Annotated in this window: 54 protein-coding genes (1 of these 54 only partly in view); 29 read left to right on the top strand and 25 right to left on the bottom strand. The window is 45.1% G+C overall.

What is annotated here, in order from left to right; all coding sequences use genetic code 11:
* Positions 1 to 1,349, bottom strand: the start of a protein-coding gene (locus Q1V85_RS11090) for an alpha-2-macroglobulin family protein (RefSeq protein WP_300599867.1). The gene continues 4,438 nt to the left of window position 1, outside the view; only the first 1,349 of its 5,787 coding nucleotides appear in the window; its start codon is at positions 1,347 to 1,349; the stop codon falls past the left edge of the window.
* A 237-nt stretch (positions 1,350 to 1,586) separates the two neighbouring features.
* Here Q1V85_RS11090 and Q1V85_RS11085 point away from each other — a divergent pair, with 237 nt between their 5' ends.
* On the top strand, positions 1,587 to 2,147 hold the full coding sequence (locus Q1V85_RS11085; protein ID WP_300599865.1) for an AraC family transcriptional regulator: 561 nt from the start codon (positions 1,587 to 1,589) through the stop codon (positions 2,145 to 2,147).
* Between the two features lie 111 nt (positions 2,148 to 2,258).
* On the opposite strand, the gene Q1V85_RS11080 is transcribed toward Q1V85_RS11085, so the two are convergent.
* The 4 genes from Q1V85_RS11080 to Q1V85_RS11065 form a co-directional block, all read right to left on the bottom strand.
* Positions 2,259 to 4,646, bottom strand: a complete 2,388-nt coding sequence (locus Q1V85_RS11080) for an outer membrane beta-barrel protein (RefSeq protein ID WP_300599863.1) — start codon at positions 4,644 to 4,646, stop codon at positions 2,259 to 2,261.
* 95 nt (positions 4,647 to 4,741) lie between these two features.
* Entirely contained in the window at positions 4,742 to 5,779 is a 1,038-nt protein-coding gene (locus Q1V85_RS11075; RefSeq protein ID WP_300599861.1) for a helix-turn-helix domain-containing protein, read from the bottom strand.
* Between the two features lie 186 nt (positions 5,780 to 5,965).
* Positions 5,966 to 6,997 (bottom strand): hypothetical protein, encoded by a 1,032-nt coding sequence (locus Q1V85_RS11070; RefSeq protein WP_300599859.1) that lies wholly within the window; start codon positions 6,995 to 6,997, stop codon positions 5,966 to 5,968.
* 209 nt (positions 6,998 to 7,206) lie between these two features.
* A complete protein-coding gene (locus tag Q1V85_RS11065) occupies positions 7,207 to 7,782 on the bottom strand; it encodes a Crp/Fnr family transcriptional regulator (RefSeq protein ID WP_300599858.1) in 576 nt (191 codons plus the stop codon).
* A 77-nt stretch (positions 7,783 to 7,859) separates the two neighbouring features.
* Here Q1V85_RS11065 and Q1V85_RS11060 point away from each other — a divergent pair, with 77 nt between their 5' ends.
* The 7 genes from Q1V85_RS11060 (at position 7,860) to Q1V85_RS11030 (ending at position 13,099) form a co-directional block, all read left to right on the top strand.
* Complete coding sequence (locus Q1V85_RS11060; RefSeq protein WP_300599856.1) at positions 7,860 to 8,576, top strand: HAD family hydrolase; 717 nt, start codon at positions 7,860 to 7,862, stop codon at positions 8,574 to 8,576.
* A gap of 84 nt (positions 8,577 to 8,660) precedes the next feature.
* Positions 8,661 to 9,560: a serine hydrolase gene (locus tag Q1V85_RS11055; RefSeq protein ID WP_300599854.1), complete on the top strand. Its 900-nt coding sequence runs from the start codon at positions 8,661 to 8,663 to the stop codon at positions 9,558 to 9,560.
* 255 nt (positions 9,561 to 9,815) lie between these two features.
* Positions 9,816 to 10,187 (top strand): YkvA family protein, encoded by a 372-nt coding sequence (locus Q1V85_RS11050; RefSeq protein WP_300599852.1) that lies wholly within the window; start codon positions 9,816 to 9,818, stop codon positions 10,185 to 10,187.
* Positions 10,188 to 10,348: 161 nt separating this feature from the next.
* A complete protein-coding gene (locus Q1V85_RS11045) occupies positions 10,349 to 10,747 on the top strand; it encodes a VOC family protein (RefSeq protein WP_300599850.1) in 399 nt (132 codons plus the stop codon).
* Positions 10,748 to 10,892: 145 nt separating this feature from the next.
* On the top strand, positions 10,893 to 11,252 hold the full coding sequence (locus Q1V85_RS11040; RefSeq protein ID WP_300599848.1) for a DUF2200 domain-containing protein: 360 nt from the start codon (positions 10,893 to 10,895) through the stop codon (positions 11,250 to 11,252).
* A gap of 299 nt (positions 11,253 to 11,551) precedes the next feature.
* On the top strand, positions 11,552 to 12,031 hold the full coding sequence (locus Q1V85_RS11035; RefSeq protein ID WP_300599846.1) for a DUF1772 domain-containing protein: 480 nt from the start codon (positions 11,552 to 11,554) through the stop codon (positions 12,029 to 12,031).
* A gap of 219 nt (positions 12,032 to 12,250) precedes the next feature.
* On the top strand, positions 12,251 to 13,099 hold the full coding sequence (locus tag Q1V85_RS11030; protein ID WP_300599844.1) for a class I SAM-dependent methyltransferase: 849 nt from the start codon (positions 12,251 to 12,253) through the stop codon (positions 13,097 to 13,099).
* Positions 13,100 to 13,284: 185 nt separating this feature from the next.
* On the opposite strand, the gene Q1V85_RS11025 is transcribed toward Q1V85_RS11030, so the two are convergent.
* Positions 13,285 to 13,740 (bottom strand): DoxX family membrane protein, encoded by a 456-nt coding sequence (locus Q1V85_RS11025; protein WP_300599843.1) that lies wholly within the window; start codon positions 13,738 to 13,740, stop codon positions 13,285 to 13,287.
* Between the two features lie 280 nt (positions 13,741 to 14,020).
* Between Q1V85_RS11025 and tnpA the strand changes: the two genes are divergently transcribed.
* From tnpA to arr, 3 genes are all read left to right on the top strand, one after another.
* Positions 14,021 to 14,485, top strand: coding sequence for an IS200/IS605 family transposase (tnpA, locus tag Q1V85_RS11020; RefSeq protein WP_300599842.1), 465 nt, complete (start codon positions 14,021 to 14,023; stop codon positions 14,483 to 14,485).
* 941 nt (positions 14,486 to 15,426) lie between these two features.
* On the top strand, positions 15,427 to 15,879 hold the full coding sequence (locus Q1V85_RS11015; RefSeq protein WP_300599840.1) for a MarR family transcriptional regulator: 453 nt from the start codon (positions 15,427 to 15,429) through the stop codon (positions 15,877 to 15,879).
* 334 nt (positions 15,880 to 16,213) lie between these two features.
* On the top strand, positions 16,214 to 16,627 hold the full coding sequence (gene arr / locus Q1V85_RS25190; RefSeq protein ID WP_366914008.1) for an NAD(+)--rifampin ADP-ribosyltransferase: 414 nt from the start codon (positions 16,214 to 16,216) through the stop codon (positions 16,625 to 16,627).
* A 252-nt stretch (positions 16,628 to 16,879) separates the two neighbouring features.
* Here the strand turns inward: arr and Q1V85_RS11005 are convergent, their stop codons facing one another.
* From Q1V85_RS11005 to Q1V85_RS10995, 3 genes are all read right to left on the bottom strand, one after another.
* Complete coding sequence (locus Q1V85_RS11005; RefSeq protein ID WP_300599837.1) at positions 16,880 to 17,788, bottom strand: aminoglycoside 6-adenylyltransferase; 909 nt, start codon at positions 17,786 to 17,788, stop codon at positions 16,880 to 16,882.
* Positions 17,789 to 17,952: 164 nt separating this feature from the next.
* Complete coding sequence (locus Q1V85_RS11000) at positions 17,953 to 18,798, bottom strand: rhomboid family intramembrane serine protease (RefSeq protein WP_300599835.1); 846 nt, start codon at positions 18,796 to 18,798, stop codon at positions 17,953 to 17,955.
* Between the two features lie 58 nt (positions 18,799 to 18,856).
* Positions 18,857 to 20,731 carry a heparinase II/III family protein gene (locus Q1V85_RS10995; protein ID WP_300599833.1) on the bottom strand — a complete coding sequence of 625 codons (1,875 nt, stop codon included), beginning with the start codon at positions 20,729 to 20,731 and terminating at the stop codon, positions 18,857 to 18,859.
* A gap of 105 nt (positions 20,732 to 20,836) precedes the next feature.
* Here Q1V85_RS10995 and Q1V85_RS10990 point away from each other — a divergent pair, with 105 nt between their 5' ends.
* On the top strand, positions 20,837 to 22,024 hold the full coding sequence (locus Q1V85_RS10990; RefSeq protein WP_300599831.1) for a glycoside hydrolase family 88 protein: 1,188 nt from the start codon (positions 20,837 to 20,839) through the stop codon (positions 22,022 to 22,024).
* A gap of 118 nt (positions 22,025 to 22,142) precedes the next feature.
* Here Q1V85_RS10990 and Q1V85_RS10985 read toward each other — a convergent pair whose 3' ends face one another.
* Positions 22,143 to 23,303: a galactokinase gene (locus Q1V85_RS10985; protein WP_300599829.1), complete on the bottom strand. Its 1,161-nt coding sequence runs from the start codon at positions 23,301 to 23,303 to the stop codon at positions 22,143 to 22,145.
* Positions 23,304 to 23,338: 35 nt separating this feature from the next.
* On the opposite strand from Q1V85_RS10985, the gene Q1V85_RS10980 reads away from it, so the two are divergent.
* The gene (locus Q1V85_RS10980) at positions 23,339 to 24,379 is read left to right on the top strand and encodes an aldose epimerase family protein (RefSeq protein WP_300599827.1); all 1,041 of its coding nucleotides are present in this window, start codon (positions 23,339 to 23,341) and stop codon (positions 24,377 to 24,379) included.
* 93 nt (positions 24,380 to 24,472) lie between these two features.
* On the opposite strand, the gene Q1V85_RS10975 is transcribed toward Q1V85_RS10980, so the two are convergent.
* From Q1V85_RS10975 to Q1V85_RS10950, 6 genes are all read right to left on the bottom strand, one after another.
* Positions 24,473 to 25,516, bottom strand: a complete 1,044-nt coding sequence (locus Q1V85_RS10975; protein WP_300599825.1) for an NAD(P)-dependent alcohol dehydrogenase — start codon at positions 25,514 to 25,516, stop codon at positions 24,473 to 24,475.
* 232 nt (positions 25,517 to 25,748) lie between these two features.
* Entirely contained in the window at positions 25,749 to 26,735 is a 987-nt protein-coding gene (locus Q1V85_RS10970; RefSeq protein WP_300599823.1) for a GSCFA domain-containing protein, read from the bottom strand.
* A 332-nt stretch (positions 26,736 to 27,067) separates the two neighbouring features.
* Positions 27,068 to 28,003 carry a transporter gene (locus Q1V85_RS10965; protein ID WP_300599821.1) on the bottom strand — a complete coding sequence of 312 codons (936 nt, stop codon included), beginning with the start codon at positions 28,001 to 28,003 and terminating at the stop codon, positions 27,068 to 27,070.
* Between the two features lie 90 nt (positions 28,004 to 28,093).
* Positions 28,094 to 29,149 carry a cytochrome c peroxidase gene (locus tag Q1V85_RS10960; protein ID WP_300599818.1) on the bottom strand — a complete coding sequence of 352 codons (1,056 nt, stop codon included), beginning with the start codon at positions 29,147 to 29,149 and terminating at the stop codon, positions 28,094 to 28,096.
* A 4-nt stretch (positions 29,150 to 29,153) separates the two neighbouring features.
* Positions 29,154 to 29,975, bottom strand: a complete 822-nt coding sequence (locus Q1V85_RS10955; RefSeq protein WP_300599816.1) for an MbnP family protein — start codon at positions 29,973 to 29,975, stop codon at positions 29,154 to 29,156.
* A gap of 388 nt (positions 29,976 to 30,363) precedes the next feature.
* Entirely contained in the window at positions 30,364 to 30,753 is a 390-nt protein-coding gene (locus tag Q1V85_RS10950; protein WP_300599814.1) for a hypothetical protein, read from the bottom strand.
* A gap of 220 nt (positions 30,754 to 30,973) precedes the next feature.
* On the opposite strand from Q1V85_RS10950, the gene Q1V85_RS10945 reads away from it, so the two are divergent.
* Positions 30,974 to 31,579, top strand: coding sequence for a DNA-3-methyladenine glycosylase 2 family protein (locus Q1V85_RS10945; RefSeq protein WP_300599813.1), 606 nt, complete (start codon positions 30,974 to 30,976; stop codon positions 31,577 to 31,579).
* Between the two features lie 32 nt (positions 31,580 to 31,611).
* On the opposite strand, the gene Q1V85_RS10940 is transcribed toward Q1V85_RS10945, so the two are convergent.
* The 3 genes from Q1V85_RS10940 to Q1V85_RS10930 form a co-directional block, all read right to left on the bottom strand.
* Complete coding sequence (locus Q1V85_RS10940; RefSeq protein WP_300599811.1) at positions 31,612 to 32,943, bottom strand: Gfo/Idh/MocA family oxidoreductase; 1,332 nt, start codon at positions 32,941 to 32,943, stop codon at positions 31,612 to 31,614.
* 68 nt (positions 32,944 to 33,011) lie between these two features.
* Positions 33,012 to 34,538, bottom strand: coding sequence for a flotillin family protein (locus Q1V85_RS10935; RefSeq protein ID WP_300599809.1), 1,527 nt, complete (start codon positions 34,536 to 34,538; stop codon positions 33,012 to 33,014).
* 16 nt (positions 34,539 to 34,554) lie between these two features.
* Positions 34,555 to 35,127, bottom strand: a complete 573-nt coding sequence (locus Q1V85_RS10930; protein ID WP_300599807.1) for an NfeD family protein — start codon at positions 35,125 to 35,127, stop codon at positions 34,555 to 34,557.
* Between the two features lie 355 nt (positions 35,128 to 35,482).
* Between Q1V85_RS10930 and Q1V85_RS10925 the strand changes: the two genes are divergently transcribed.
* The 11 genes from Q1V85_RS10925 (at position 35,483) to Q1V85_RS10875 (ending at position 44,109) form a co-directional block, all read left to right on the top strand.
* Complete coding sequence (locus tag Q1V85_RS10925) at positions 35,483 to 35,986, top strand: hypothetical protein (protein ID WP_300599805.1); 504 nt, start codon at positions 35,483 to 35,485, stop codon at positions 35,984 to 35,986.
* 274 nt (positions 35,987 to 36,260) lie between these two features.
* Positions 36,261 to 37,742 (top strand): Fe-S cluster assembly protein SufB, encoded by a 1,482-nt coding sequence (gene sufB / locus Q1V85_RS10920; protein WP_300599803.1) that lies wholly within the window; start codon positions 36,261 to 36,263, stop codon positions 37,740 to 37,742.
* 163 nt (positions 37,743 to 37,905) lie between these two features.
* On the top strand, positions 37,906 to 38,295 hold the full coding sequence (locus Q1V85_RS10915; protein ID WP_300599801.1) for a four helix bundle protein: 390 nt from the start codon (positions 37,906 to 37,908) through the stop codon (positions 38,293 to 38,295).
* A 41-nt stretch (positions 38,296 to 38,336) separates the two neighbouring features.
* On the top strand, positions 38,337 to 39,086 hold the full coding sequence (gene sufC / locus Q1V85_RS10910) for a Fe-S cluster assembly ATPase SufC (protein ID WP_300599799.1): 750 nt from the start codon (positions 38,337 to 38,339) through the stop codon (positions 39,084 to 39,086).
* Between the two features lie 145 nt (positions 39,087 to 39,231).
* Positions 39,232 to 40,536 (top strand): Fe-S cluster assembly protein SufD, encoded by a 1,305-nt coding sequence (gene sufD, locus Q1V85_RS10905; RefSeq protein ID WP_300599798.1) that lies wholly within the window; start codon positions 39,232 to 39,234, stop codon positions 40,534 to 40,536.
* Positions 40,537 to 40,611: 75 nt separating this feature from the next.
* Positions 40,612 to 41,871, top strand: coding sequence for a cysteine desulfurase (locus Q1V85_RS10900; protein ID WP_300599796.1), 1,260 nt, complete (start codon positions 40,612 to 40,614; stop codon positions 41,869 to 41,871).
* A 28-nt stretch (positions 41,872 to 41,899) separates the two neighbouring features.
* On the top strand, positions 41,900 to 42,418 hold the full coding sequence (locus tag Q1V85_RS10895) for a hypothetical protein (RefSeq protein ID WP_300599794.1): 519 nt from the start codon (positions 41,900 to 41,902) through the stop codon (positions 42,416 to 42,418).
* A 24-nt stretch (positions 42,419 to 42,442) separates the two neighbouring features.
* Entirely contained in the window at positions 42,443 to 42,892 is a 450-nt protein-coding gene (locus Q1V85_RS10890; protein ID WP_300599793.1) for a SufE family protein, read from the top strand.
* Between the two features lie 27 nt (positions 42,893 to 42,919).
* On the top strand, positions 42,920 to 43,231 hold the full coding sequence (locus Q1V85_RS10885) for an SUF system Fe-S cluster assembly protein (protein ID WP_300599791.1): 312 nt from the start codon (positions 42,920 to 42,922) through the stop codon (positions 43,229 to 43,231).
* A 46-nt stretch (positions 43,232 to 43,277) separates the two neighbouring features.
* Complete coding sequence (locus Q1V85_RS10880; protein ID WP_300599790.1) at positions 43,278 to 43,745, top strand: Rrf2 family transcriptional regulator; 468 nt, start codon at positions 43,278 to 43,280, stop codon at positions 43,743 to 43,745.
* A gap of 157 nt (positions 43,746 to 43,902) precedes the next feature.
* Positions 43,903 to 44,109 (top strand): hypothetical protein, encoded by a 207-nt coding sequence (locus Q1V85_RS10875; RefSeq protein WP_300599788.1) that lies wholly within the window; start codon positions 43,903 to 43,905, stop codon positions 44,107 to 44,109.
* A gap of 257 nt (positions 44,110 to 44,366) precedes the next feature.
* Here the strand turns inward: Q1V85_RS10875 and Q1V85_RS10870 are convergent, their stop codons facing one another.
* The 5 genes from Q1V85_RS10870 to Q1V85_RS10850 all read right to left on the bottom strand — a co-directional run bounded on the left by Q1V85_RS10870 (position 44,367) and on the right by Q1V85_RS10850 (position 52,355).
* The gene (locus Q1V85_RS10870) at positions 44,367 to 45,680 is read right to left on the bottom strand and encodes a hypothetical protein (RefSeq protein ID WP_300599786.1); all 1,314 of its coding nucleotides are present in this window, start codon (positions 45,678 to 45,680) and stop codon (positions 44,367 to 44,369) included.
* A 103-nt stretch (positions 45,681 to 45,783) separates the two neighbouring features.
* Positions 45,784 to 48,399 (bottom strand): DNA gyrase subunit A, encoded by a 2,616-nt coding sequence (gene gyrA, locus Q1V85_RS10865; RefSeq protein ID WP_300599784.1) that lies wholly within the window; start codon positions 48,397 to 48,399, stop codon positions 45,784 to 45,786.
* A 238-nt stretch (positions 48,400 to 48,637) separates the two neighbouring features.
* Positions 48,638 to 49,891, bottom strand: coding sequence for a methionine adenosyltransferase (gene metK / locus Q1V85_RS10860; RefSeq protein WP_300599782.1), 1,254 nt, complete (start codon positions 49,889 to 49,891; stop codon positions 48,638 to 48,640).
* A gap of 89 nt (positions 49,892 to 49,980) precedes the next feature.
* Positions 49,981 to 51,507: a DUF4270 domain-containing protein gene (locus Q1V85_RS10855; RefSeq protein ID WP_300599781.1), complete on the bottom strand. Its 1,527-nt coding sequence runs from the start codon at positions 51,505 to 51,507 to the stop codon at positions 49,981 to 49,983.
* Between the two features lie 35 nt (positions 51,508 to 51,542).
* Positions 51,543 to 52,355, bottom strand: a complete 813-nt coding sequence (locus Q1V85_RS10850) for a glycogen/starch synthase (RefSeq protein WP_300599779.1) — start codon at positions 52,353 to 52,355, stop codon at positions 51,543 to 51,545.
* Positions 52,356 to 52,428: 73 nt separating this feature from the next.
* Between Q1V85_RS10850 and panC the strand changes: the two genes are divergently transcribed.
* From panC to Q1V85_RS10835, 3 genes are all read left to right on the top strand, one after another.
* A complete protein-coding gene (panC, locus tag Q1V85_RS10845) occupies positions 52,429 to 53,304 on the top strand; it encodes a pantoate--beta-alanine ligase (RefSeq protein WP_300599777.1) in 876 nt (291 codons plus the stop codon).
* Positions 53,305 to 53,484: 180 nt separating this feature from the next.
* Complete coding sequence (locus tag Q1V85_RS10840; RefSeq protein WP_300599775.1) at positions 53,485 to 53,916, top strand: OsmC family protein; 432 nt, start codon at positions 53,485 to 53,487, stop codon at positions 53,914 to 53,916.
* 115 nt (positions 53,917 to 54,031) lie between these two features.
* Complete coding sequence (locus tag Q1V85_RS10835) at positions 54,032 to 55,210, top strand: PLP-dependent transferase (RefSeq protein ID WP_300599773.1); 1,179 nt, start codon at positions 54,032 to 54,034, stop codon at positions 55,208 to 55,210.
* A gap of 177 nt (positions 55,211 to 55,387) precedes the next feature.
* Here the strand turns inward: Q1V85_RS10835 and holA are convergent, their stop codons facing one another.
* Positions 55,388 to 56,383: a DNA polymerase III subunit delta gene (holA, locus tag Q1V85_RS10830; RefSeq protein ID WP_300599772.1), complete on the bottom strand. Its 996-nt coding sequence runs from the start codon at positions 56,381 to 56,383 to the stop codon at positions 55,388 to 55,390.
* 197 nt (positions 56,384 to 56,580) lie between these two features.
* On the opposite strand from holA, the gene Q1V85_RS10825 reads away from it, so the two are divergent.
* On the top strand, positions 56,581 to 57,582 hold the full coding sequence (locus Q1V85_RS10825) for a hypothetical protein (protein WP_300599770.1): 1,002 nt from the start codon (positions 56,581 to 56,583) through the stop codon (positions 57,580 to 57,582).
* Positions 57,583 to 57,671 lie beyond the last annotated feature (89 nt).

The following is a 57,671-nucleotide window of genomic DNA, read 5'->3' as shown; positions in this document are numbered from 1 at the left end:
AGGCTATCCTTTACAAAACGGGCTTCAACCGTACCCGGTTCCTTTTTCTTTTGTGCGTCATAGTTCAGGTACAATTGAGCCGTGCGTAGTTCATTATTGCTGTTCAGCATCCGGAAGTAGAGGATATAGGAGAGCTGCGCGTTGGGAAAAATACTATCGGGCAGGGTTAACCGGGTCTCACCTACCGGGTCAAGGTTGATGGTGGTTTTCCAAAGGGTATCCGGTATAAAAACCGCATCATTATAAAATGCGGTAGCCGTCTGCGCCCGGGCTACGATTTCTACACGTGCATCCGGAATGGCCAGCTCATTTTCATCGGTAGCCTTCATAAAAACCGTAACCGGCTCTCCGGGATATTGCTTTTTTTTGTCTGAACGCACACCAAAATGTAAAGCATTCAATTCATAGTCTTCGTAGTAAAAGCTTTCAGATGCCAGGGTAACCGGCAACCCGGCCGCCGAATCCACCAGCAGGATCTCATACTGCCGGTCAAGCAATAATTTAAGGGAGTCGGTCAGTGCAAACTGGTATGCATAACCGCCATCTCTATAAGGGGTAAGTACGGTCAGCAGTTTTTGTCCGTAAGGTCCGTTCAGCAGTACTTGCAAAGGCCGGGCCTTCCCCAACTGATTTTTATTTAAAAAGAGATATGCTTTAAACCTTACGGTGTCATAGGGTTTATATTTGGGTTTACTGAATACAAAAAAACTGCCGGGGGCCGTTGGTTCCGGCTTCCGGCGGGGCCTTTTGTGAAAAAGAGCCCGCACCTGTTTTACCGGAAATACAGTACGCATCCGTTGCCGGAAAGGCGGATGTGCGGACAGTTCCGGGCCACCCGGTTCATACATAAAATAGCTGGCTACACCTTTGTAAATTACTTTCAGATAGCCCTCTTTCCCCCGATAACGCCCCATATACAGATGTGCTGCCGGGTTATAATAGAGCCGCTTACCGCGGGCAGTAAACACCTGCGCATCCGTAACAGGCCTTCCTGCCGGGTCCGTGACCGTAAACTGAAACTCTTTTTTGTTGTTAATAAAAGAAAGCCGGGTATTTCCGTTCATCACAAGGGTGTAGTGTAACCGGTTGCCCTGGGCATGCACGTTCAGATAATTTCCATAGGGTAAAGACCGGGGTGTTCCGTTTTTGGTATCATACTGGTCTGCCAATGTATGTAAGAACGCATCCGTCAATGCTCCGGGCTTCAGGATAAGCTGTTCTGTTTCTTTATCTGAAAGCTGGTACACTTCGGTAAGCGGACCATCGGTATTGCTGACAGACAGCCGGTTTTGAGCCCTCAAAATACAAACAGGCAATAGCAGCGCAAGTAGGAATATTATTTTTCTCATAATATAGATATGCTAAGCAAAGGATGCAGCCTGCAATCGAATTACACAAGGGCGTAAATATTTTTTTTGGCCGCTAATGCGCAGATCACGCTTTCTCTTTATAATGCAGGCAAATCATTATTGCAGTTGCGCTAAACAACAGGCTCCGGTTGAGCAATTGCTTATCCCCGGTTATTTGCTTAATTTTACCCGTCCTGGAAAAATGCACAACATTTTTTCACTTTAAATAAGAATACAATGAAGCTTTATATAAAAAATATGGTATGCAACCGCTGTAAAATGGCGGTAAAAACAATACTGGAAAAGCAGGAGCTGCACCCGGTTTCTGTTGAGTTGGGTGAGGTAGAACTGGACCGCGAGCTAACTCCCGGTGAAAAACAGCAACTGGAGACCAACCTGAACGAACTGGGTTTTGAACTGATCGATGATAAAAAAAGCCGGCTGATCGAAACCATTAAGAAACATATTATCCAGCTGGTGCATCAGCAGGATAGCGAATTAAAAGTAAACCTTTCCGACTACCTCACCAACCGGTTACATCACGATTACAACTATATGTCGAATCTTTTTTCCGAAGTAGAAGGTACTACCATTGAAAAATACTTTATTAATCAAAAAATTGAACGGGTAAAGGAGCTGCTGGTATATGATGAATTATCCCTCAGCGAAATTGCTTTTCAGCTCAATTACTCCAGCGTAGCGCATTTAAGCAACCAGTTTAAAAAAGTGACAGGCTTTACCCCCAGTCACTTTAAAAATATCCGGGCCGAAAAACGAAAGCCGCTGGATATGGTGTAGCCACTCCCGCTTAACCGGCGATCATTAGCCTCCATATATTTATTCGCATAACAGCTGCAATGCCGCTTCCTTGCAGGATATGCGCGCTGGTCTTTTATTTAGATCCTGTTTTTATCGCGTAGCCCTGCTTTCCTCTTCAGAGACCACCGTCTTTTTATTGTTCTGATTGATTTTACCAAAGGAGTAGCTGATGGTTGCCTGCAACTTTTGTGCACCCCACCAATGTGAAAATTGGTTGTTGATGATCTCCTTATACCTGAACACAAGCTGTTGATAGTAGGTATTAAAAATATCAATAAATGCAAGCCTGGTGTTGAGCTTATTGGAAAACCATCCTTTTTGCAGGGCAATATCAACATTGCCCATTGGTTTAAAAATATACAGACTATTACCGGAACGGGACTCGTAACTGGCAAAAACGGTTGCCGAAAAATTATTTTTAAATGTAAATGTCTGGTTCAGCTTTAAAACATAATTATAAATATCGGGGTTGTATACTTTATCCAGGTAAGGCTGCTGCTCTTTATTATAATATCCCATAGCCTGCAGGTTTACCTGCCACAATTTGCTGATGGTAAATGGCAATACTACCGATACATTAGCAAATTTGCGATAAGGCAGGTTCGTACCCAAAAAGGCCATCTCGTTGGTAAGGGTATCGTATACAGGATATCTTGTAATGACATCCGATTCCTTACCTGCGTTGAGTTCAAACAGGTAAGCGCTGAACCGGTAACTTATTTTAAACTGATTGGTAACGGAAGGACGAAGATAGGGATTACCAATCCAGTAGTTCAGGGCACTTAAGTAAAAGCGGAAGGGATTTAACTGGCTGAACGGAGGCCGGGTAATGCGCCGGGCATAAGAAAAAGAAAAATCCTGTCGTTTATCGACGGGATAACTGACTGTGGCAGATGGCAGCCATTTTATGTAAGACTTTTGTACCAGGAAAGCAGTAGTAACAGAGTTGGCCAGTGATCCGGTTTGTTCTGCCCTCAAACCGGCATTTACCTGGATCTTACCAATTTTTCCGGATCCGGATACATACGCAGCGCGTATATCCTCGTGATATATAAAACGATTACTTCTCGAAGTATCCGGAACAAAAACCGGTGAAGCGGTCTGAAGCGTATCGTACCGGATATCATTATTCGTTACTGAACGGCTGAATTTTATTCCTCCATTCAGGCTCCAGTTTTTTAATTTCCGGCCAAAATCTGCCTGCCCCGTATACATATCTATATTGTTCAGCAGATCGGTTTTCCAATGTGCCACTTTTTTTTGTGTAAGCTGGTCTGTGTTAATAAATACATCCTGCTGCATATTCTTCACTCCCAGCACTGTTCCCAAAAAACGGAGATTGATCTTTTCGTTACCAAATGTATAATCCAGGCTGGCGCTGTTGTTTTTTTGTGTGTAATGCGTGGGATTATCGCTTTGCGTAAAAAACGATATCGCATTTCCTGTGTTTTTTACAGCATATAAGGAACCGGTTCTTTCCCGGTCATTGTTTACCGCGTATAGCCGCAGCTGTAAACCCAAAAGATGTGTGGCATTGGGCTGATAATTCATACCCAGTTGAATACCTGGATTTCTTTGAACATTTTTCTGATCCAGCTTCGTTTGCAACAGGTCGGTACTGGCCAAACGCTGATAAGTCCGGTACCGGTAAATATCGCCACCCGATCTATAGGTGGTGGCCGCAGTAAATGAAAAATGATCCCGGGTATAAAAAAGATGAAGCGTCTGATTGCTATTCGTATACCTGTTTTGTTCCAGCAACCCGTTATAACTGCCCCCCCAGCCGGCATCCCTATTCTTTTTCAGCCGGATATCAATAATTCCTTTGTACTCCGCATCGTATTGAGCGCCGGGATTGGCGATCACTTCGATGGACGCCACTCTATCGGGTGTTAATGTTTTTAAGTAATTGCTGAGCGCTTCATTGTTCAATAGCGTTGGTTTCCCGTTTATAAAGAACACCGGACTTACCCGGTTGCCCACCTGTATGATGCCATCCGCACCCACCAGAACACCCGGTGTGTTTTTTAACACATCCAAAAGATTCATTGCAGTTTTTAATTGTGTGTTCCCGTCCACCCGCATAACTACATTTCCCTGCGACAAACTGACAGATCGTGTACCCGCAGCTACCGTAACATTTTCTAAAAGACCGTTCCCGGGCTGTAGCCTTATTGTGCCAACAGATCCATTATCCGTTGTACCATCAACAGGTAATTGCCGGGTGTTGTACCCAACAGAACTGATCCGGATTATATATGGTGCCGCGGGGATAATAGCAAATTCGAAATAACCAAGGCTATCGGATGTACTTGTTTCAGATTTACTGCTATCACCCGGTAACAGCAGTATAACAGAAGCATTTGTTACCGGTAAGGCAGATAGACTGTCCATCACCCGTCCCTTAACCTGACCATGGCAGGACGGCACACACGAAATAAAAATCAATATTTTACAAAATCGAAACCAATAGCGCATCCGGGTAAAATTTTAATTACCCAAATGTATTTCCGGAGTTGTTGAAACGGGTTTTGAAATTGAAATTCAGAAGTACGGTTTTATAAAATAAAACCTCAACCGGGCTGTTCGGCCTGCATAGCCGCCTCCCTGTATTGCGTGGGTGTAACACCGGTTAGTTTTTTAAACACGGTAAAAAAGGTAGACTTGGAATTGAATCCAACATCGTAGCCGATTTCCTCTATCCGTATATGTGGCTTTTCAATGATCATAGAACAGGCCTCTTTTATACGGTATCCATTCATAAATGAAGAAAAGCTTTGTTTCAGATTATCATTCAATAATTGAGAAAGCTGATGATTTGTCATGTTGCAACGGGAAGCCACATCGCCCAACTTTATATCAGACATCATATACAGTTTTTCATCCAGCACCACCTTCTCCAGTTTTTGGATCAGCGGGTCGGCCTGTTTTTCGGGGATTTTTTTATGCCGATACTTTTCCGGCTTTTTTAAAGCAAACCGTCCCGTTTGGTTGTTTCGAAAAACCTCATAAATTTTTAAATAGGTTAATACCGTAAAGGCTACCGCTCCTATAATACAAACAGACCCTTTCATCATCCCGGAAAACCCGATATAATAAATAATATTGCCAGGGAGTAAATAGTGGAAATAGGATCCCTTTCTGAACTGTTTTCTATGCGTCCAGTAAAAAATACAGGTAACGGCCAGACCGGAGAACCAAACTACATATACAAATTTTACAATATACCTCCTCCATATTTCAACATGCTGTTGCATCGGGAATATAAGTCCCGCGGCAATCAGTAAGATAAATGGCAGATAGGAGACTTTCCAGTTTTTGAAAAAGACCGGATGTTCGGTAATACAGGAGCGTGTGTAAAAGTACAATGTAGGACCAATAAGCAAACAGGCACTCAGCCCCAGCTGTATATAAATGAGGGCCAGCTCCGGATGAAAATAGCTGAAGACCGCGTCCCCCAGTTTTATGGATAACAATACCAACAGGATTCCCAGCAGTAAGTGATGGGTTACCCTGGATTTATTCAGGAACAGCAAATAACTACCGAATAAAAACCCGTTTAAGGTACTTAATCCACTTATAAAATAAAACAACCCTTGTGACGCATTCATAGCATGGTTCTCATTAAAATTGGAAACAGGATTAAAGATATCCAATATTCGTTAATTATGATGCCGGCAAGAACGTATGATTTGCACCGCTCCCCTCTTAGCAGGTACAACGGACTATTTTCCTTAACGGATATGAATAATAAAGGCGCCCCGCAGGCCGCCTTTATTGACTTGTTTAAACATCGCTTAATCTTTTACAACCTTCACTACTTTTGAATAGGTTGTTGTACCATCTTTATCTACCTGGGCAATTCTTATATAATAATGCCCGCTGGTGGCAATTTCGTCCGTGCCTTTCGAGCAGCCGATAACAGTAACAGAAACGGCAATGACAGCAGCCAATGACGGCAGCAGTATTTTTTTGCGGCGGAAAGAGGTCAGGAATACCAGCGCAAACGCCATTAGTGATGCAGTCAATGTAACACTACTATTGGAGGCCCATTCATAACTGACCACTGTATTACTGTTTCCCCCGATTGCTTTTGATGCTACAGTAGCTATGGAAGTAAATGTATTCCCGTCTTTTGATGCTTCTATATTAAAATGATCATTGTTGGTTTCTGTCTGTGTTTCCCAATGCACATTCAGGTTATTATTCTTTACAATGGCCCCCACCGTTCCAAAATTTACCGGCAATACGATATTTGCATCTTTTACCCAGGTAAAAGCATCAAGCCCTAAATAGGCATAATTGCCACCGAGTGTAAGCTGCAACTCGTCAATCACAATATTAGTGTAGTCCTGCCCGTCAAGATTAGCCATGTCAATGGGTGTATATCCATTATTGGTCGCTACTGACGTGACAAACCCGGTGACTTTGGTTCGAGTGAACCTGGTAACCCCGCTTAATTTACCGGTTATCGTCAGCGTACCGGTTGTTTGCTGATTAAACAAACTATTAGCTACATATACCCAAAACCGGGTTACTTTAAATAGATTAGAGGTCGTTTTTATGCTAAATGAACCACCTGTGCTTAGAGCATCTTGTGTATTGTCAATATACCTGTTATCAACGGCCGTACCGTTCCACCCGGTATTCGGCTGGTTTCCCTGGATCTTAAATGTTCTAATATGCGAAATGATTTTGAAGGTAACTCCGTTATCTGTAAAACTTGTACTTCCATGGCTTTCGGTTTCAAAGGTTTCAGTACTGGTTTGAGCAGAAGAAAAAGCAGAAATGCAAAAGGCACAAAGGGCCAGGAGGGCTGTCCGTTTCATTTTTTTAGTTTTAAATTAAGAGGGCTGTATGAGTAGATTGCTGTGTTTCAGAGATCGGCCTCATAAGCTATTGCTTGCGAATATAGAACAAAAAATTAAGCCCTACTTCATTTTATCACAGCACGCTTCCCCCGTATGGCGATACTCCGGAATAAGCCTAAGGAACTATTCGCTTCGTACGCTATGCTACAAATAATGATTTCCTTCTTTTACAATGATTTTCCCTGTACTTCTTTTAAGGCCCTGTTTAAGCTCCGGATCGTAACACCCAGGTAAGCCGCCATATCTTCTTTTGAAATGTCAATGGCCTGTTCCGATTGAAGGTTCAGCAGCCGGGAAAGCGAATGCGCTATCGTATATAGTTGCTGGTAAGATGCCCGGCTGGAAGTATGTACAATACGCTGCGCAAAAACGTTTAGCAGCAGGTTATTGAGCATAAGATCATTCTTGACAAGGCTGGAAAAATAAGGGATGGAAAGCGCATACACCTCCACTTCGGTGATGGCTTCAATAGTGCATAGACAAGGAATATTTCGGAAAAACTCTATCTCCCCGATGATTTCGCCTTTTCCCAAAAACTCAACAATATAATCCTTGTCGTTCTCTTCAGTAAAAAAGCATTTGACAATCCCTTCTTTTATAAGCATTACTTTAGATGCCTGCCCGTGTTGTACCATTAGCTTTTTGCCTTTGGCAAATGTTTTTTGAATGATGTGCTCTTTGCGTTGCTGCCGATCATACAATTGTTGCAGATAGGCCAAAAAGGACTGGTTTGTACGTAACATATGCTTGAGGACAAATGTCCTTGCCAGACGCATCTCCGGCAATGAAATTTGTATTTTAAAAATAATACAAAAATAAAATGAATCATAAAATTACCACTATTGCGTTTGACGCAGACGACACATTATGGGTAAATGAGCCCTATTTCCAGGAAGCGGAGCATCAATTTTGTGGGTTACTGGAGGATTATTTGCCACAGCATACGGTATCTCAGGAACTGTTTAAAACAGAAATGCAAAACCTGCATCATTATGGTTACGGTATCAAGGGATTTATGCTTTGTATGATCGAAACGATCAGCCGGGTGTCCGAAGGCCGGGCCCCGCTGCAGGTAGTTGACAAAGCTATCGCAATTGGCTGGGAACTATTGCAAAAACCCATTGTATTATTGCCCGGTGTTATGGAAACGCTGAGAAGCCTGGGTGATAACTACCGGCTGGTAGTGGCAACCAAGGGAGACCTTCTTGACCAGGAACAGAAGCTCAGAAAATCGGGATTGGAGCATTTTTTTCATCATATAGAGATCATGAGCGATAAAAAACCAGCCGACTATAAAAAGCTGCTGAAGCACCTGGATTGCAGGCCCGGCAACTTCCTGATGCTGGGCAATTCCATAAAGTCGGATGTATTGCCGGTTTTGGAACTGGGCGGTTTTGCAGCACATATCCCCTATCATATTACATGGGCGCATGAGCGGCACCAGCACGCCATGAAGCACCCACATTTTATGGAATTGCAAACCATTGACCAGGTACTGAATTTATTAAATTGGCAGGAAAGAGAAGTAAGGATATAAAAAAGCTTCATGGATTAGGAAGCGCAGCATATTTACAAATTTTGCCAGCCGGTCTTTTCTTATATTTGTCAAAACCGGTTTACCATGTCAAAATATATCCTGCTTGCAAGTTTGCTCCTTATCCATGCATCAACCTATGCCCAAAAAGAAGATAAAAAATTAAAAGTATTAATTGAAAAGGCGGTCAGCAACTTTAAGGGAGATATTGGCGTGTACGTGCACCATTTGAAAAAAAACAAGGCGGTAGCGATAAATGCTGATACCGTATTCCCTACGGCCAGTATTGTAAAAGTGCCCATCCTGGCGGGTATTTTTAATAAGATTGCGCAAAATGAATTAAAGTTGTCGCAGGAATTTGTATATGATGCCAAACGGGTATATGGCGGTTCCGGGCTAATGCAGTTTTACAAAGACAGCGCCCGCACCGATCTTTCTACGATGATCTCTTTGATGCTGACATACAGTGACAACGTGGCATCCATCTGGCTACAGGAATTGGCGGGGGGCGGTGCTGCCATCAATACAATCATGGACCAGCTGGGATTGCGGAACACAAAAGTAAATTCACGCACCGCTGGTCGCCAGGATATATGGAAGAAATATGGCTGGGGACAAACCACTCCCAAAGAGATGGCCGGGCTTTTTACATTGATCCGGCAGGGAAAGGTAGTGAACGCCCGGTATTCTGATAAAATGTACCGCTATTTAAAAAACCAATTCTATAATGGCCGCTCTTTATCACAGATCCCGGCAACGGTTAATACCATTTGTAAAACAGGCTCGGTAGACGATGCGCGCGGGGAAGTAGTACTGGTAAATGCCCCCGGTGGCGATTTCGTTTTTTGTATCCTGACCAAGAATAATAAAGATCAACGCTGGACCGATAATAATGAAGCAGAAGTATTAACTCGGAAACTGGCCAGTATTATCTGGAATTACTATGAGCCCAAACATCCGTTTACACCTTTTGAGAAGATCGATTAAAAGTAACCGGTTGTCAAAGAAGCTGTTTTTTTATTGCAGCCATAATGTTTGAAACTGCACTTTGAGATCTGCACGACGTTAGAAATCAGGAATACGGCCGCTCTCTTCACTAAAAGATCTTCAGCACCTTCGAAATAGATTTTCTACATGGGATTGAACATTGCGTAAAAATTTGCGATATTTTTGCACTGCCACAACCCATAAAAACAATAAAGATTTCGCCGTTTCTGCGCCTCGGTGGCAAAACAAAAGAGCATGTTCAACAGGCTGAAAGAAAGCGTAAAAAGGTTAAAGCGGGAAATTGTTCCGGTTTACTATGCCTTGCACGACAGGCGCACGCCTATCCTGGCGAAACTGTTAGCCGCACTCTCCGTTATGTATGTTCTAAGCCCGGTGGATCTGATCCCTGATTTTATCCCGGTACTGGGTCTGCTGGATGACCTGATACTGGTGCCGCTCCTCATCCGGGCAACCCTTAAGCTGATTCCACCGGATCTGATCAATGAAATCCGGTCGAAGATCGATGCCAAACAGCAATTGCCGGGAAAATGGTATTATGCATTGCCCATTGTTGCCATATATACCTACCTCCTGTTCAGGATCCTGCGCTACATCTTTCATCATTAGTTGGAAAACGGTCTGCTGCTGTCTTAAACACCCCGCTCAAATGCCGCTTTTGCACTGCACAACCTTCCCGGCTATTGATTAGCTTTGTTAACGCAAGTTGCACGCAGCACCATGAATTGCCGGCACTTTGCTCATTAGAAAACCTATAAAAATTAAAACATATGAACCCTGAAATGATATGGGCCAACCTGGCCGTAAACGACCTCGACCGGACTACAAAATTTTATACCCAGTTAGGATTTAAACCCAATGGGGCACCCAATAATGAGTTAACCAGTTTCCTGGTAGGTGCGCATAGCTTTGTAATTCACTTTTTCTTAAAGGAGGTGCTCAGACCTGCTATAAAGGGCGAAATAGCGGATGCCCAAACCGCCAATGAAATTATATTTACCCTTTCAGCAAAGAGCCGGGACCAGGTGGACAACTGGGCAAAAGAAGTCGAAACGGCAGGAGGAAAAATAGTTTCTCCCCCGGAAATATTTGGCAACGACTATTATGGTTTTGTTTTTGCGGATCCGGACGGACATAAATTTAATGTATTTTATATGGAGGGATTATGATCGCTTTTTGCCGCAACCTGCGCAAGTATCAAGCTGAAATGAGCGCAAGCTCCTTTTTGTGTAATTTTGTTTGACCGGCAAATAATGAGCAGGTTGCCGCATCCGGCGGTATCAATGTATCTTAACCTTCAATACTCCTATAAAAATGAATAATGCAAATAATGCCCGGGTTTATAAAATGTCTTTCGCTGGTGTTTACCCACATTATATTCAAAAAGCAGAAAGAAAGGGTCGTACAAAAGAAGAAGTAGATACCATTATTTGCTGGTTAACAGGATATGATTCCAAAAATTTGCAGCACCAGATCGACCACAAGATCGATTTTGAAACCTTTTTTGCGCAGGCACCACAACTGAATCCCAATGTTTCAAAGATCACCGGGGTGATCTGCGGCTACCGTGTGGAAGAAATTGAGGATCCGCTTATACAAAAAGTACGCTACCTCGATAAGCTGATTGATGAGCTGGCCAAAGGCAAGGCTATGGACAAGATCTTAAGAAAATAAAAGCCGCTACTCCACATCTCCCTGAGCTGGTTTCCTGGGTCGATTCCTGTTTCATAATCCGCGTCAATCAGGCATAGATGCCGAAACAAGTTCTGCATAACGAAAGCATAACTATGCTGCATGATTCACTAAACCTGTCATTGCCCCCTTACAACATACCAATTAAGTCACTTCCAGGACATGTGCTTTTAAAAAGGAAATCTCCCTTTGTGAAACACTGCTATAGGATTTCCTGACAAAATACAATAACTTTATTGTTTGAAACAACGTCTTGCCAAAAGCATTCAAAAAATAAAGCCATGAAAAAATTCTGGTGGTTCTGCAGCCTGATAGGCGTCATGCTCGTTACCGGCGTATTTTGGGGTACATGGTTCACCCTTACGCGCAGTTTGGAAACATTTCCCCCGGATCATTTTATCCGGATCGGTCAAACCATTATTGACAATGTAGCCGTACCGATGCGGATCCTGATGCCCGTAACCCTGCTGGTTCAGTTACTGCTTTGTATTAGTTTTTGGAAACAGAAGCCGGCTATCTATTTTTTTGCAGCGGCTTTTATTTTTATGGTTATTTCCCTGCTGATTACATTACTTGTAGAAGTGCCCATCGATAACCAGGTTAAAACCTGGACTGTAGCCTCAATGCCCGGTAACTGGACAACGCTGCGGGCCACCTGGAAGGAATTTCACTTTTTCAGGACCCTGAGCAGCATTCTTGGTTTTTTATTGCTCGCCATACCGGTTTTGTTCTGGCATAGAAGCAGGTCTTCATACCGGTAACATGCACTGGATATGCACGGCCAATAATCGGTGTATATCAGCTAAATAAATCAGTGCTCATTTGCGGGAAACGGAGCCTGCAGCCCATCTGCCTGAATGGAAACGCAGGTATTGCAATCGAACGCATCTATTGAATACCTTTGTTTTTTTTGCGAAACCTTAGCCTCCTGCGTTAAAATATGACTTCCTGAAACTCCTAAAACATTTTAATTTTGAACCATGAACACAGATTCCAAGCCCGATAATACGGCCGTACGAACCGCTTTATGGCGGGCCCTCCATGTGCAGATAGATGCGCCGCCCCATATTATCGAGGATACGATAGGATTGCGATTGATTGCCCCCGATGCGGGCTGGCAACAGCGTCCGGATATGGATGCGGCATTTACCAAACGCCTGCGGGCATCCATGGTAGCCCGGGCACGCTTTATTGAAGACCTGATCCTGGAACAAAGCGATAAAGGTGTCAGGCAGTATGTGATCCTGGGTGCGGGATTGGATACGTTTGTACAACGCCGGCCGGAGGTTGCTACCCAATTACAGGTTTATGAAATTGATCGGCCGGATACCCAACGCTGGAAACAGCAACGGCTGCAGGCGCTGGGTTTTGACATACCGGAGGGATTGCATTTCGTTTCCGTGGATTTTGAAAAAATCTCCTGGTGGCAGCAACTCCTGGAAGCCGGCTTTGATCCGGGCAAACCCGCCGTCGTGGCCTGCACCGGCGTAACGCTATATCTCACGGAAAGCGCGATTAGGGACACATTAACCCAGCTGGCAACATTGGCACCGGGCTCCATGCTGGCGATCACGTTCTATTTACCGCTTCAGCTGATGGAGCCGGAAGATCAGCCGCTACAGGCAATAGCCGACAAAGGTGCCCGGGAAGCCGGAACACCATTTGTTAGCTTTTTTGCACCTTCCGCTGTGCTGCAATTGGCCGAAGAAGCCGGTCTAAAAAATTGCCGGATCTTTACCGCAAAGGAACTGGAGCAACGGTATTTTAACAACCGGGCAGATGGACTGCTCCCTGCCAGTGGTGAATTGTTTTTATTGGCGGCGATATAAATGATTACGCCAATTGTTTTGCCAGCCTCAATCTTAAATTGTTTCCTGTTTCAACTCAGATGCATATTGAGGAACGTTGAAAAAACATCATGGTTAGAAGGCTGAATGCGTCGCGCTTTGAAGAAGGTGCGCATGAGCAACGCGTTTCGCTCCTGCCACCACTGCATCCAGACAAGTATCGCAGCTCACCTGTTCTTTTTCTTTTGGTTGACCAGGTTATCGATACTGTACCCGTACCGGTCAAAACAGCTGAGTAAAAATGCGGATGCCGCGCCGGTCCATACCGAAAAATCAAGGCCTGGCTTCATACCAAAACTATAGGTCATGGCGGCACCGAAACATAATAATAAAATGCCGGCAGTAATGGACGCCCATCTGAGCTTATAGCCGGTTATCAATAAAACAGGCAACAGTATTTCCAACGCCGTTGCAAGGATCGCCATCAGGCTGTTCAGTGGTGGTCCTGCATACGAATTTACAGTATTGCTATAGCTGAGAAAATTTTCCCAGTTGCCCCACACTACTTTTGGGCTACCGGGTTTACCCCAAATACCAAAGCGGTCTGCAACAGCCGACAGGAAAGAACCCGAAATAGCAAGTCTTAAAAAGAGTTGAGAGAACGTGGTTAACCGGGAGTTCATATGATGCGGAATTTTAAATAAAGTTAACCAGTAAACGGGTCGGATAAATTAAACTGGTTTAAGAAATTACGGATCCTGACTGATGGAAGACCCCCATAAAAGATTCATCTCACCAGCATTTCGTAAAAATACATAACGATATTTTTATTGATAATCTTATCTCAACCGTATTGAATCGGTACAAAGCCATTACACGACATGCTTCTACGTGGTAACATTCAATATATGCTGGCATTTTAATACATGATTTAAAAATCGTATATTTATAAAAAATAACCTTATGGCAAACACCTATACACAATTGCACATTCATTTTGTATTTGCTGTCAAATACCGGCAGGCGCTTATTACCCCTGAATGGGAAGAACGGTTGTATAAATACATTACCGGCATTGTCCAGAACAACGGGCATAAAATGCTTGCGGTTAATGCCGCGTACGATCATATACATTTATTTGTAGGACTGAACCCCAAACAATCCATTTCAGAATTAATGCGGTTGGTTAAGGGAGACAGCAGCGAATTTGTAAACAAGGAGCGCTTCACGCAGCGGAAGTTTTATTGGCAAGAGGGATATGGCGCTTTTAGCCATAGCCATTCTCAAATTGATACGGTGATCAAATACATCTTCAACCAAAAGGAACATCATGCGCGAAAGAACTTTAAGGACGAATATCGTAAGATGCTGGACGATTATGGCATTAATTATAATGACCAATATCTGTTTGCCGATCCTGAGGATTGAGGGTAGCCGCTACGCGGCACTGCTCAATGTTATATCATACGGTTCTAAATAGGGATAGTGCCTACGGCACTGGTAATAATATTGATGAAAATCGGAACGATTCGCTTTTCTCAAAAAACAGACATCTTTATGATACATATGTAACGCATATTTGATAAGACATATAAGGGCATTTACTTCATAGAGGAATACCTTTTAGAAATCATTTCGCTTCGCTCAGCGACCTGCTATAGCTAGCCCCGATTATTACATCACGAACCCTATTGAATGTATAAGCTAACCGCCAGGCAACCGGCCCCATAGGGGCCATACCCCTTAGAAATAATTTCGTTTCGCTCAGCGACCTGCTATAGCTAGCCCCGATTATTACATCACGAACCCTATTGAATGTATAAGCTAACCGCCAGGCAACCGGCCCCATAGAGGCCATACCGCTTAGAAATAATTTCGCTTCGCTTAGCGGCGTGCTATAGGTAGCCTCGATTATTACATCACAAACCCTATCTAATGTATAAGCTAACCGCCAAGCGACCGGCCCCATAGGGGCCATACCTTTTTAGAAACGGTTCCGTTTCGTTCAACCGTGTGCCGTAGGTACACCCCGGTTGTTACATCAACCATCATATTTATATATATGTGCAGCAGCGGATACGCGGAATAAGCAACATAATTCATTTGCTGGCAAGGGGGTATGACCAATGGCGAAGAACTACAAACGGATAACCGGTATTATATGGGCCCCAGACCGCCTAAATAATCCAGTTCAGGTCTAAACGCATCGCTTCTCTACGGCAGCCGGTGTCCATACCAGGTACAACAGCACAATTCCCTGCTCGTTAATCATATCTTCCTTTTAGCGCTACTCCCTTTATTTCTTTTTGATACATCTTCCGGAAAAACAATTATCTTTACAACTAAGATAATTAGTCAAGAAGATAAATATGACGGACAAGATTCTCCAGCTAAGAAAGCTCAGCCAGCAATACGCCTACACTTCCATCCAGATGCACGAAGCCGTAGGACGCAAGGCCGGCCTGTCGGGCACCGACCACAAATACCTGGGCTTCCTGCTCCGGAAGGGTTCTATGACGGCTGGCGAGCTGGCCGATATTACCGGTCTCACCACCGGCGCAGTAACCGGCCTGGCAGACCGGTTTGAAAAGAAAAAGCTGCTAAAGCGGCAACCCGACAAGACCGACAGGCGCAAGATCATCATTGTTCCCAACGCCGATAAAATACGGGCCTTGCTGCAGCCGCTGTACCAGGATTTCCAGGATGATACCGACCGGCTTTTTGCCTCCTTTTCCGCTTCCGGATTAAAGATCCTGGAAACCTATTTTTCAAAGGCGCTAGACATGATGCAGCATAAAATAGATCAACTCAATCAAAAATAATCGAATGGAATTTAACCCCAACAACCCCGTTATACAACGCTGCATGCAGGGCATGGAGCTGGTAGAAAAAGGTCAGCCTGAAGCAGCGTCAACAGTATTCCTGCAGGCCTGGAATGAAGCCGGCAATGATTTTGAAAAATTTATTGCCGCACACTTTGTGGCCCGGCGTCAACAGGATGCCAGAGACAAATTAACCTGGCTGCGCACCGCTTTGCAGCACGGACTAAGCGTTAACAGCGATGCCGTCAGGAGCGCACTGCCGTCGTTGTACACCAATATGGCGCAATGCTATGCAGTCCTGGGCGATGCGGACAACGAGAGGAAATACAGCGAGCTGGCCGTATCAGCCAACGAACAACTGCCGGACAAGGGACCTTTTTATCACGGTACCCGGGCCAGCCTGCAGCAGGGCGATTTGCTTATAGCGGGCGGCCTATCGAATTACCAGAGCGATGTGGTCATGAATCATATTTACTTTACGGCCCTGGTCAATGGCGCGGGACTGGCCGCTGCGCTGGCTAAAGGCGACGGACGCGAGCGGGTGTATATCGTGGAACCTACGGGCAACTTCGAAAATGATCCCAATGTAACCGACAAAAAATTTCCGGGTAATCCTACGCGTTCATATCGCAGCACGGCGCCACTGAAGATTGTTGGAGAGGTAACCGATTGGGAACGGCTTACACCGGAGCAGCTACGCCAATGGAAGGAAAAGTTGACGAATAATAAAGGCGCCATTATTAATTAAAGACGCTCCGGGCCCCACCAACACCGGAGCGACCGGCTTTGCGACTTAAAGCTGATTTTTATTTGCCGCAAATTCGTGGGTTGACGACCAATTTCGCTAAAAGAAGAAACAAAAATTCGCCGGGTAAATTACCGCTATGAATGAAACAGAACGATAAACAGCTGTGCGATCAGGCGTAAAATAATCGGCAGGAAATATAGCCGCAGATCGCACAGACGGAAGGACTGTTGGCCTGTAAAAAAACCATCGGCATCAATCTGCAGAAAACCCTTCCCTGCCATAAATCCCAGCTGCATCCCTTGGCAACTGCTGTACATGCTGCAAATAAGCCGTTACATTTTTATCCCAGTCTGCCGGGTAGGCATACCCCAGCTTTGTTGCAATGAACCCGGCTGCGTTCCTGAAAAGGTCCTGCATCATGTATACCGATTGCCATATCTGTTGCAGGTCTGCAACAGGATACGTAGCCAGCAGTTTTTGATACATTTCCGGCGCAAGATAGTGCTGGTAATACTTCCCGAATTTACCAGTGTTTACCTTAAAGTCATTGCAACAACCAATATACCAATCGATCATTTGAAACAATGCCCCGCGGATCACCAGGTTAATGAGCTCCTGCGCCAGTACTACCTCCGCTCTCCACAAGCCCTTGGCTAAACCCGCATTGGTATACCAGAACTCATTGCAGCAATCGGTGAATGAGCGTTCCGAAGGTCTTTGTACCATATAACTGGCATCACTGGCGGGCGGCAATGGCTTGCCATCGAAGATCCCGGCTTTATCCCACAGCACCTTACAAAGACTGTCATTCGTAAATTGTTCTAATCGCTCCAGTGGCACCATTGTAAGATCGATGCGGTTACCATCTTTAAACTGCAACAGGTATGAAAAAGCGCCTTCCAGTTCCGGGGTGGGCGGATACAATTCCATAGCTTCCGGCAACTGCATAATCATTGGGTCGCCAAATACAGCCACCCAGCTATGATCCTGTAAAAAAGAGGGCAACTCATTAACCACGTAAATAATGTCAAAGTCCTGGAAAATATCCGGCGTTACATTCGGATTGGAGCGCGATCCATCCTGCAACACCGCCAATATGCGGGAATCCTTTGCTACCTCCATGATTAATTCCATCATTTCAACTTCGCTCCTGCTTATCATAGCATTATGGTTTATTCAAATGTAAGCATAATTTTAAGAGCGATAACTGCACGATCATGCAGACTTCGCTTCTTGCTGATCCATGCAGTATAAGGTATCCATCGCCGTCACCGGCCATTATTATTATCCTACACAGGATTATTAAACGTTTGAATGGGTTGCTCCTAACGCATGTTTTCTGAATGTTGTTTCAATTTTTCCAGCTCACTCCTGCTCAAGCTGTCCATCCCGTGTTTATGAATCTTATCGAGGATGCGATCGATCTCCTTCTGCGCATTATTTTTTTCTGCATTGTACCGGTCGTCGATAGAGTAATTTCTGTAGTGTGTTTTAAACCAGAGGTTGTCAATGACCAACATATGCGGCTGTTTAATGATCATCCAGATAAACACCACCACGGGAATTATAATGATCAGAATAGTGGTATAGTTTTGAATCCATGCAGCCGGTTCCATTGTCAACGCTACAAGCATACCCACCAGGGCACCGCCCAGGTGCGCATCATGTCCTACATTGTTTCTTCCGGACCGGATTCCATAAATAGAGAACAGTACATATAAAATTCCGTACAGCCAACCGGGAATGGAAAACGGAAGTCCAAAAAAACCGACTCCCATACCAGGAAAAAGAGCGATCGATGCAAAAATGATTCCGCAAACAGCTCCGGAAGCGCCTACAGCACTATAGTCGCCATGATGGCGGTGGATCAAAAGGGAAAGCAATCCACCACCGATCAATCCGGAAAAATAAATGATCAAAAATTGCAGCTCACCCAGGTTGTATTCGATCATCCCGCTAAAAGCATACAGACTGATCATGTTAAAGATGAGGTGCAGCCAGCCAATATGCAGGAACCCGGATGTAACCAGGCGCTTGTATTCCTTATTCACCAATATTTTATCAACCTCAAACTGATAGGTATTGAAGAAGACCTGGTTGGTAAACCCTTTGTAAGAAAAAAGAAGGTTCAGCAGGATCAGCAGGAGGCCAATGATTCCTGTATTTGTCATGAGCAGGAGGTTTTATATATTCATTATTCAAAAACAGCTAAATGCAAGAATATAAATTCTATTTCCAATCCTTAAGCGGAATAATCTTCCCATCCACTTTCGATGCATTCTTTTCCGGCACCAACCGCACAACAAAGCGTTTGCTACTGGCCGCCGGCAGTTTTGTTTCAAAACCCACCAACACGGTTCCGGGATTGGGCGCGTCGTAGTCATTCGTGGGCGCCGTACTCCATGTTTTCACCGTCACCGGCTGACCTGCAAGGATCTGCATCCGTAAGGTTTTGCCATCCTTTTTCAACAGGACTTCATTGGACGATTTTATTTCCACATTTGCAGCAGTGAGCATACGCCATTGCATCGTTACGGGATGATCGCCGGTTTCAATCTCATCCTGTATCAATCCATAGGCCTTATCCTTCAGGGCCACACCCCTTATGGCTTGTTTCACCTGTCCCCTATACACGGGCGTCAAATCCGATTGGGCGAAACTAAATTCCGGCCGGTCACCATATCGCGTAATAGCCGTTACGCCTTCCATACGCTGTAAGCTATCGTCAAACGTAAGCGTATTATGTGCATAATTGGTATAACGGAAAACGGTCCAGCGTTGGGAATTTTGTGTACGTAACCAGATGTTCAGGCCTTTTGATTCCAGCGATTCGTAATTCTGCATGCCGAAATCCATCCCCCAGCGAATACCTTCCGCCTCAAAAACGAAAGCCCCTTCATCCATGTGGGCGTGGTTCACAAAAGGAGATCCGGCTTTAAAACCCATAAAAAGCGCATCCGGACTAGTCCAGCTGGTACGCATCATTGCTACCGGACTGGCACCACGTCCTTCCCAGAACATTTTTTCCGGTGGTGTAACACCCGCTTCTGCCAGTTGTTTACCCCATACCAGGAGCGTTGGCAAAAAACGATCGCCTTCCAATGCCCGCCTGTTTTTATCACTGTGCAGGAATTGCAGTTCATTCCATGCCAGCGAGGGCCGGTTTAGCTTTTTTGCAAACCAGAACATGGCGCCGTTGGATTCGGCACCGGGGCCCGAATCCGCATAGTTAAACGGTTGTCCGCTGGGCGCGATCATCTGCTGGAAATAATCGGCGGTTTTCAGGAAGCCCGGCAATGCACTCAGCCCTTCGCCTCCGGTCAGTCGTGCCAGGGCATCCAGAAAGAAAACATTGTAGGTAGTTCCATAACTCCAGTAGCCATAACCCTCCGGGTAAGCACCGTCCGGTGCATATTGCTTCATCGGAATGGTGATCGATTCAACCGCACGGTAGATCACCTTGCTGCATTGCTGCGGATCCGATTCAAAAACAGCAAATGCTCCATAAGCCAGCCCGGCGTTGCAAACCTGGTTCCAGTTATTCTCCACCTTAAGCCAGGAATTGTATTTCGAATCGAAAGATGTGCTGATCCCTTTCTCCAGGATCGCGTTTTCGACCGTCTTTCTTGAAGCCGGGGAAAGCGCATTGTATAACCAGTCGTACCCGATAGCCGCGGCCATGGTCATTTCCGCCACATCCAGGTAATGGGTAGGGTTCCAGTCGGCAAAGGAACTGATCGTTAATAGTTGCTGTTCCGCTGCATCCAGGTACTTTTTATTTCCGGTCATGCGCCAGGCATATGAAAGAAAAAAGATTCTCCGGATCGCTTCTCTTGAAACCGAAAGCAGTCGCTTTCCTATTTTTTTGTGCTCCAGCGGAGCGGCCATGCAGATACGGTCGGAAGCTTCCAGGATCAGATCGTGCACCCGTTTCAGATCTGTATTATTCCGGATGGCTGTTGTTATCTGCGCTTCTTCTCCTCTTGCCAGCAATAAGCGCGGATGGGCATTTTTTGCGATTGCATCGGTTAGCAGGTCCTGCGAAAAAACATGAGTAGCCAGTAAAAGCAGCAGGCTGAAAAGTAAATGCGCAATCGGTTTCATAATTCAGATTTTGGTTTAAAAATACTTAAGTATCAGGATTATTACCAGAACCTTTTATTTTTTATTATTTTGCCCGTTGATCTTTTAATTTTTAAACTTCTGTAAATGAAATGCTTTCTTAAACTGGGAATTGCGGCCGCACTTATGTGTTGCATTTTAAACGTAAGCGCCCAAAAGAACATGCGGGCCCTGATCAAAAAGGATGAGGCCTTTGCCGCAAGCCAGTACAAACTGCTGATGAAAAACGCACCGGCCGATAAGATGCCCCAGAACTACGATCCTGCTAAAGACAAACTGGTAGCATCCGGTATCGATTGGTGGACCAGTGGTTTTTATCCTGGCACTTTGTGGCTGATCTATAAGGCCACCAAAGACCCGCAGATACTGGCGGAAGCAAAAAAGCGGCTGGTGTTAGAAGAACCGATGAAATATTATACCGGTAATCATGATATCGGTTTTATGATCTTTTGCAGCTTTGGCAATGCTTATGTCATCACAAAAGACCCACATTATAAAGAAGTGATCCTCACCGCTGCCGAAACCGCTACCAAACGTTATAAGCCGGGCATGAAGGCCATCCAGTCCTGGAATAAAAGCCAGAAATTTAATGCCCCTGTGATCATCGATAATATGATGAACCTCGAAATGCTGGAATGGGCTTCCCGTAATGGCGGCAGCAAGCGATTGGCTGATATTGCGGAAAACCATGCCAACACTACCCTTAAAAATCATTTTCGTCCGGATGGCAGCAGCTATCATGCTGTAGACTATGATACCGCTACCGGGGCCGTTTTAAAGAAAGTAACACACCAGGGATATACTGATGAATCTGCATGGGCACGCGGACAGGCATGGGGACTTTATGGCTATACCATGATGTACCGTTTTACCAAAAAACCAGAATACCTGGCACATGCGCATAAGATCGCTGCCTTTATCCTGAATCATCCCAACCTGCCAAAGGATAAAGTACCTTATTGGGATTTTAATGCACCGGATATTCCAAATGCGCTAAGGGATGTATCAGCTGCAGCGGTAATGGCTTCTGCCCTGCTGGAGCTGGCACAATACAGCAACCAAAAGCAAAAGGCCACTTATATCGCAGACGCCACCACCATGATCCGGTCGATGTCTACGATATATAAATCGCAGCCAGGCGGCAGCAAAGGTTTTATCCTTACCCAAAGTGTAGGACATTTGCCGGGCAAATCGGAAGTGAATGTATCCTTGTCTTATGCGGATTATTATTATATGGAAGCCCTGCAACGGTATAAACAATGGGTGCTGAAGTAGGCTTGTTTCGGGGTACAGCCATTGTATAACAACCAAACCAGACCGAATCAAATTAACATACCCTACAAAAAGATCCCGGTTACAAAGCAACCGGGATCTTTTTTATGATTCATTACTTTTAAACTAACGCATGTACGCCCTCTGCAATTACCGACGAGAATACGCCCGGCTTGTAGCCAACCTTTTCTTCATAGGCCGCTGTAACCTTTTCTGCAAAATCATCAAAGCACTCCTGTTTAATCAGGGCAATGGCACATCCGCCAAAACCGGCGCCCGTCATCCGCGCACCGATACAGTCTTCGTAGGTTCTGCAAAAATCAACAATAGTATCCAGCTCTATCCCTGATACTTCATATAACTGTTGCAGCGAGTCATGCGAAGCATACATCAGCGCTCCAAATGTTTCAATATCACCACTGGTTAGGGCCTCCTTCGCTTTTTTCACCCGGTCATTCTCTGCAATCACATGCAGGGCCCGTTTTTCCAGCACCGGGTCATTCAATAGCGCTTTGTTCTGTTCAAAGTCTTCGACACTGATCTCTACGAGATGCTGCACCGGAAATTTTTCCTGGAACCGTTTTAAGGCTTCCCGGCATTCACTAAAACGCTCGTTATATTTGGATTCTACCAGTTTCCGGGGCTTGTTGCTATTGATGATGGCCAGTACATAATCGCCAATCTCAAAAGGCAGGTATTCATATTCCAGCGTGCCGGTATTTAATAAAACAGCATGGGCTTCTTTTCCCATTGCAACGGCAAACTGATCCATAATGCCGCTGTTAAGTCCCATAAAATCGTTTTCTACACTTTTCCCCAGCACGGCCAGATCTACTTTAGAAAGTCCGCCTTCGAACATTTCGTTCAATGCAAAAGCGGTCAACACCTCAATGGATGCACTGGAAGACAGTCCGGACCCTATGGGCAGGTTACCGGAGAACAGGAAATCAAGTCCGGAGATATCCTTCCCTTTTTGCTGAAACTCATGGATCACCCCCAGCGGATAGTTAAACCATTCCGGTCCTTGCTTACTGTATCCATCCTGGCTGAAAGCGATCTCCGTTGATTCCGGAAAATCCAGCGCATGAAACCGGAATTTCCGGTCCTCATTTTTAGCTATCAGTAAGGTAGTACCTAAAGAAATGGCACAGGGCATTACCTGTCCGCCGTTATAATCAATATGCTCTCCGATCAGGTTTACACGGCCCGGACAAAAGAAAATATGGGCCGCCGGCTTATGGTAAATTTTTTCAAATTCTTTTTGCAAATCTCCAATGGTCATAACAATTATATTATTTTTATCAAAATTAAACGTTCATGATTGAAATAACTGAGCAGCTTGCTACGCAGCATCCCAATGGAAAAGATGTGTATGTGTTCACCCTCAAAAACGGTTCCGGTACAGAAGCAACGGTTACGAATTACGGCGCTATCATCATGTCGATAAAAGTACGGAAATCAGATGGAACTTTTAATGATATTGTTTTGGGGTTTGATACTCCGCAGGAATATTGGTCGGAAGCATACCTTAAGAATTATCCCTATTATGGAGCCGCTATCGGGCGGTATGCCAACCGGATCAATCATGCGGCCATTACCATTGATGAAAAGAACTATCCCCTGAACAGCACGAATCCGGGTTACCAGCTGCATGGTGGCGTTGAAGGATTTGATAAAAAAGTTTGGGACAGGGTTTCGGCAGCAGACGGTCATATAGTGTTGCAGTATAAAAGCCCGGATGGAGAAGAAGGGTATCCCGGAAATCTTACCGTACAGATCATTTTTTCATTGAATGAAGACAATGAGTTCAGCTACGAATACAGAGCTACAACGGATCAACCCACTGCGGTGAATATTACCCACCACAGCTATTTCAACCTGAACAATTGCAAAGGGCGCATCGATCAGCAGCATTTGCGCATTCACGCATCGAACTACCTGGAGCAGGATGCCAACTATTGTACGACCGGGAATGTGCTCCCCGTAAAAGGCACCCGGAACGACTTTAGCAACTGGAATGAAACCGGCAATATTGAAAATCCTGAACAGGGTATTGACATCAGTTACCCGCTGGACAACCCGGGCATACACCAGGTAGCAGCAGAGGCATGGTGTGATGAAGAGGATATAAAGCTGGAGGTATATACAACGGAGCCGCTGGTACATCTGTACAATAGTTACGGTTCACCGGAGATCAAAGGAAAGAACGGGCAACAATATACCGCCTTTTCTGCATTCTGTTTTGAAACGCAGGTGCATCCCAATGCGATCAATATCCCCTCCTTTCCCAATACGATCTTACGTCCGGGAGAGGTATACCAGACAAAGACCACATACCGGCTTACGGGGAAGGGATAGCAATAGTTTTTAGTTATCAGCAATCAGTCTTGAGTTAATCAATACTAAAAACTGATTTCTGATAACTGATAACTGATCGCTTATAACTGATCGCTAAATCGTAGCCAGGTCAATTACAAACCGGTATTTCACATCGCTTTTTAACACACGCTCGTAAGCTGTATTTACCTCTTTGATATCGATCAGTTCGATATCACTTACGATATTATGTTCCGCGCAATAATCCAGCATTTCCTGGGTTTCCGGAATACCGCCGATGGAAGACGCGGTCAGTACCCGGTTGCCGCGCATTAAACTGCCTCCCGCAATACTCAGCGGTTCCGGAGGTAATCCCACACAAATCTGTACGCCATCGGTTTTAAGCATCTGCAGGTACATATTGTAATCATGCGGCGCGGATACCGTGTCGATGATAAAGTCAAAATACCGGTCCAGGCTTTTTACCTGCTCCGGGTCTTTTGTGAGCACAAACTTATGTGCGCCCAGCCGTTTGGCATCCGCTTCCTTGGAGGGAGACGTACTCAGCATGGTTACCTCTGCACCAAAGGAAACGGCGAATTTTACAGCCATATGACCTAATCCGCCCAGGCCCAACACGCCTACTTTATGTCCTTTTCCCACCTTCCATTTACGCAACGGAGAATAGGTGGTGATCCCTGCACAAAGCAGCGGCGCTACGCCTTTCAGATCCAGTTTATCGGAAACATGCAGCACAAAATGCTGGTCGCAAACGATCTTATTGGAATACCCGCCATAGGTAACCGATCCGTCTTTATCGCGTGCGTTGTAGGTCCATACAGTTTGCTTATTATCGCAGAACTGTTCCTGACCATGACCACAGCTATCGCAATGCTGGCAGGAATTGACCATACAGCCGATACCGGCCAGTTCGCCCACTTTAAATTTAGACACGTTAGCCCCCACCGCTGTGATGCGGCCAACGATCTCATGTCCCGGAACGATCGGATAAATAGCGGGTCCCCATTCGCTGCGTACCTGGTGAATATCTGAATGGCAAATGCCACAATATAAAATGTCGATCAGCACATCATCCGCACCCACTTCCCGGCGCTCAAAATCCCAGGGTTGCAGGGCATCGGTTTTGCTATGAGCGGCATATCCTTTTGCGTTAATCATTTTTTTATTTTTTAGTGAGATGTAATTTGTTTCTTAGTGAGAAGTGAAGCCTTTATGTACACTCGTTTGTATTCCGGCGGGGGCTGATACTACGAGATTCAGGTTCAGGCTCCGGTTCTGTTATCTTAATTTTCAGCACATAAAGGTAACAGGAATTCGGATTCCGATAGTGCGCCGGGGAAAATTTCCGGGCACAGAAGCACGGAGTTTCTGAAAATTATTGTATCGGGCTCTATTGACTAAAATAGGCCATTTCTTCCTTCAGATCCAGGAACGGGTATTGCTCCATCAGGCGCCGGGCTTTTTCGTGTTGCGCTTTCAGAAACTGCTGATGGGCCTTTGTTTGGGGATGAAACGGCTTATGCCTCCGGGCGATCATCAGGGGGCGGATCTCTTTCATAAGCTGCCGTGAAGCTTCGTCAATACAGTTTTCCGTAAATTTTTCCAGTACGAATTCCGTAGCCGGATAGTTGGGGTGTGCCAGGTCTACATCATAGAACCGGTAATCCCGCAGTACATCAATCACCAGTTCATAGGCCGGAAAATAATGCAAGCCCTCAAACTTATGTACCATATGATGTACCGCTTCAATCAGCCGGGCCTTGCTCCGGTTATTGGCCACTACTCCATCCCGTAAATGCCGTACCGGGCTGATGGTAAATAATAATTTTGCATGAGGGTTAAAGATGCGGAGCCGGTGATAGAGGTTATCCAGCATGGAAACCGTTTCTTCGATCTCCAGCATCTTCTTATCAAACCATTGTCCGGGTGCCCGGTGGCAATTGGCGACCTTTACCCCGGCGAGCTCCGCTTGCGGATTGGTTGCATTCAGCCGGTAAGAGAACGAGGAACCGAGGGTAATGATCACCCAGCCGGCCTGCTTTAAGAATTGATGTGCGGTTGCCAACATGCTGTTCATCTGCGCTAAAACCGTCTCTTTATCCGTACCGGAAAACCGCGAATGATGATGCCAGGATTGCCATACCTCGTTTAAGTAAAACAGATCCGTTTCTGAATATGGTTTCTGCTCAATATACCGGATCAGGCTGTGATATACACTGGCGGGGTCAAACAGGATCCCGTGCGGATTTTGAAGCGTTTCAAACTTATGTTCCGCCAACGCATTGCCAATATGTTCTGTAAAACAGGAGCCGATCAGCAATATCTTATCCCCGTACCGGATCGGTGGTGACAGGGGTTCCATCTGTATGGGAGCCATAAAATCCATCCTGCAAATATCCGGAATTTACAATTACGCCCCTTATTGTGATCTTTTGATGCTTATTTCACAAAGGAATTCACGCGGCGGCACAAAGAAATAATGATGCAAGGAACTATATCTCTTCGTGTTTCTTCGTGCCTTCCGGTCTTTGTGGTTCTTGTTTCACACAGCGACGCAACGGAGCAAAGGCGCAGCGGTTCAGGTGTTTGCCGCAAAGGCTCAAAGAAGCGAAACGGCACCAAGATTAAGTGCTTCGTCGTATTTCTTCGCACCTTCCTGTCTTTGTGGCTTCCATTTTCATATTTCCACATTTTCAAATTGCAACTCCTTCACAGCGCTATCGACACATGCACCATCACCCGGTTATTCGCTTTTACAATACCATTAGCCAGGTTCTGTGAAAACGGCGTTTGAAAATTGGCGCCGATCGCTATTTTCTTATAGGCCGTTTCAATACCTGCCGTTCCCATCAAAAGATTTCCACCGGAAACGGTAACCAGTACATCATTATCTACGTCGGTTTTCCCCTTTTCATATTGTACCCCGGCATTGGGAGCAATCATGACCTCGTTGGCAATGCGGATTTTATAATACGCCTGTGCATTCAGGTTCAGTTTATTCCCATAACGGTAGTCGTACCGGTTAGCGGTATTGATCTTATAATGTGCATTCAGGTTAATGCCTGCATCCTGTACCCGCAGATCGTACATTCCATTCAATGAAAAATCGGTACTTCCGGAACCCAGCTGAAAAAGATTGGTACTTTCTCCTGTAGTACTTTTGTCTGCAGGATTGTACTTTCCTGTGGCCAGTTTTACACCTCCTCCTAACCAAAGACTTTGCACCAGGAGCTTGTTTCCTATGGGCTGCCGTTTGTTGACCAGCTGATAAAAAGCGGACAGCGTTACATCCCCTGCACCACTCTTTGTAAGGTTTTCATCCTGGTTGCTCCGCCGGTTGATGCTATACGGTATTACCGCCATCACCCTTATTTTTTCCGAAATGTTCCAGCCTCCCCAGGCTTCCAGGGTATTGTATTGCTCAGAACTGGTAAGATAGGTTCGCTGTCCTCCCACTCCAAGATGGCTCAGCAGAGCATTATGTCTATAACGTAATCCAAAAATATGCTTGTGAAAATCCGGAAGGATGCCGATATAATCATTTCCAACTCCGCAACCGCAGATGTCGCAGGCCATCGCCATTTTGAGAGCGGTACCGATAACGATTAAAAAGAAAAGGCCCGTTTTTATCCATTGCTTTTTCATTGTGTGATATTTGTTTTTTAAAAGGCTTTTACGCTCATGGTGCTGCATGCTTCAATTTTTATGCTTAACAGCCAAAAGTTCATCCTGCTTCTATTGTTCCGCCAATAGTTTATTGGTAATAAACGCCCGGTCGTTCAATGTATTCAGAAACGCAAGTATTTGTTTTCGTTCTGCTGCCGTTAATGCGATTCCCCGTTGTTCCCCGGTGGCTAACAGCGGATCCAGGTTCGGTGTTGCTTTTACCCCGGTGGTATAGTGGTCCAACACCGCGTCCAGTGTATAAAACCGTCCGTCGTGCATATAAGGTGCAGAGTACGCCAGGTTGCGCAAACCGGGAACTTTGAACCGGTAGCGGTCTTCCGGCCGGAGTGTAACAGCAAAGCGCCCCTCATCATTATTCTCCCCTACCCCAATACCATTATTACGGAATGAGCCATCGGTAAACAGCGGCTCGCGATGACAACCGCCGCATTTTTCCAATACCAACTTGCGCCCTGCCGCCTCTTCGGGCGTAAAAGTTGCCGTACCCTCCTTGCGCATCACGCTATCGTATTTTGAACCACCGGAAATGCACATCACCATAAATTGCGACAGCGCCTTCATAAGGTTGCCGGTATTGATCTCCTCCGAGCCAAAGGCCTTTTTAAATAAGGCCCGGTACTGAGGTAGCGCCTGTAATTTTGTGACCACATTGGCAACGGTTTCGTCCATTTCTTCATGATTGGTAATGGGCGCTATGGGCTGCAGATCCAGGTCGAAAATACCGCCATCCCACATCAGAAGCGGACTCCATGCCAGGTTCATAATGGGAGGTGCATTCCGGCTTCCCAACCGGTCGTCGATACCATGACTAACATCATGACCATGCTGGGTAAAGGCCGAAGACTGGATGTGGCAACTTCCGCAACTGATGGTATTGTTGCGGGAAAGACGCGGTTCATAGAAGAGTTTTCTTCCCAATTCAAAACCGTCCTTTGTAACCGGGTTGGTTTCAAAATGATATACCGGGGCGGGAAAATTGCCGGGTTGCTGAAACCCGGCAAAAATACCCGTATCTTTTTGAGCGTTGTCCCCCGGAAGTTCCCGTGAACAGGCAAACACCAGCATCATCAGGACACCCATCACTGCAATATGTTTCCGGTTCATTATTTTAGTTTTCAGTATGATCGTGCACAAACATTTTTGCATAGTTGTTGGCAATGTTCACACTGTAATCACTGAACATCACCTGGGGATTGGTGGCAAAACTCACATTGGTAGTGCCGTTTAATACTTTTGAAATATCTACCATCAGGTGAATATTGGCAGAGCGGTCTTTGCGTACCTGGGCCATTCCCCTTGCCGTAAGATCAATAGTGATCACCTTAATATTATTGATCGTAGGTGCACTGTAGCCGCCAAAGCCACCGATATGATACCGGAACTTATGTTGCCCGGTTGGGTCTGCCGGTGCATCAGGCGCTGTGCCTTCCATTTTGAAAAAGATGTACCCGCTGTTCCACCCCCAGTACATTCCATCATGATTACCAGCACCCGGATCCAGCACGCCCGTGCGTTTGCTGATATCCATCGTGCTCCGCAAACTGTCTACGCCTACGGTAAAAGTGAGCGAGGTATAATTGCCTTCCGGAACCTTTACACGTGCAAATTTTGTAGCCGGATCGTCCTGGCGAATCAAAAAATAACTGCTATCGGCATTCACTGCATAGGTCGTACCATCGGCTTTTTTTACCTGGATATTACTGATAAAATACTGCAGCAACTGAATATTGTATGACTGCCCCAGGGCATTGATATACGTGCCGGTATTTAATACCAGTTTTTGTCCGCCAACAATATTGTCAAATTCTACAGAAAGCGGTGCCAGCGCGTTCTGATTATAACCAGGTTCTACGGGGTCTTTGGAACAGCCAGTCAGCAAAACGATCGCAGACAACAGGATCGCACTAAAAAAAGAATACAAGATTTTCATTTTACAAAAGATAATAGTGTGCCGGAAGATGCAACTCAAAAGCCTTTGGGAAGCACACCATTGGGCACCCCGATCCGTGGGGCACTCAATATCGCATAATCCTTATTCACTTTCAAATGCATGCAACTACTGCACAGCATCTGAAAAAGCTTTTGAACACACTGCTTCAGCACTGGTTAAACAATCATCCGGGAACGCTTACTACGCATATTAATTGCGTAACCGAAGCTCCTGGAGAAGCGAATAAACAGAAATGAATTTGATAAAGGGAATTGCCTTGAATAGCTTAAAAGAACAGCAAGTTGCTAGCACTGTTCATACAGAAGTCCATTATGTTTCAGAAAATACTGGTATACATAACAAATAGCCCATAAGGGCCGTTACTGTATCAGGCAATACCATTACGGAAAGCAGCGGGGGGATGAAAGATCGAACGGGGTCTTTTCATTTCCATCCCAATGATCATCTCGGAATACACCGAAGGTTTGGTAAGCGTTATAAATGTAAGTTCAGGAAAAAAGGATTTAGAGGAGAGCGTGATCTCATTTTTGAATTCCATTTTCCGCTCGGGGTTCTGCTGACTCTTTTTCTCGTCCTCCTCTATCTGTTTCATCAGCTGGCAATGCCCGTTACAGTGCATTTTAGGGCGAAATTTATTTACGCAATTCTTTGCATATGCCTGCCGGTTTACCCTGTAATCAATCATCATGATTGTTTTACTGAACGTTTGCATTACAAACGTCATCAGGAAAAACAAGGCCATGATTTTTTTAAACAAGGAGGAAATTTTGCACAAAACTATTGATTCCTGTTTAAAGAGAAAAGAAAATACTCATTAAAATATAAAAGCCGGTCAACAGCTATTGCGAGGTTATGGAGCCGCCAAACGATTGTCCATAGCAGACCGGCATCCTGAGCCGGATTCAGTATCTGTTTTTTGTTCCGCTACTCAACGTGAATTATCAAAACCGATGAACTAATTTATTTAATTTTATAGCATGGCATATCATCAACATCTTTCAAAAGACAAGGTATTAAAAAAGCTGATCAAAGAACAGGGATTGCATTCCCTCCAGTTGCAGCAAAACATCCTGCTCCGCTTATGCGGTTCTATTATGGGTCAACAATTGAGTACGAAAGTGGCCGCCGTTATACGCAACCGGTTTATGGATTTGTTTGAAGGTAAAAAACCAACCGCACAAAAAATTCTTGCCCTGCCGCATGATACCTTACGCGCCATCGGTTTATCCAATGCAAAAGCCATCTATATAAAAAACGTGTGCTATTTTTTTATAGAACATAAACTAACGGATGCAAAGATCCACCGCTTATCCGATGAGGCATTTGTTAACCTGGTCACCCAGATAAAGGGCGTAGGAAAATGGACCGCCGAAATGCTGCTGATGTTTTCTCTTGGGCGGGAAGACGTATTTTCGATCGGGGACCTGGGATTGCAAAAGGCGGTAGCCGAACTCTATGCTATTACCTATACCAATAAAAAAGAATTCGAAGCCCGAATTCTTTCCATTACAGAGCGGTGGAAACCCTACCGCACTTATGCCAGCCTGCATCTTTGGCGTTACCTGGATGCTACGCCTGATTAAGTCCCGGAGACGCCTTCATGAACGATGCAGCGCTATACATTTTTTCCCAAACTTCCGCTAAACGCCTTCCGCTTCCGGTAGCTTTCATGACACAAAAGAGCCGCTGTTGAAGCCCCTACGCCAAAATGCGTATCTGCAAGGTTTTTGCCTTCTCCCCTTATCGCATTAAAAAAGCTTACAAAGTGGTCATGATGTGCGCCTTTGGATCCTTTGGGGCCGTTAAACAGGTATTCGTTATCGGATACTTTCACCGGGTCGCCAGACCATTCTTTTAGCGGGCTGAATGCCGCAATATCGGTTTTACCAGGCGTTTTCAATGTCAGCTGATCCCAACCTACGTTCAATATTCCCCCGGTACCTTTGATGGCGAAATCGGTGCTTCCCCATTTTTTTGAAACACCATCGGCCTGGTTGGCAGAAAGGGATAAGGTAAACGCGCCTTTTTTCTGCACATCCGGATAATCCAGGTAGCCCAACAATACATCTGGTGTATCCCTGGATCCATCCGTATAATACCGGATGCCGCCGGTGCTGTACACATTTTCCGGTTTGGAAGCGCCCATAATAAAATGCGTACTGGCAATTACATGTACAAAAAGATCACCGGCCACCCCCGTGCCATAATCGCTCCAGTTCCGCCAGTTCCAAAAGCGCTGCGCGTCAAAAGCCCGTTTGGGTGCATTCCCCAAAAATCGATCCCACCAAATATTTTGTGCGGTTACGCCATCCGGTGCCACAAAGGATCTTAATGCCTGCGGAGGCGACGAAAACTGCCCCTCAACCTGGGTTACCTGCCCAATAAGCCCGGCGTCCACAATACGTTTTGCAAGTTGATTGCCCCAGGACGACATGCCCTGGCTGCCCATCTGGAAAATACGCCCCGTTTTCTCCTGTGCCGCTATCAATGCATTACCCTCCTGCAGTGAATGGATCACGGGCTTTTCGCAATAAACATCCTTGCCGGCCTGCATCGCTTCTATGGCTATTTTCTGATGCCAGTGATCCGGCGTACCAATGATCACCGCATCAATATCTTTCCGGTTCAGGATCTCCCGGTATTCTTTGGTGAATAATACTTCTTTTCCTGACTGCGGCCGCAATGCATCCAGGTTTTTATCAAATACATCACAAACTCCAGCCAGTGTTGCCATTCCGGTAGATAACGCTGTACGGAGGTCGCTGGAGCCCATTCGCCCTTTGCCAATAACCGCCAGGCGGACAAGGTCTTTTTTCTGTGGATGCATTTTTATTCCGGTTCCTCCGGACAACTTTGGAAATGCAGTAACGGCAACAGCGCCCATCAGTGTGTTCCTGATAAAATCTTTACGGTTGTACATGATAATAACAATAAATTTATATGACAAATAATAGCATCGTTTTAAATCCATCAGTAAAAAAAGCGCTTCTTCCCGAAGCGCTTTTCATCATCCGTTTATCCTTTCGGTTCGGCGGCAACATCCGTCGAAGCCTTATGTGTTTCTTTCGGATCTGTGCCTTTTAAATAACTGGGCAAATTCAGACCGGCCATATTAAACAGATCATTCAATGGTGGCACAGACTTCATCAATCCCTGTACAAAATTAGCGGTGGAACCATTCCCATTTTCACTGTTGCCGCCATCCCATACGGTTACCTTGTCGATCTTGATATTTTTAACAGCCTCTACCTGTGTACGCACCAGGTCCGGCAGTTTTTCCAGCAACAGCAGCTGGAAGGCATTTGTAGAATCACCGCCGGCAGCCTTTACCACTTTATCATAACCATCTGCCTGTTTAGTCAGGATCTCAAACAACCCTTTCGCTTCGGCTTCCATCTTTGCAAAGATCGCATCCGCTTCCCCTTTGGCTTTTAAGCGGATCTGCTCCGCCTCAGCTTCGGCATCGATAATGGCTTTTTGTTTGGCGATCTGTGCCGGTACCACCACGTTCGCATTCTGGGTAGAACGCTCCCGTTCTGCACGGGCTTGTTCCGCCTTTTGTTCCGCAAGATACGATTCCTCCAATGCCTTGGCCGATTGTACTTTTTCCGCAGTCACTGCAATTTTCAATGCTTCTGCTTCTTTTTCCCGGCGCAGCGCATCAGAATTGGCGATGGTGATCTTGGCATCATTCTCTCCTTTTACGGCTAATGAATTAGCTTGAGAGGTAGCGATACGCGCATCCCGCTCTGCTTCCGCCTTACCAATAGCCTCGTCTTTTCCGGCGGCCGCAATACTGATTTCTTTATCCTTTTGTGTAATGGCGATCTTTACGTCCCTGTCACGGGTGGTTTCAGCGATCTGCGTATCCTTTTCCCGGTCGGCAATGGCCTTCCCGGTTTCACCGATCTTGGTCTGCTCCGCTACACTTACGATGGCTTCGTTAATGGCTTTGGCAGCAGCTTCCTTACCCAGCGCTTCAATATAGCCCGATTCATCCCGGATATCGGTAACGTTCACGTTGATCAGTTTTAAACCGATCTTCTTCAGTTCCGTATCTACGTTCTTTGAGATATTGTCTAAAAATTTATCCCGGTCGGAGTTAATCTCTTCAATGGTCATGGTAGCAATCACCAGGCGAAGCTGGCCAAACAGGATATCTTTAGAAAGCTCCTGGATCTGCTCGGGGCTTAAACCCAATAAGCGCTCCGCGGCATTTCCCATACTTTCGGGTTCGGTAGAAATGGCGATGGTAAAACGGCAGGGCACATCTACACGGATGTTCTGGCGCGATAACGCATTGGTCAGATTGGCCTCAATCGAAATCGGCTTTAAGTCCAGGTAAGCAAAATCCTGGATCACCGGCCAGATAAAAGCACCGCCTCCATGTACACAACGGGCAGAGCTGCCGCCTGTTTTACCGTAGATAACAAGGATCTTATCTGATGGACAGCGTTTGTAACGCGAAATCAGCGATACAATGGTAACAAATAGGATCAGTGCTCCTACAAGGATCAAAATAAATGGTCCGTCAAAATTCATAAGTGGATTGTTTTTATTAGAGTTTAGTTACGATAAGTACACGGTCTTCGATGCCCAGCACTTTTATTCTTGTACCGGATATCAGGCGTTCGCCGTCAGTAACGGCCGATAATTCATGGCTGGTATTGTTATAACTGATCTGGATCTTTCCAACGCCACTCCGGCTCTCCGGAATGGTTAAGTAAACGGCCCCGGATTTGCCGATGAGGCGCTCTGCTTTAAATGTATTATCTTCTGTAAGCTTCATCAGCTGCCGGATTACAAAGAAGAAAAGTAATACAAAAAAGATCCCGATGGCTAAGGCCAGGGCTATCAGAAGCGCTTTATTCCCGATGGAATGATAAAATGCCACACCGGTCCAGCCAAATCCCATCAGGAAATTGATGAGGTTTCTCAGGGAGAACATCTGGAAAGGCGCATCCGCACCCGTAAGGTCTCCGTTAAAATCAGCATTGATACCATCTGCTCCGTGCCCATGTCCGCCGGCAAACGTGAGCACCGTCTGGATCAAAAAGATTACGCTGGTGATAATGGCTACCCACCAGAAACCCTGGAGCAATGAGGGCATCCCCTCAAAAAATGCATTCATATTTTAAACAGATTAGGTACGGCGTTATTATTAATCATTCGTCAATAGCAGTAATTATTATGCTATACAAATATATCCAAGTTCAAGGGGATTCCCAATACCTCTGGTAAAAAACCTGGAAGTTCTTATTGCCGGCCCTTCTTTTACACATGCACATAATATGGAAGCCCGTTTGCGGTGTTGAACGTTTTTTGAACAGCTATTTGGGCGGCGATATATATCGTTCAATAAAAAATGTTCATAACAGCATGAAATAAACGTTTTGCATAACACAGATCTTCCTCATAAAAACTACCTAAAAACAGGTATTTTTTCAGAAGCTGAGCCACTTACATTTGCAAAAAATTTTTCTACTATGAAATTGAAAATGACCTTATGTGTGGCACTTGCCTTTACTGCAACTGCTTTATTTGCCCAGAGCGACTACAAGCAATCGATCGGATTGCGTTTGGGAAGCGGTTATTACGACATCGCTTCTGCTGCCTACAAAACCTTTATGAATAAGTCTTCCGCGGTGGAAGTAAATCTTGGATTCCGCCCTTATGGCGTTGCAGGATACCGTTGGTTTAATGCTTCGGCTTCTGCTGCTTATCAGCATCATTTTGCCATTAAACAGGTTGACGGGTTGAAATGGTTCGTTGGCGGCGGTGTAGTGGTTTCCAATTCCTTTTCCAATTATAACGATCGCAAGGGTTTTGGCCTGGGAGTATTTCCTACAGCAGGTGCTGATTACAAATTCAAACAAATTCCGCTTGCTGTTTCGGCAGATGTACGCCCAACCATCAATATCGTTGAAGCCTTTGATTATTACAACAGGTTTTATCCCAATGCAGGTATTTCTGCACGCTATACATTCTAGATCTTACCCTTTATTTTTTCCCGGGTCGTACTTAAAGCAAGTACGGCCCTTTTTGTTGGCGACGGGATAACGGCACAGCCGATTGGTTTCCTTCACAAAGTACATGAATTAACAGAAATGCCGCTCAATACTAATTTCCTTCTCTGTTTCAGTGATTCTGTGGCTTTTGCGTAAACTGTAGCCCCCCGGGATCAGGCCCTCAAATTTATACATCCATCCCGTATTTCCTCCTCATTTATACTTTTTTGTACAAATAAAAACTTACCTTTGCAGAATGAATATGGAAACTGATCAATTATTGCATAACAACACAGCTACGGAACCAGATGTTATTGAAAACCATGTAAATAGCGAATACAAATACGGTTTTGTTACAGATATTGAAATGGAATCGGCCCCGAAGGGTCTGGATGAAAATACCATTCGTTTTATTTCCGCAAAAAAGAATGAACCCGAGTGGATGCTGGAATGGCGCCTGAAGGCTTTTGCGCAATGGCAGAAAATGAAGCCGCCGCATTGGGCCAATCTTACCTATCCGGCCATCGATTTCCAGGACATTATATATTATGCAGCCCCCAAACAAAAGATAAAGCCCAATAGCCTGGACGAAGTGGATCCGGAGCTGATCAAAACATTTGAAAAACTGGGTATTTCACTGGATGAGCAAAAGCGCCTGACCGGGGTTGCGGTAGACGCCGTGATCGACAGTGTTTCGATCGGCACATCCTTTAAAGAACAACTGGCCGAGCTGGGCATCATATTCTGTTCCATCAGCGAAGCCATCCAGGAACATCCGGAACTGGTACGACAGTACCTGGCCTCCGTAGTTCCCGTTACCGATAATTTTTATGCGGCACTGAATTCTGCTGTATTCAGCGACGGCTCTTTCTGCTATATTCCAAAAGGCGTACGCTGCCCCATGGAGCTTTCGACCTATTTCCGGATCAATGCCGAAAATACCGGTCAGTTTGAACGCACACTGATCGTTGCCGAAGCCGGCTCCTATGTAAGTTACCTGGAAGGTTGTACCGCCCCTATGCGGGACGAAAACCAGCTGCATGCCGCTATCGTGGAGATCGTTGCCATGGACCATGCCGAAGTAAAATATTCTACGGTACAAAACTGGTATCCCGGCGACAAAGAAGGAAAGGGAGGCATTTACAATTTTGTTACCAAAAGAGGTATCTGTAAGGGCGTTCATTCTAAAATTTCATGGACGCAGGTAGAAACCGGTTCTTCCATTACCTGGAAATATCCCAGCGTTATTTTGCAGGGCGATCATTCCACCGGGGAGTTCTATTCTGTAGCTGTAACCAACAATTTTCAGCAGGCCGATACCGGTACCAAGATGCTGCACATCGGTAAAAATACCCGGAGCCGCATCGTGTCAAAAGGAATCTCTGCCGGCCAGAGCCAGAACAGTTACCGCGGTTTGGTACGCGTAGGTAAAAATGCCGCCAACGCCCGTAACTTCTCTCAATGTGATTCCTTATTATTAGGTGACAAATGTGGGGCGCATACCTTCCCCTATATTGAAGTAAAGAACAATACCGGTGTGGTAGAACACGAAGCCACTACTTCAAAAATCGGCGAAGACCAGATCTTTTATTGCAACCAGCGGGGCATCGATACCGAAAAAGCGGTAGCCCTCATCATCAATGGTTTTGCAAAAGAAGTTATGAACCAGCTTCCCATGGAGTTTGCGGTAGAAGCACAAAAGCTGCTGGCGATCAGTCTGGAAGGATCGGTGGGATAAGTTCAAGGTTTGAAGTTTAAAGTTCAAGGTTTAGGTCAGCAGTTGAATTACTATCGGCTTTGTTGTGTCAATCACTTGTTTTGCAGAATACTCCCGGCTTTGCTGGAATATGCAATAACAATAAAGGGTAACCTTAGAACATTAAACCTAAAAACTGAAAAACATGCCTACTATCAAACGCTTTGAGGATCTGGAAACCTGGCAGGAAGCCCGGAGACTTTCAAATGAGATTCGTAAAGTTGCGGTTGAAACAGCTCTTAAAAATGATTATCGTTTAAAGGATCAGATCTGCGCAGCAATTGGTTCCGTTATGGATAACATTGCTGAAGGATTTGAACGAAACGGGAATGGGGAATTCCGGCAGTTCTTGTCCATCGCAAAAGGGTCGTTGGGAGAAACCAGATCGCAGTGGTATCGGGTGTTTGATTGGGGATATATAGATGCGGAAAAGTTTCACTTAATAAAAACAGCTCTGGAAAACTTAAGTGGTAAAATAAACAATTTTATTAATTATTTAAATAAAACAACATTTAAAGGAACAAAGTATCAATAAGCGGTATTGAACTTTAAACTTTAAACTTTAAACAAAAGGAAATGTTAGAAATAAAAGACCTCCTCGCAGGTATTGAAGAACGGGAAATTTTAAAGGGAATTAACCTGGATATCAAACCAGGCGAAGTACATGCCATTATGGGACCGAATGGTTCGGGAAAAAGCACATTGGCATCCGTACTTGCCGGTAAACAGGATTATGAAGTAACCGGTGGTTCTGTAACCTTTGAAGGGAAGGACCTGCTGGAACTGGCACCCGAAGAAAGAGCCGGCGAAGGCATTTTTCTGAGTTTTCAGTACCCGGTTGAAATACCCGGACTGAGCACCACCAATTTTATGAAAACAGCGGTAAACGAGATCCGCAAATACCGGGGACAGGAAGAACTGGATGCTGTTTCTTTCTTAAAGAAAATGAAGGAAAAGATGGCCCTGGTGGAAATTGACCAAACGATGTTGAGCCGCTCACTGAATGAAGGTTTCTCCGGTGGTGAAAAAAAGCGCAACGAAATATTTCAGATGGCAATGCTGGAACCTAAACTGGCGATCCTGGATGAAACCGATTCCGGTCTGGACATCGATGCCATCCGTATTGTAGCCAATGGTGTGAATAAACTGCGGACACCGGAAAACGGTATCCTGGTGATCACCCACTACCAACGCCTGCTGGACTATATCATCCCCGATTTTGTACATGTATTGTACAACGGACGTATCGTAAAATCCGGCACCAAAGAGCTGGCCTACGAACTGGAAGAAAGAGGATATGATTTTATTAAAAGCGAACTAGCGTAAATAATGTGATAATGTGGGAATTTGAAAATTGAGGCATCGGTTATGTAAGATTCATTAAACTGAAAATGAATTATCAAATACGTTTGCACATTCTCACATTTACACATTTCCATATTCGCACATTTCCTAATTTTCAAATTAAATAATGGATACAATCACATATTTTAAAGATCGTTTTGAAAAGCTGCAGGGGCAACAACTCGACTCCCGTTTGAAATCATTGCGGGATGATGCGTTTAGTGCTTTTGAACAAACCGGCATTCCTACAGTAAAACATGAAGAGTGGAAATATACCCGGATCAATGACTTTTTCAGTAAGGATTATCATTTTACCACAGACCTGAAAGAACAGCAATTCCAGGCAGCCGAGCTGCAACCCTTCCTGTTGCCGGGACATGAAAATGCCAACGTTATTGTTTTTGTAAACGGGCATTACCATGCCGAGCATTCTGTATTACGCTCAGAAGAACTCGAGATCATTTCATTGGAAGCTGCTGCACACAACCAGTATGCCGGTATTGTAGAAAAACATCTGGGCCACAGTGCCGATTATCATAAGGATGGCATCAATGCCCTGAATACAGCCTTTATACAGGAAGGAGTATTCATCCATATCCAAAAAGGCAAAACAGTTAACCATCCGGTTTATATCTATAATGTAACCGATGCCCGCTCCGGAAACATTTTTGCGCAGCCAAGAGCACTGGTACATGTAGGCGAAAATGCACAGGTAGAGATCCTGGAAACCTTTGCCACCATCGGCTCTGATGAAAGCTTTACCAACCAGGTTTTTGAAATTGCGGTAGAAGAAAACGCCGTGCTCAGCTTGTACAAGATCCAGAATGATGCGGCAAACTCTACCATCGTTAGTACCACCCATGTACACCAGGTAGGCAAAAGCGTTGCAAACGTGGTAACCATCTCCTTAAGCGGAGGGCTGGTGCGCAATAACCTGAACATGGTTATGTCGGCACCTTACTGCGAAGCCAACCTTTCCGGGTTATACCTGCAAAGCGGATATACGCACGTAGACAACCACACTGTGGTAGATAACCGCCAGCCAAACTGCCTTAGCAATGAATTATATAAAGGCATTATGAACGGCCATGCTACCGGTGTATTCAATGGAAAAATATTTGTACGCCAGATCGCGCAGAAAACAAACGCGTATCAGACCAATAAAAATATTTTGCTTTCCGGAAATGCAACGGTAAATACCAAACCGCAGCTGGAGATCTTTGCAGATGATGTAAAATGTTCCCATGGTTGTACCGTAGGCCGCCTGGACGAAGAGGCCTTATTTTATCTGAAAGCGCGTGGCATCTCTGAAGCCACTGCACGTTCGCTGCTATTACATGGTTTTGCGCTGGATGTGTTGGAAAAGATCGGTTCTGAGGATGTACGTCATTATGTGAATACGCTGGTAACCGCCAGTCTGAACCTGGGCTGATCAATCAGGAAACGGCAGGGAGCGTGATACAACGGTGCCGTTTAAAGAGATTCAAATCCATTAAAAATACAGGTGATGAGTAATGAAGCAATAATTGAGGCGTCCGCAACCAACAACGTATTGGATATTGAAGCGATCCGGAATGATTTCCCGATCCTGAGCCGGATGGTAAAAGGCCATCCGCTGGTATATTTTGATAATGCAGCCACTTCCCAGAAGCCGGCTGCAGTGATTGATGCGCTGGTACATTATTATACGCATCTGAACGCAAATGTGCACCGCGGCATTCATACACTGGCTGAAGAAGCCACTGCCGCTTTTGAAGCTACCCGCGATGCCATCCGGCAGTTTATCAATGCCGCGCACCGGGAGGAAATCATTTATACCAAAGGAACCACGGAAGGCATCAACCTGGTAGCCTATACCTGGGGCCGAAAAAACCTGCAGGAAGGCGATGAGGTAATCATATCCGGGATGGAACACCATTCCAATATTGTTCCCTGGCAAATTGTTTGCGAGGAAAAGAAAGCGGTGCTGAAAGTGATCCCGGTAACCGAAAAGGGTGAACTGATCCTGGATGAATACGACCGGTTGCTTTCGGACCGGACAAGGCTGGTTTCGGTGGTACATGTTTCCAATGCAATGGGAACCATCAACCCGGTAAAAACCATCATCGATAAAGCGCATGCCAAAGGTGCATTGGTTTTAATCGATGGCGCTCAATCCTCCATGCACCTGGACATTGACGTGCAGGCACTGGATTGTGATTTTTTTGCATTATCGGCCCACAAAATGTTTGGTCCTACCGGTGCAGGCGCCTTATATGGCAAGCAGCACATTCTTGAAGCCATGCCGGTGTTCAACGGTGGAGGTGAAATGATCAAAGAGGTAACGTTTGAAAAGACCACCTACAACGAACTACCCTATAAATTTGAAGCAGGAACTCCGAATATTGCAGATTTTGTAGCGTTTAAACCGGCTATCGAATACATTAATACACTGGGTAAGGAAAATATCCGGAAACATGAAGACACGCTGCTGTCCTATGCTACCGAAAAGGTAAAAGAACTGGAGGGCGTTCGCATCATTGGTGAAGCAGCAGAGAAAGCAAGCGTACTTTCCTTTGTGATCGATGGTGTTCATCCGCAGGATATTGGAATTTTGCTGGATAATAAAGGCATCGCTGTACGCACCGGTCATCATTGTGCCGAGCCGCTGATGAATCGCTTTTGTATTCCGGGAACGATCCGGGCGTCATTTGCGGTGTATAATACCCTGGAAGAAGTGGATAAACTGGCGGAGGGATTGCAGAAAGCAATTAAGGTATTGCGGTAAAATGCCACGGTAACCGTATTAAAGTATCATGAAGGGTAAATGGCTTATATTCTTTTTTGGAACCTTTGTTTTAACGGGCTCCATCCTGGGGCAGCCGGCCCGCCCAGCAACCTGCTATTCGGAAAAGTCGCTGGATGTACCGGGAAGTGAAGTATTTAAAAAAACGGAGTTTCCCCCCAAGTTCCGGGAGCACGGCTTTAAGAATTACCTGGAGCTCCGGATCCCCTTTGCAGAACTGGCGGCGGCAATGCCTGGTAATACTTTCACGGACACGGCCCAGGTGAAGTTTATTTTGTCTCCCTACAATGGAATGAGCGATCTCACGGTAACAAAAACACCGGATAAGCGCTTTCAGAATGAACTGGTCCGTGTAATGAAAGAATCTGCCTGCCTGTGGAGCCCCGGAGGCTTTAGCGGACGGGAGGTGACCAGCTGGGTGGTATTGAATATCTATTATACAGTGAAGCGGGGCGAAAACAAAGACCATTTCGCAGTAAATGTTGGATATGATTTGGTGAACAAAATCCCGCTGAGAAATGGCCAATGAAACCGGCCGTAAATAAATTTAAAGATGGCAAACAGTAAAAGCATACCCGAAATAGAGCAAGAGATCGTAGCGGATTTTTCACTTTTTGATTCCTGGGACGATAAATATGAATACATCATTGACCTGGGAAAAAAATTGCAACCACTGGATGATGTCTTTAAAAAAGAGGAAAATAAGGTAAAAGGCTGTCAGTCTACCGTATGGCTGGTTGCCGACTACCAGGATGGCAAAGTAATTTACAAAGCCGAAAGCGATGCAATCATTGTAAAAGGATTGATTAGCATGCTCATCCGCGTACTTTCGAACCACACACCCGATGAAATCCTGGATGCCGATATGGATTTTATCAATAAGATCGGGATGACCAGCCACCTGGCGCAGACCCGGTCCAATGGTTTAAGGGCGATGGTAAAACAGATGAAGCATTATGCGCTGGCATTTAAAAGTTTAGATTTTAAACGAGCAGATAGCTGATGGCTGTCGGCTTAAAAACTGAAGATTATGGAACCCGATACCATTGAGGAACAGGTAATCAAAGAACTTCAAACCGTTTTCGACCCTGAATTGCCGGTAAACATTTTTGAACTGGGGTTGATCTATAAAGTAGAAGTGCTTGAAAATAATTATGTAAAAGTGCTCATGACACTTACCGCGCCCTCCTGCCCTGCGGCACAATCGCTTCCGGTTGAGGTAGATCAAAAGATCCGGGCCATAGAAGGGGTAAGTGATGTAGAGGTAACCATTACCTGGGATCCGCCATGGAATAAAAGCATGATGAGCGAAGCCGCTCAACTGGAATTAGGATTTTTATGAAACAGTATTTAAAACAGGAACAGAAAATCCGGGAGAAATCAATACAATGAAAATTACCGCACAGGAAGAATATGGTTTAAGGATCCTGATCCGGCTGGCTGCCTGTAAGGATGAAGAAGGGCTAAGCATTCCCCAACTCAGTGAGGCGGAAGGCCTTACGACGCACTATGTTGCAAAATTTGCCCGAACATTACGTATGGCTAATTTTATACGAAGCACTCCCGGCAATAAGGGTGGCTATATCCTTGCCCGGCCGGCAAGCGATATCGTCATCAAAGATGTACTGGAAGCGCTGGGGGGGGTGTTATTTGACACCAGCTTTTGCGGTGCACATAAGGGCAATATGCGCTTTTGTACCAATTCGGTAGATTGTTCGGCCCGGTCGCTTTGGCAAATACTTCAACTCACCATTGATAAATTATTGGTACAGATTACGTTGGCCGATCTGATCGGAAACGAAGAAACCTCCGCTGTAAAATTCAACAGCCTGGTGCGTCAAAACCCGGTTCTTTGAGTTTTGCCTTAATTATTTTTATATTTTTCTTAATACAATTCATAAAACGCTAATTATCATGATTTTATCTTATAAATATTTTTTCATCAACATCGGTTACCTTTTTTAATAACCGGTATTAATATCAAATTATAATTTTAATATTAAAAAACAAACAATGAAAAAATTATTTGCAATTGCTCTGATCGCAGTTTCTTTCGCAGCTTGTAACAGTTCTGAAACTAAAACAGAAGAGACTCCAGCTCCTGATACAACAACTGCGGTAACTCCAGCTCCTACTCCAGCTCCGGATTCTGCTACAGTAGCTCCTGCGCATCCAGATTCAGCTGCTAAAGCTCCAGCTGTTGATTCTACAAAAAAATAATTAAGTAGTTATTTAGATATCCTTTTCATAAGGTTATTGAACGCCGTTCCGATTTTATCGGGACGGTTTTTTTATGCTCCAGCCTTTATACAGGTTATTCTCAGATGCTTGTTCGTAGCCGTTATAACCATTGACCAATATTCTTCAATCTTAGTATAGAATGGAACGATATAGGGTTTGCTCTTTCATTACTGCAGGGACAATAAAAAAGCGGGAATGCCTGTGCACTCCCGCTTTAAATCAATTATACGATCCTGTTACTTCATGCTCTTGTAGAGTGTATCATATTTTTTCTCCAGGGCATTGTACTTCGCCTTGTTGGCACCCGTAGCGTCTTGTCCTATAAAGAAATAATATTGCGCCAGGTAACCGGCAATTACACGGTACTGACGTTTCTGCTGGTTATCGAGCTGTTGAACTTTTCCCAATGCATCTGCAGCTTTTTCAAATTTTTCAGCAGCCAGCGCATATTCCGCCACATAGGCTTTTTTGGCATCTGCAAATTTTTGTTTATCGGCTGCAGTTGCTTTAGCCCCCTTATTATCCACCTCTTTTTCTGCATTCCGCATTTCTTCTTCCTTGGCGCTCGCTTTAATCATAAAATGATCTCCCTGCAGTAAAACCGGCTGCATCTCACCGGGGTTTAACGATTCAGCCTTCTTTAATGCATTCAGCATTTTTGTTTCCAGTTCAGCTGCATTTGCCGGCTTTTCTTCCCCTTCTTTTGCCTGGTCCAGCTTTTGATAGATCGCTTCAGCTAATGCCAGGTTTGCTTTATAGTCGTCAGGGGTGGCTGCGGTGATCTTTTCGAGGTTGGCTATTTTTTCCTCAAAGCTGCTGCTTCCACCAATGGCAAAGTCGAGTTTATTGTACGTAAAGAATTCACTTTGAGGATACAGCTCTTTACCCAGCTTCCGGTACTTTTCAAAATTGGCGTCGTCATTCTTACCTGCATAGTACCGTACGAGACTCTGGTATACCTGCTCATAATTTGGACCGGTAATCTTCAGATCTGCCAGACGGGTATTGTACTTCACAGCCTCGTCCATATGCTTATTGGTCTCTGCCAGTACGCCGGCATAATACACGGCATTGGTATCAATTGGCCCGGGAAGATTGATCTTTTTCGCGATCAGCAGGTCCGAAAGGTCTACCACATTTTTAAACTTTGCGTAAGCTCCTTCATAATTTTTGGCATTGATATCGGCTACACCGCTATTAAAATAAGAAGCATACAACTGGTACGGCGCATTTTTATACGCATCCAGGTCTTTCATAGAAGGGTCCAGCTCTTTGTACTTATTAAATGCTTCAAGTCCTGCTTCCCGGTTCTTTTCTGCATCTCCCGCTTTGGCACTGTCCAATGCGTCAACAGCAAGAATATAAGATTTGATAATATACCCTTCCGGTTTTGAAAAGAACTTCTCATTGGCAGACTCTTTGTCATAAAGCTTGCGTGCTTCTGTTATGTTGTTTGTTAACAAAGCACCTTTAATCGGATCGTATTTTTGTGCATACACTGCCGATCCTGCCAGCAGTATAGACGCAAAAAGCGTAATTTTCTTCTTCATATTCTTTTTTAAGTTTTTAAGTTCTAAATTGTTCAAGGCTTTAACAACATGGCCGCCTGTCATAGCACGGCAATTTTCGTTCCGAACTTATAACGCAAAACCATTAATTTTCTGATGCTTCCGCTTCATTATTTTTTTCTTCACCAGCATCTTCGCCTGAAGTTACATCATTTTCTCCGGTTGACGCTTCTAACGGGGCATCCGTTGCGTTTACCGTTGTTTCGCTTTCTTCCGCAATTTCCTCCTGCTCATCTACCTGGCTGATAGCCGCGATCTGGTCATCTTCTTCTAAACGGATCAGTTTCACGCCCTGGGTGGCACGTCCCAGCTCACTAATGTCTTTTACCCGCATCCGGATCGTGATACCGCTCTTGCAGGTGATCAGCAGATCCTGCGTTTCATCTACATCCAGCAGCCCTACAAGCGAGCCTGTTTTTTCCGTTACACTGATGGTTTTAACGCCTTTTCCGCCCCGGTTTGTAAAACGGTATTCATCGATCTTCGTCCGTTTTCCATATCCTTTTTCACTTACCACCAGCACCGATTTGGGATTTTCGGCAGACAGGCAGATCATCCCGATCACTTCATCATTTTCATCATCCACCTCAATACCTCCCACACCGATGGCTCCCCGACCGGTTGAACGCACTTTATCTTCTGAGAAACGGATCGCGCGGCCGCTTTTAACCGCCATCATGATCTCCGATTTACCATCTGTTAAACGCGCTTCCAGCAAACGGTCGCCCTCATTAATGGTGATCGCGTTCACACCGGTTTGACGCGGACGGCTGAAATCTTCCAGCGCGGTTTTCTTAATGATCCCCTTCTTGGTGCACAAAACGATATTATGGCTATTAACAAATTCCTCGTTCTTCAGGTCCTGCACGTCAATGATGGCACGGATCTTATCATCCGGAGGCAACTGCATCAGGTTCTGAATGGCTCTTCCCTTACCGGTCTTTTCCCCTTCAGGAATTTCGTATACGTTCAACCAATAACACCTTCCTTTTTCTGTAAAGAATAACAGGGTATGATGGGTTGAAGCAACAAACAGGTGCTCAATAAAATCCTCATCTCTTGTTTTGCCGCCCATTACACCTCTTCCGCCTCTGCGCTGCGCCCGGAACTCATCTACCGGTGTGCGTTTGATATAACCAAGATGTGAAATCGTGATCACCACATCTTCCTCTTTGATCAGATCTTTGATAGAAACCTCATCATTCAGATAGGTGATCTCTGTTTTACGGGCATCCCCGAATTTTTCCTTTATTTCCAACAGCTCCGTTGTAATGATCTCGTACCGCAGACCTTCATTTGCCAGTATCTCTTTCAAATGGGTGATCAGTTTCATGAGCTCATCAAACTCTTCTTTGATCTTCTCACGCTCCATGCCCGTAAGCCGCTGCAAACGCAGCTCAAGAATAGCTTTTGCCTGGATCTCATCCAGTCCCCAGCCGGCATTGATCAGGTTGTCTTTTGCCACTTCCGGCGTAGGCGAACTACGGATCAGCCGGATCACTTCATCCAGGTGATCCAGTGCGATCAGGTATCCCTGCAAAATATGCGCGCGCTTTTCCGCCTCCTTCAGTTCAAATTTTGTACGCCGCACGATTACTTCATGCCGGAATGCAACAAACTCGCTGATCAGGTCTTTGAGGTTCAGGATCTTCGGGCGGCCCTGGGTAATGGCTACGTTGTTAATGCCATAAGAGGTTTGCAGATCCGTATTCTTATACAACTGGTTAATCACCACGTTGGCAATAGCATCCCGTTTTAAATCGATCACAATACGGGTACCTTCTTTCTTATTCGATTCGTTGTTTACATGGGCAATACCATCAATGATCTTGTTGTTCACCAGGTCACCAATCCGGCTGGTAAGTGCATCCCGGTTTACCTGGTATGGTACTTCCGATATCACGATCTGTTCTCTTCCACTGGGCTTGGTATCTACCCGCACCCTTCCCCGCAATACCACACGTCCGCGGCCGGTATACATTCCCGCACGAATACCTTCAATTCCGTAGATAATTCCTCCGGTTGGAAAATCAGGCGCCTTTACATGCAGCATCAGTTCTTCAATGGTGATCTCCCGGTTGTTGATGTAAGCCACACAGCCGTCAATTACTTCCGAAAGGTTATGCGGCATTACATTGGTAGCCATACCAACGGCAATACCACTGGATCCGTTTACCAGCAACTGCGGGATCCGCGTAGGTAATACCACGGGTTCCTCCCTGGAATCATCATAGTTCGGCTGAAAGTCTACCGTTTCTTTTTCAATATCCAGCAGGGTATGCTCTGCAATACTTTCCAGCTTTACCTCCGTATAACGCATGGCCGCCGGTCCGTCCCCATCCTGTGTACCAAAGTTACCCTGGCCGTTCACCATGGTGTAGCGCATGCTCCAATCCTGGGCCATACGTACCATCGCGTCATACACCGAACTATCACCATGCGGGTGATATTTACCCAATACCTCACCTACCACAAGCGCCGATTTCCGGTGCGGGCGGTTTGATCTCAGGTTCAATTCGTTCATGGCATAGAGGATACGACGGTGAACCGGTTTTAAACCGTCCCGTACATCGGGCAGGGCGCGGCCAACGATTACCGACATCGAATAATCGATGTAGGCCGTTTTCATCTGCTCTTCAATATTTACGGGGATGATGCGATTGCTGTCCTGTGTTGCCTGCGGATCTAAATTTTCTTCCATCTAATATATTCTAAATCATTCTGAATGTTGCAAAATGCACTATATGCAAATTTAACTTTTCCAGGCCGTATTTATGCTTCCCGGAGCCTGTTTTTTAGTGGGAATTATCCACTTTTTACGCCTTTTCAGATGAAAATCGGGTGTTTCATGCTTCTGGTTGGGCCGGATCGTAAAAACCGGATAATCAAAACATAAAAGCTGCCCCGGGGAGCAGCTTTTACAAAATATTCCAGGTCTTTTATTTAAGACCGAATGCTTTTTTTACCTTGGGAACATAGTCCAGCTTTTCCCAGGTAAACAACTCTACTTTCTTGGTTACTTTTTTACCGTCGGGCGCTACAAATACTTTCTCCACCACGGTATTTTCTCTTCCCATATGACCATAAGCCGCAGTTTCGCTATAAATAGGATTGCGGAGCTTCAGGCGCTGCTCAATAAAGTAAGGACGCATATCGAAGAGCTGTTGTACCGCCTGGCTGATCTGGCCATCGGTCAGATCTACCTTTGCCGTACCATACGTATTTACGTTAATACTGGTGGGCTGGGCCACTCCAATAGCATAAGAAACCTGTACCAGTACCTCATCGCAAAGGCCGGCAGCCACCAGGTTCTTTGCAATATGACGGGTAGCATAGGCCGCAGAACGGTCTACCTTGCTGGGATCCTTACCACTAAAAGCACCACCACCATGTGCCCCCTTACCTCCGTATGTATCTACGATGATTTTTCTTCCGGTAAGACCTGTATCTCCATGAGGACCGCCAATTACAAAATTACCGGTCGGGTTGATGTGATACTTGATCTTATTATTGAACAGGTGCTTGTATTGCGGGTATTTTTTGATAACGCGGGGAATCAGGATGGCCTTGATATCGCTGCTGATCTTTTCCTGCATTTTTGCCTCCGTATCAAAATCATCATGCTGTGTAGAGATCACGATGGCTTCGATCCGAACGGGTTTATTATTATCATCATATTCCAGGGTTACCTGGCTCTTGGAATCGGGGCGCAGGTACTGGATTTTTTTATTTTCACGACGGATGGCCGCCAGCTCAATCAGTAATGTATGCGCCAGGTCCAGTGCCAGCGGCATATAGTTCGCCGTTTCATTGGTGGCATATCCAAACATCATTCCCTGGTCGCCAGCACCCTGGTCTTCTTTTTTCTTACGTTCTACGCCCTGGTTAATATCGGACGACTGCTCATGGATGGCGGACAATACACCGCAGGAACGGGCTTCAAACATATATTCGCTCTTGGTATAGCCGATCCGGCTTACCACACTACGGGCAATTTCCTGCACATCCAGGTATGCCTTGGACTTTACTTCTCCGGCTAAAATTACCTGACCTGTGGTTACCAATGTTTCACAGGCTACTTTCGACTGCGGGTCAAAGGCCAGGAAGTTATCAATAAGTGCGTCCGAAATCTGATCGGCTACTTTATCCGGGTGTCCTTCAGAAACACTTTCAGAAGTAAATAAATAAGGCATAAACGATGGGTTATTAAGAAATAATTAAAAATTTACGGGTGCAAATATAGCACCCGTTGTTATTTAAATAAAATAATATCAGTCAGCGACTAAGGTTTTGAATACACGATGCGCAGCTTCATTTTCTGGGTTGGATGATTTCCTCCCCCGATACGTGCACGCCCATAACCTGCAATACTGTTATATTGTGACTGCGGAATCGGGAACTTAACATCAGTACTGGCACCCCGGTCACCCAAAAGCAGCACCTCATTTGCAGGAGCATACAATCGGAAGTCAAACGCCGGCACTTTTTGCAATCCTATATTTTGCAGATACCCTGTTATATTAAAGCGCCATTGTTTTACGATATTTCCCGAAGGATCTTTTTTATTGTAGTAGGTTTGATTGGCATTGGTGGTACTGTAAAACGATGCAAAATTAGTTAACGTTGGAGGACTCCCGTATACAACACTTGCGTTAAATACATAGGGTACCAGTTTAAACTTCTGATCCGTTGAATCATATACATCCAAAAACAGGTTCCTTGGAGCAGAGAATAATGAGTCCGACTGATCGTAGATCGATTCCATTTGCAACTCCGCCAGGTGAATTACCGATTTGGGGAAGGTAGCCAGGCCGGGGATCTTTAATGTAGCAAAAGTACCAGGAGTGTTTTGCAGGTATAGAATGGGATCTTCCACATTATCTCCGCTCACTGCTAAAACCTGGGTACCACTGTAATCTCTTGAAATATAATTGGCCGATCCATTTTCATTTCCCAAAAGTGAAGCCTTTGTAAAATAGAAAACACCGGTGGCCGTATCGATATCGCCTGCGGTTGTTGTATTTTCATAACGGTAATATACCCGCAGCTGCGCGTTGGTCAGACTAAAACCCATCAGTCCATTACCACCGCCAACCGATTCCAGTGCAAAACCTTTAAATTTCGTCCGGAAGATTGAATCTGTAGAGTAGGCATCATTAGCACCCGTGGTATCATAAGCCAGTAACCGCTGCCCAAAAGCATTGTCCAGCTTAATTCTTAATTGACTGATTACATTGCTGGTATCAAATTTATTGACAGCAGAATGTTCAATCACTTGCATAGAGTCTCTCAATGTACGGGGAACAAAAGTTTTGGATCCCAGAACCCCTGCAGTAGATAGCACCTTTGTTAAAAAATAAGAAGTATCCCCTTTTATATCATTGCTTTGAGCAAGCTCCGATACCTGAATCGTCTGTGGTAATAAGGTGTCCCCATAAATAAAAGAATGATCCAGCACCAGCACCACAGAATCCAGCATCCGCTTATCAGGACTATTACTGAAAGGCGTTTTAGAGTTTGGACTTATCTGGAAATACATTTTGGCATCGGTCTTACCAAAAATAGGGTCATTGGTAATGGTACCCAGCAGCTGCGCATTTGAATAGTGAGAACGAAAGCTATCGTTCTGTGCCGTAAAGATTCCATTAAAAGCATGTACCTCTAATGTTGTATCAAACGTATGGATATTGTCTACCTCCGGAATCAGCCCCTGCCCTAATTCGGTTGCCATATTGATCTTGCTGCAGGAAACAATCAATCCGGTAGCCAGGATGAAAAGACCGAGTGCAATAAAATGCCTTTTTTTCACAAAAAATATTGAATTTAATAAGCGTAAAAGTTTCATCAGCTCGCAAGATCGTGATACAGTTGTAAATACTCTGTTAAATCGGAGTCTTCTTTAAACGGAAGGGTCTTTTTTCCGCGCACTTTTGAAAATTCCGTAACCAGCTTTTTATCTACATCTGCGGAGCCAAAGCTAATGGCATCGGAAAAAGTAGCGCCTCCCCGCATCAGTGCCACGTTGGTTCCCTCCTTGTATACATCCAGGTCTTTTTCCTTTAAAGACGGATGAATAAGTGCCTTTTGTATAAACTCTTTTCCCAGTTTTTCTTTGAACGTCGTTTCACCGATGGTATATACGATCTTACTATGGGCAAATACCGGTTCTTTTTTGTAAACTGTTTTCAGATACGCCGGAATCAGTCCGGTCATCCAGCCGCTGCAATGAATGATGTCTGGCGACCAGCCGAATTTTTTTACGGTTTCCAGGGCGCCTTTGCAATAAAAAACCGTTCTCAGGTCATTATCATCAAACCACTGGTCGTTTTCATCATGAAAAAGCGTTTTGCGCTTAAACAACTCTTCGTTTTCTAAAAAGTAAACCTGCAGGCGCGCGCTGGGCAAAGAAGCCACTTTAATCTGCAATGGCATGTCATCATTATCTACCGTAACATTGATCCCCGAAAGCCGAACCACTTCATGCAGCCGGTGCCGGCGTTCATTAATACTGCCAAAACGGGGCATAATACACCGCACTTCAAATCCATTGTCATTGGCTTTTATGGCAAGTTTGTTAACTGTTTCGGAGAATTCTGTCAATTCAAGATAGGGTGACATTTCATTGGCTATAAATAAAATTCTTTTCTTTGCTGACATGTTTTACAAACTTTAAAGGCTGCAAAGGTACATTATTATAGCCAAAATTGGTGCGAATATTCTATTTTGCAGGATGCGTTTATTCAAAAAGAAGTGTGATATTCAGGGTTTTATTGCTGATTTACACGATAAAAAACAGGAAATTGGCTTTGTTCCCACGATGGGTGCGCTGCATGCTGGCCATATCAGCCTGGTACAGGCGGCCCGGCAACATTCGGATTTTACGGTATGCAGCATCTTCGTAAATCCCACCCAGTTTAACGATCCCAAAGACCTTGAAAAATATCCGCGTACCATTGAAAAAGATCTTCAGTTGCTGGAATTACATGGCTGCGACGCCGTTTTTTATCCCGATGTTGAAGAGATATATCCTTCCGGTACTGCCCATCCTCCTCATTATGATCTTGGGCACCTGGAATATATCCTGGAAGGGAAATACCGTCCGGGGCATTTTCAGGGCGTAGCCCATGTGGTGAGCCGTCTTTTTTATACAATGGATCCGGATCATGTTTTTTTTGGACAAAAAGACCTGCAGCAGTGCAAGGTGATTGAACAGCTGATTGCCTTAAATCCCGATTTTAACCGGATCCGGATGCATACCGTCCCTACCCTGCGCGAACCCAGTGGTTTGGCCATGAGCAGCCGGAATACCCGCCTTAGTGCTGAAGAGCTTCAAAAGGCGCCGGCCATTTATCAAACATTAACATACCTGAAGGAACAATTAACGGCTGGCGATCTTAGCTCCCTGCTGGAAACGGCCCGGCAACGGTTAGTCGCCGAAGGATTCCGTCCGGATTATATCTCCATTGCCAACACCCATACCCTGGAAGCCTGTACCCGCTGGGACAGTCAAACACCGGTTACCGGTCTTATTGCGGCCTTCCTGGGCGCCGTTCGGCTGATTGACAATATGGAGCTTCATCCGGGTACCAGGTTAAATACGTTTTGATACATGGTGTACAACACTAATGACTGAAAAGCTGTTTCAAGTTTCACGCATATCCATTTAATACCTGGTGCTCCTTTGTGAAAACTGAATACTGAAACCTGACGGCTGGAATCCATCGGTATTCAAATTTTCAAATTCTCAATGTTTTCAAATAATTTTGCAACCTAAACAAATGAGCACATGGCAAAAGTTGCATTAAAAAGAGTGAGTGGTGATTATGGTTTTGATACCATCAATGAGAACGGAACAGTAATAAAATTGGATAGCAACCCGGAAATGGGTGGCACCGAATATGGAGCGCGTCCCATGCAGGTGTTGTTAAACGCACTTGCCGGTTGTGCCAGCATCGACGTAATCAGCATCCTGAAGAAGCAACGCCAGGACATAAAAGATTATTCGGTAACGGTAACCGGCGAGCGGGAAGCGGGAGTAGAACCATCTCTCTGGAAGGAGATCGACCTGGTATTTGAAATAACAGGCAATGTAGATGAAGGAAAGGCACAACGGGCCGTGGATATTTCTATGAACAAATATTGCTCAGTAGCTGTAACGCTTACTAAAGCCGGAGCAAATATCCGTACTAAAGTGATCGTTCATCCCGAGGGCGTATAATTTATTATGGTCAGACCGGCCAGCTTTTTTTATAAATAATTTATTCAGTTAATGATCTATAAATTATTTATTACCAACATTTAAAATAAGATATTTCAATTTTTCATTCATTATAATGAGTAATAGAAAATTACATCCGTCTACACTGGCAATCCGTGCCCAGATGGAGCGCAGTGCGCAAATGGAACATTCTGCCCCTCTTTATCTTACCAGTAGTTTTGCATTTAATTCGGCAGAAGATATGCGCGCAGCTTTTGCCGATGAGATCGACGCCAATATTTATAGCCGGTATAGCAATCCCAATGTAGATGAGTTTGCCAACAAGATGGCATTGCTTGAAAAGGCCGAAGCCGGTTTTGCCGTAGCAAGCGGCATGGCCGCTGTTTCTATGTCGTTTTTCGGACTGTTAAAGGCGGGAGATCACCTGCTTTGCAGCCGGTCGATGTTTGGTGGTACCAATACCGTTGTAACGAAATTCCTGCCACGCTTTGGCATCGAATACACCCTTGTTCCCACAGATGATATCACATCCTGGGAAGCCGCCATCCGCCCCAATACCAGGATGATCTACCTGGAAACACCCACCAACCCTCAGTTGGAATTGATCGACCTGGAGGCAGTAGGCCAACTGGCCCGCAAGCATGGCATCATTTATAATGTAGACAATTGTTTTGCCACACCGGTATTGCAAACACCTGTTGATTTTGGAGCAGACCTGGTGATCCATTCGGCCACTAAATGGCTCGATGGGCAGGGCCGTGTGCTGGGTGGCGTGATAGTGGGCAAAAAAGAGCTGATCCATGATATTTATCTTTTCTGCCGGAATATGGGACCCGCGCTCTCCCCTTTTAACTCCTGGGTGCTTTCAAAAAGCCTAGAAACCCTGGATGTACGCATTCAGCGGCATTCGGAAAACGCGCTGGCGGTGGCCAAACATTTTGAGCACCATCCTAAATTAACATGGGTAAAATATCCGTTCCTCCCCTCACATCCTCAATACGAGATTGCGAAAAAGCAAATGAAAGCCGGTGGTGGTATTGTTTGCTTTGAATTAAATGGCGGACTGGAAAGCGGCCGCCGGTTCATGGATGCATTGGAGCTGTTGTCGCTAACCCCTAACCTGGGTGATTCGCGAAGTATAGCCTCGCACCCGGCCAGCACCACGCATTCTAAAGTTCCACCGGCAGATCAGCTTGCCGTGGGTATTACACCCGGACTGATCCGTATTTCGGTAGGCCTGGAACATGTGGATGATATCATTTATGATATTGAGCAGGCGTTGGAGAAGGCTTAGGAAGTTTCAGGTTGGAGGTTCAACGTTTCAGGCTTGCCCGCCGTGGCGGGTTAGATCCGTTTGATACCTGGTGCCGGATCACCGATCGCGAGAGTACATGCAATACTGATAACTGAAGACTGAAAACTGATAACTGGTGGCTGAAAGCTGTTTCAAATTCCCAAATTTTCAAATTACTCAAATCATCATCTTCACCACCATTTCCTTCAACAGCGATTCATCTTCGATCCTTGTGGCATTGATTCCAATGCTTCGTAAATTATACTGGTGCAATAAAAGTAATATTTTTTCAACCCCCTCATATCCGTAGGTACGGGAAGCCTGCGCATAACTTTTAAAAAAGAAACCGTTTACGCCGATCTGTTTGGCAATGGCATCTTCCGGGCCCGAAGCTCCAAAAACCATAAACACCTTACTAAAAAAAGCATAAAGCGAAGGCAGTACCAGCTGGATGGGTGCCGCTTTAGGATTATCTCCAAAGTACCGGATCACCCGCATGGCTTTTGCCAGATCCCTGTTAGCCACTGCTGTTTGCAATTCAAAAATATTAAAGTCCTTACTGATGCCTACAAAGTTCTCTACATCTTCTTCGGTAATGGCCGTGCGCGTTTTCAGATTGATCAGGATCTTTTGAATCTCATTTTCAATACGGGCCAGATCATTTCCGATATGATCTACCAGCAACATCGTAGCCTTGGGTGAAATGGTATACTGCAATTGGGCCACATAAGCGTTTACCCATTCCGGCAGGGCGCTGTCATAGATTTTTTTTGTACTCAAAAACTCCGAATGTTCCTTTACCAGCTTTGCAAACTTTGTACGGGCATCCAGCTTTTTTTCTTTATAGGCTACTATAAATATGGTTGAACTCAAAGGCTGGTTCAGATACACTTCCAGTTTCTCCATTTCCCGCAGCTGCTGCGCCTCTTTAAGGATCACCACCTGCCTGTCTGAAAACATCGGGTACTTCCGGCAGGCATTTACAATATCCGCCCAGGCGGCATCCCTCCCGTAAAAAATAGTCAGATTAAACGAAGCCTCACTCTCCGTTAAGATACACGTCTCCGCATAATTAACCAGCTGATCAATATAGTAATCTTCCTCGCCCTCAAGCCAATAAACAGGTTTGTAAATATTTTTCTTCCATTCGCCAAGAATTTTTTCCACGCTCATAAAGTGCAAGATAGCGTTTTTAACAATTTGTAAATATTATATAAATACGCATATGTTTTTAAGAAAAAAGTCGTTTGGCATAATTTCTGTTTACAATCATAATTAGTACCCGCACATATCTATTTTATAATATATATTTCCGGAAAAGTTAAATTCATACACTATAAAAAAACGATTAAAATTAAATTTTGAAGATTATGGCAAATACGAATTACCCTTCCGCTTCTTCACAAACAACCGGTTCTCCTTCTGGCAATCCCAATAGCAATAATACTGGTAGAAACGTATTAATCGGTTTACTGGTGGCCGCTCTGTTAGGTACCTGGGGCTATATCTTATGGAGTAAGAATGCGCCCGGCAGCACCGGAACATCGCAGGGCACCAATCCTGAAGTAGCCACTGTGATGTCTGAGTCTGATTCACTCCGGCAAATGTTCAACCTTGCAGAGATGCGACTGGATTCTATTACCGGTGCGAATAATAGTTTGCAGGGTGAAAAAACCGCCCTTCAAAAAGAAATCGATGACCGTAAGACGGAGATCAACAAAATTCTGAATGATAAAAAAGCTTCCGCTTCTGACCTCCAAAGAGCACGTCACCTGATCGGAGAATTGAATGGTCAGATTGGCCGGCTGGAGGCCCAGGTAGCACAGCTGAAAGGCGAGAATATGGAGCTGACAGCCAAGAACACCCATTTAACAGCGGAAAAAGATATTCTGAGTCAGAACCTGGATACAAGAAGTAAGGAGAATGATGAACTGGCCAGTACGGTAGACGTAGGAAGCACACTGTCTGCCTCCGGTATGTCCATTACCCCGCTAAAGGAAAAACGCAATGGCAAAGAAAAGGAAACCAATTTTGCCCGTAAAGTAGATATGCTGCGTATTGCGTTTAATGTAGAGAACCGGATTACCACTTCCGGCCCCGCAGATCTTTACGTAGTAGTTACCGATCCAAAGGGACAGGTGGTTCAGAATGCACAATTATCTTCCGGATCCATGACAACCCGCCAGGACGGCGACCGCAACTTTACAGCAAAAGTACCGGTGGAATACGAGCAGGGAACACGTAAAGGGGTGTCCTTCCCCATCCGTAACCCGGACGGATTCACACATGGAGATTATAAAATTGAAGTATACCATAACGGATTTAAAATCGGTGAAGGAATCCGTAACCTGAGAAAAGGAATCTTCGGATAAGCGGTAGCACGAACCGATTACGATTATGAAAAGCTGTTCAGTTCCTGGACAGCTTTTTTTATGAACCGGCCCTCAATCAACACAACACA

The sequence above is a fragment of the Niabella sp. genome, from assembly GCF_030150205.1.
Taxonomy (GTDB): Bacteria; Bacteroidota; Bacteroidia; order Chitinophagales; family Chitinophagaceae; genus Niabella.
The sequence above is the reverse complement of the archived record's forward strand: the minus strand, read 5'-3'. Positions and strand labels throughout refer to the sequence as shown.

What these genes read in the sequence shown, in the direction of transcription:
- Q1V85_RS11085 (WP_300599865.1), top strand. Translation starts at nt 1,587, where the DNA reads ATGAAGCTTTATATAAAAAATATGGTATGCAACCGCTGTAAAATGGCG.
- Q1V85_RS11080 (WP_300599863.1), bottom strand. Translation starts at nt 4,646, where the DNA reads ATGCGCTATTGGTTTCGATTTTGTAAAATATTGATTTTTATTTCGTGT.
- Q1V85_RS11075 (WP_300599861.1), bottom strand. Translation starts at nt 5,779, where the DNA reads ATGAATGCGTCACAAGGGTTGTTTTATTTTATAAGTGGATTAAGTACC.
- Q1V85_RS11070 (WP_300599859.1), bottom strand. Translation starts at nt 6,997, where the DNA reads ATGAAACGGACAGCCCTCCTGGCCCTTTGTGCCTTTTGCATTTCTGCT.
- Q1V85_RS11065 (WP_300599858.1), bottom strand. Translation starts at nt 7,782, where the DNA reads ATGTTACGTACAAACCAGTCCTTTTTGGCCTATCTGCAACAATTGTAT.
- Q1V85_RS11060 (WP_300599856.1), top strand. Translation starts at nt 7,860, where the DNA reads ATGAATCATAAAATTACCACTATTGCGTTTGACGCAGACGACACATTA.
- Q1V85_RS11055 (WP_300599854.1), top strand. Translation starts at nt 8,661, where the DNA reads ATGTCAAAATATATCCTGCTTGCAAGTTTGCTCCTTATCCATGCATCA.
- Q1V85_RS11050 (WP_300599852.1), top strand. Translation starts at nt 9,816, where the DNA reads ATGTTCAACAGGCTGAAAGAAAGCGTAAAAAGGTTAAAGCGGGAAATT.
- Q1V85_RS11045 (WP_300599850.1), top strand. Translation starts at nt 10,349, where the DNA reads ATGAACCCTGAAATGATATGGGCCAACCTGGCCGTAAACGACCTCGAC.
- Q1V85_RS11040 (WP_300599848.1), top strand. Translation starts at nt 10,893, where the DNA reads ATGAATAATGCAAATAATGCCCGGGTTTATAAAATGTCTTTCGCTGGT.
- Q1V85_RS11035 (WP_300599846.1), top strand. Translation starts at nt 11,552, where the DNA reads ATGAAAAAATTCTGGTGGTTCTGCAGCCTGATAGGCGTCATGCTCGTT.
- Q1V85_RS11030 (WP_300599844.1), top strand. Translation starts at nt 12,251, where the DNA reads ATGAACACAGATTCCAAGCCCGATAATACGGCCGTACGAACCGCTTTA.
- Q1V85_RS11025 (WP_300599843.1), bottom strand. Translation starts at nt 13,740, where the DNA reads ATGAACTCCCGGTTAACCACGTTCTCTCAACTCTTTTTAAGACTTGCT.
- tnpA (WP_300599842.1), top strand. Translation starts at nt 14,021, where the DNA reads ATGGCAAACACCTATACACAATTGCACATTCATTTTGTATTTGCTGTC.
- Q1V85_RS11015 (WP_300599840.1), top strand. Translation starts at nt 15,427, where the DNA reads ATGACGGACAAGATTCTCCAGCTAAGAAAGCTCAGCCAGCAATACGCC.
- Q1V85_RS11005 (WP_300599837.1), bottom strand. Translation starts at nt 17,788, where the DNA reads ATGATAAGCAGGAGCGAAGTTGAAATGATGGAATTAATCATGGAGGTA.
- Q1V85_RS11000 (WP_300599835.1), bottom strand. Translation starts at nt 18,798, where the DNA reads ATGACAAATACAGGAATCATTGGCCTCCTGCTGATCCTGCTGAACCTT.
- Q1V85_RS10995 (WP_300599833.1), bottom strand. Translation starts at nt 20,731, where the DNA reads ATGAAACCGATTGCGCATTTACTTTTCAGCCTGCTGCTTTTACTGGCT.
- Q1V85_RS10990 (WP_300599831.1), top strand. Translation starts at nt 20,837, where the DNA reads ATGAAATGCTTTCTTAAACTGGGAATTGCGGCCGCACTTATGTGTTGC.
- Q1V85_RS10985 (WP_300599829.1), bottom strand. Translation starts at nt 23,303, where the DNA reads ATGACCATTGGAGATTTGCAAAAAGAATTTGAAAAAATTTACCATAAG.
- Q1V85_RS10980 (WP_300599827.1), top strand. Translation starts at nt 23,339, where the DNA reads ATGATTGAAATAACTGAGCAGCTTGCTACGCAGCATCCCAATGGAAAA.
- Q1V85_RS10975 (WP_300599825.1), bottom strand. Translation starts at nt 25,516, where the DNA reads ATGATTAACGCAAAAGGATATGCCGCTCATAGCAAAACCGATGCCCTG.
- Q1V85_RS10970 (WP_300599823.1), bottom strand. Translation starts at nt 26,735, where the DNA reads ATGGCTCCCATACAGATGGAACCCCTGTCACCACCGATCCGGTACGGG.
- Q1V85_RS10965 (WP_300599821.1), bottom strand. Translation starts at nt 28,003, where the DNA reads ATGAAAAAGCAATGGATAAAAACGGGCCTTTTCTTTTTAATCGTTATC.
- Q1V85_RS10960 (WP_300599818.1), bottom strand. Translation starts at nt 29,149, where the DNA reads ATGAACCGGAAACATATTGCAGTGATGGGTGTCCTGATGATGCTGGTG.
- Q1V85_RS10955 (WP_300599816.1), bottom strand. Translation starts at nt 29,975, where the DNA reads ATGAAAATCTTGTATTCTTTTTTTAGTGCGATCCTGTTGTCTGCGATC.
- Q1V85_RS10945 (WP_300599813.1), top strand. Translation starts at nt 30,974, where the DNA reads ATGGCATATCATCAACATCTTTCAAAAGACAAGGTATTAAAAAAGCTG.
- Q1V85_RS10935 (WP_300599809.1), bottom strand. Translation starts at nt 34,538, where the DNA reads ATGAATTTTGACGGACCATTTATTTTGATCCTTGTAGGAGCACTGATC.
- Q1V85_RS10930 (WP_300599807.1), bottom strand. Translation starts at nt 35,127, where the DNA reads ATGAATGCATTTTTTGAGGGGATGCCCTCATTGCTCCAGGGTTTCTGG.
- Q1V85_RS10925 (WP_300599805.1), top strand. Translation starts at nt 35,483, where the DNA reads ATGAAATTGAAAATGACCTTATGTGTGGCACTTGCCTTTACTGCAACT.
- sufB (WP_300599803.1), top strand. Translation starts at nt 36,261, where the DNA reads ATGAATATGGAAACTGATCAATTATTGCATAACAACACAGCTACGGAA.
- Q1V85_RS10915 (WP_300599801.1), top strand. Translation starts at nt 37,906, where the DNA reads ATGCCTACTATCAAACGCTTTGAGGATCTGGAAACCTGGCAGGAAGCC.
- sufC (WP_300599799.1), top strand. Translation starts at nt 38,337, where the DNA reads ATGTTAGAAATAAAAGACCTCCTCGCAGGTATTGAAGAACGGGAAATT.
- sufD (WP_300599798.1), top strand. Translation starts at nt 39,232, where the DNA reads ATGGATACAATCACATATTTTAAAGATCGTTTTGAAAAGCTGCAGGGG.
- Q1V85_RS10900 (WP_300599796.1), top strand. Translation starts at nt 40,612, where the DNA reads ATGAGTAATGAAGCAATAATTGAGGCGTCCGCAACCAACAACGTATTG.
- Q1V85_RS10895 (WP_300599794.1), top strand. Translation starts at nt 41,900, where the DNA reads ATGAAGGGTAAATGGCTTATATTCTTTTTTGGAACCTTTGTTTTAACG.
- Q1V85_RS10890 (WP_300599793.1), top strand. Translation starts at nt 42,443, where the DNA reads ATGGCAAACAGTAAAAGCATACCCGAAATAGAGCAAGAGATCGTAGCG.
- Q1V85_RS10885 (WP_300599791.1), top strand. Translation starts at nt 42,920, where the DNA reads ATGGAACCCGATACCATTGAGGAACAGGTAATCAAAGAACTTCAAACC.
- Q1V85_RS10880 (WP_300599790.1), top strand. Translation starts at nt 43,278, where the DNA reads ATGAAAATTACCGCACAGGAAGAATATGGTTTAAGGATCCTGATCCGG.
- Q1V85_RS10875 (WP_300599788.1), top strand. Translation starts at nt 43,903, where the DNA reads ATGAAAAAATTATTTGCAATTGCTCTGATCGCAGTTTCTTTCGCAGCT.
- Q1V85_RS10870 (WP_300599786.1), bottom strand. Translation starts at nt 45,680, where the DNA reads ATGAAGAAGAAAATTACGCTTTTTGCGTCTATACTGCTGGCAGGATCG.
- gyrA (WP_300599784.1), bottom strand. Translation starts at nt 48,399, where the DNA reads ATGGAAGAAAATTTAGATCCGCAGGCAACACAGGACAGCAATCGCATC.
- metK (WP_300599782.1), bottom strand. Translation starts at nt 49,891, where the DNA reads ATGCCTTATTTATTTACTTCTGAAAGTGTTTCTGAAGGACACCCGGAT.
- Q1V85_RS10850 (WP_300599779.1), bottom strand. Translation starts at nt 52,355, where the DNA reads ATGTCAGCAAAGAAAAGAATTTTATTTATAGCCAATGAAATGTCACCC.
- panC (WP_300599777.1), top strand. Translation starts at nt 52,429, where the DNA reads ATGCGTTTATTCAAAAAGAAGTGTGATATTCAGGGTTTTATTGCTGAT.
- Q1V85_RS10840 (WP_300599775.1), top strand. Translation starts at nt 53,485, where the DNA reads ATGGCAAAAGTTGCATTAAAAAGAGTGAGTGGTGATTATGGTTTTGAT.
- Q1V85_RS10835 (WP_300599773.1), top strand. Translation starts at nt 54,032, where the DNA reads ATGAGTAATAGAAAATTACATCCGTCTACACTGGCAATCCGTGCCCAG.
- holA (WP_300599772.1), bottom strand. Translation starts at nt 56,383, where the DNA reads ATGAGCGTGGAAAAAATTCTTGGCGAATGGAAGAAAAATATTTACAAA.
- Q1V85_RS10825 (WP_300599770.1), top strand. Translation starts at nt 56,581, where the DNA reads ATGGCAAATACGAATTACCCTTCCGCTTCTTCACAAACAACCGGTTCT.